General features: G+C 72.4%; 52 protein-coding genes and 1 tRNA gene (2 of these 53 running past the window's edge). 32 read left to right on the top strand and 21 right to left on the bottom strand.

Features of this window, described 5'->3' with window-relative positions; all coding sequences use genetic code 11:
- Together ABZ117_RS05605 and ABZ117_RS05600 are read right to left on the bottom strand one after the other, a co-directional pair.
- On the bottom strand, positions 1–112 hold the 5' portion of the coding sequence (locus ABZ117_RS05605; protein WP_356817681.1) for an Ig-like domain-containing protein. It extends 1106 nt beyond the left edge of the window; only the first 112 of its 1218 coding nucleotides appear in the window; its start codon is at positions 110–112; its stop codon lies off the left edge, out of view.
- A gap of 249 nt (positions 113–361) precedes the next feature.
- The gene (locus ABZ117_RS05600; protein WP_356817679.1) at positions 362–1387 is read right to left on the bottom strand and encodes a P1 family peptidase; all 1026 of its coding nucleotides are present in this window, start codon (positions 1385–1387) and stop codon (positions 362–364) included.
- 91 nt (positions 1388–1478) lie between these two features.
- On the opposite strand from ABZ117_RS05600, the gene ABZ117_RS05595 reads away from it, so the two are divergent.
- Positions 1479–1655: a hypothetical protein gene (locus ABZ117_RS05595; RefSeq protein ID WP_356817678.1), complete on the top strand. Its 177-nt coding sequence runs from the start codon at positions 1479–1481 to the stop codon at positions 1653–1655.
- 19 nt (positions 1656–1674) lie between these two features.
- Here ABZ117_RS05595 and mscL read toward each other — a convergent pair whose 3' ends face one another.
- The 6 genes from mscL to ABZ117_RS05565 form a co-directional block, all read right to left on the bottom strand.
- Positions 1675–2151 (bottom strand): large conductance mechanosensitive channel protein MscL, encoded by a 477-nt coding sequence (gene mscL / locus ABZ117_RS05590; RefSeq protein WP_356817676.1) that lies wholly within the window; start codon positions 2149–2151, stop codon positions 1675–1677.
- Positions 2152–2289: 138 nt separating this feature from the next.
- Positions 2290–2772, bottom strand: coding sequence for a hypothetical protein (locus tag ABZ117_RS05585; protein WP_356817674.1), 483 nt, complete (start codon positions 2770–2772; stop codon positions 2290–2292).
- Between the two features lie 461 nt (positions 2773–3233).
- A complete protein-coding gene (locus ABZ117_RS05580) occupies positions 3234–4067 on the bottom strand; it encodes an S-methyl-5'-thioadenosine phosphorylase (RefSeq protein ID WP_356817673.1) in 834 nt (277 codons plus the stop codon).
- Between the two features lie 100 nt (positions 4068–4167).
- Entirely contained in the window at positions 4168–4497 is a 330-nt protein-coding gene (locus tag ABZ117_RS05575; protein WP_356817671.1) for an FmdB family zinc ribbon protein, read from the bottom strand.
- Between the two features lie 67 nt (positions 4498–4564).
- Positions 4565–5860, bottom strand: coding sequence for an MFS transporter (locus tag ABZ117_RS05570; protein ID WP_356817669.1), 1296 nt, complete (start codon positions 5858–5860; stop codon positions 4565–4567).
- A 314-nt stretch (positions 5861–6174) separates the two neighbouring features.
- A complete protein-coding gene (locus tag ABZ117_RS05565; protein WP_356818142.1) occupies positions 6175–7701 on the bottom strand; it encodes a potassium/proton antiporter in 1527 nt (508 codons plus the stop codon).
- Between the two features lie 192 nt (positions 7702–7893).
- Between ABZ117_RS05565 and ABZ117_RS05560 the strand changes: the two genes are divergently transcribed.
- Complete coding sequence (locus ABZ117_RS05560; RefSeq protein WP_356817667.1) at positions 7894–10770, top strand: penicillin acylase family protein; 2877 nt, start codon at positions 7894–7896, stop codon at positions 10768–10770.
- Positions 10771–10860: 90 nt separating this feature from the next.
- Here the strand turns inward: ABZ117_RS05560 and ABZ117_RS05555 are convergent, their stop codons facing one another.
- A complete protein-coding gene (locus ABZ117_RS05555; RefSeq protein WP_356818140.1) occupies positions 10861–11481 on the bottom strand; it encodes a 5-formyltetrahydrofolate cyclo-ligase in 621 nt (206 codons plus the stop codon).
- Positions 11482–11578: 97 nt separating this feature from the next.
- Here ABZ117_RS05555 and galU point away from each other — a divergent pair, with 97 nt between their 5' ends.
- The 7 genes from galU (at position 11579) to ABZ117_RS05520 (ending at position 17199) form a co-directional block, all read left to right on the top strand.
- The gene (galU, locus tag ABZ117_RS05550) at positions 11579–12490 is read left to right on the top strand and encodes a UTP--glucose-1-phosphate uridylyltransferase GalU (RefSeq protein WP_356817665.1); all 912 of its coding nucleotides are present in this window, start codon (positions 11579–11581) and stop codon (positions 12488–12490) included.
- The gene (gene glp / locus ABZ117_RS05545; protein ID WP_356817663.1) at positions 12487–13809 is read left to right on the top strand and encodes a gephyrin-like molybdotransferase Glp; all 1323 of its coding nucleotides are present in this window, start codon (positions 12487–12489) and stop codon (positions 13807–13809) included. The genes galU and glp overlap by 4 nt, the downstream gene beginning before the upstream one ends.
- A 127-nt stretch (positions 13810–13936) precedes the next feature.
- Positions 13937–14449, top strand: coding sequence for a cyclic pyranopterin monophosphate synthase MoaC (moaC, locus tag ABZ117_RS05540; RefSeq protein WP_356817661.1), 513 nt, complete (start codon positions 13937–13939; stop codon positions 14447–14449).
- Entirely contained in the window at positions 14446–14985 is a 540-nt protein-coding gene (locus ABZ117_RS05535) for a molybdenum cofactor synthesis domain-containing protein (RefSeq protein WP_356817659.1), read from the top strand. The genes moaC and ABZ117_RS05535 overlap by 4 nt, the downstream gene beginning before the upstream one ends.
- A 20-nt stretch (positions 14986–15005) precedes the next feature.
- Entirely contained in the window at positions 15006–15659 is a 654-nt protein-coding gene (locus ABZ117_RS05530) for a GNAT family protein (RefSeq protein WP_356817657.1), read from the top strand.
- Positions 15660–15832: 173 nt separating this feature from the next.
- Complete coding sequence (glpR, locus tag ABZ117_RS05525) at positions 15833–17029, top strand: gephyrin-like molybdotransferase receptor GlpR (protein ID WP_356817655.1); 1197 nt, start codon at positions 15833–15835, stop codon at positions 17027–17029.
- 96 nt (positions 17030–17125) lie between these two features.
- Positions 17126–17199: transfer RNA gene (locus ABZ117_RS05520), tRNA-Ala, on the top strand.
- Between the two features lie 155 nt (positions 17200–17354).
- On the opposite strand, the gene ABZ117_RS05515 is transcribed toward ABZ117_RS05520, so the two are convergent.
- A complete protein-coding gene (locus tag ABZ117_RS05515; protein WP_356817653.1) occupies positions 17355–17831 on the bottom strand; it encodes a GNAT family N-acetyltransferase in 477 nt (158 codons plus the stop codon).
- A gap of 88 nt (positions 17832–17919) precedes the next feature.
- Between ABZ117_RS05515 and ABZ117_RS05510 the strand changes: the two genes are divergently transcribed.
- Positions 17920–18723, top strand: coding sequence for an exodeoxyribonuclease III (locus ABZ117_RS05510; RefSeq protein ID WP_356817651.1), 804 nt, complete (start codon positions 17920–17922; stop codon positions 18721–18723).
- 5 nt (positions 18724–18728) lie between these two features.
- Here ABZ117_RS05510 and ABZ117_RS05505 read toward each other — a convergent pair whose 3' ends face one another.
- Positions 18729–19433 (bottom strand): MerR family transcriptional regulator, encoded by a 705-nt coding sequence (locus ABZ117_RS05505; protein WP_356817649.1) that lies wholly within the window; start codon positions 19431–19433, stop codon positions 18729–18731.
- 132 nt (positions 19434–19565) lie between these two features.
- Here ABZ117_RS05505 and ABZ117_RS05500 point away from each other — a divergent pair, with 132 nt between their 5' ends.
- The 4 genes from ABZ117_RS05500 (at position 19566) to ABZ117_RS05485 (ending at position 23257) form a co-directional block, all read left to right on the top strand.
- Positions 19566–21092 (top strand): NAD(P)/FAD-dependent oxidoreductase, encoded by a 1527-nt coding sequence (locus ABZ117_RS05500; protein ID WP_356817647.1) that lies wholly within the window; start codon positions 19566–19568, stop codon positions 21090–21092.
- Positions 21089–22069 carry an alpha/beta hydrolase gene (locus ABZ117_RS05495; protein ID WP_356817645.1) on the top strand — a complete coding sequence of 327 codons (981 nt, stop codon included), beginning with the start codon at positions 21089–21091 and terminating at the stop codon, positions 22067–22069. Before ABZ117_RS05500 ends, ABZ117_RS05495 begins: the two co-directional genes overlap by 4 nt.
- A complete protein-coding gene (locus ABZ117_RS05490; RefSeq protein ID WP_356817643.1) occupies positions 22066–22950 on the top strand; it encodes an SDR family oxidoreductase in 885 nt (294 codons plus the stop codon). Before ABZ117_RS05495 ends, ABZ117_RS05490 begins: the two co-directional genes overlap by 4 nt.
- A gap of 88 nt (positions 22951–23038) precedes the next feature.
- Positions 23039–23257, top strand: coding sequence for a hypothetical protein (locus ABZ117_RS05485; protein ID WP_356817642.1), 219 nt, complete (start codon positions 23039–23041; stop codon positions 23255–23257).
- Between the two features lie 82 nt (positions 23258–23339).
- Here ABZ117_RS05485 and ABZ117_RS05480 read toward each other — a convergent pair whose 3' ends face one another.
- Complete coding sequence (locus ABZ117_RS05480) at positions 23340–26630, bottom strand: S41 family peptidase (RefSeq protein ID WP_356817640.1); 3291 nt, start codon at positions 26628–26630, stop codon at positions 23340–23342.
- A 182-nt stretch (positions 26631–26812) separates the two neighbouring features.
- On the opposite strand from ABZ117_RS05480, the gene ABZ117_RS05475 reads away from it, so the two are divergent.
- The 5 genes from ABZ117_RS05475 to ABZ117_RS05455 all read left to right on the top strand — a co-directional run bounded on the left by ABZ117_RS05475 (position 26813) and on the right by ABZ117_RS05455 (position 31233).
- Positions 26813–27415 carry a TetR/AcrR family transcriptional regulator gene (locus ABZ117_RS05475; RefSeq protein ID WP_356817639.1) on the top strand — a complete coding sequence of 201 codons (603 nt, stop codon included), beginning with the start codon at positions 26813–26815 and terminating at the stop codon, positions 27413–27415.
- 101 nt (positions 27416–27516) lie between these two features.
- Positions 27517–29721 (top strand): MMPL family transporter, encoded by a 2205-nt coding sequence (locus ABZ117_RS05470; protein WP_356817638.1) that lies wholly within the window; start codon positions 27517–27519, stop codon positions 29719–29721.
- A gap of 147 nt (positions 29722–29868) precedes the next feature.
- Positions 29869–30720: a helix-turn-helix transcriptional regulator gene (locus ABZ117_RS05465; protein WP_356817637.1), complete on the top strand. Its 852-nt coding sequence runs from the start codon at positions 29869–29871 to the stop codon at positions 30718–30720.
- On the top strand, positions 30717–30902 hold the full coding sequence (locus tag ABZ117_RS05460) for a DUF397 domain-containing protein (RefSeq protein WP_356817636.1): 186 nt from the start codon (positions 30717–30719) through the stop codon (positions 30900–30902). Before ABZ117_RS05465 ends, ABZ117_RS05460 begins: the two co-directional genes overlap by 4 nt.
- Before the next feature lie 55 nt (positions 30903–30957).
- The gene (locus tag ABZ117_RS05455; protein WP_356817635.1) at positions 30958–31233 is read left to right on the top strand and encodes a DUF1876 domain-containing protein; all 276 of its coding nucleotides are present in this window, start codon (positions 30958–30960) and stop codon (positions 31231–31233) included.
- A gap of 3 nt (positions 31234–31236) precedes the next feature.
- On the opposite strand, the gene ABZ117_RS05450 is transcribed toward ABZ117_RS05455, so the two are convergent.
- From ABZ117_RS05450 to ABZ117_RS05435, 4 genes are all read right to left on the bottom strand, one after another.
- Complete coding sequence (locus ABZ117_RS05450) at positions 31237–32418, bottom strand: serine hydrolase domain-containing protein (protein WP_356817633.1); 1182 nt, start codon at positions 32416–32418, stop codon at positions 31237–31239.
- 107 nt (positions 32419–32525) lie between these two features.
- On the bottom strand, positions 32526–33284 hold the full coding sequence (locus tag ABZ117_RS05445; RefSeq protein ID WP_356817631.1) for an ABC transporter ATP-binding protein: 759 nt from the start codon (positions 33282–33284) through the stop codon (positions 32526–32528).
- Entirely contained in the window at positions 33272–34033 is a 762-nt protein-coding gene (gene cbiQ / locus ABZ117_RS05440; protein WP_356817629.1) for a cobalt ECF transporter T component CbiQ, read from the bottom strand. Before cbiQ ends, ABZ117_RS05445 begins: the two co-directional genes overlap by 13 nt.
- 1 nt (position 34034) lies before the next feature.
- On the bottom strand, positions 34035–35078 hold the full coding sequence (locus tag ABZ117_RS05435; RefSeq protein ID WP_356817627.1) for an energy-coupling factor ABC transporter permease: 1044 nt from the start codon (positions 35076–35078) through the stop codon (positions 34035–34037).
- A 149-nt stretch (positions 35079–35227) separates the two neighbouring features.
- Here ABZ117_RS05435 and ABZ117_RS05430 point away from each other — a divergent pair, with 149 nt between their 5' ends.
- Positions 35228–35566 carry an SsgA family sporulation/cell division regulator gene (locus tag ABZ117_RS05430; protein ID WP_356817625.1) on the top strand — a complete coding sequence of 113 codons (339 nt, stop codon included), beginning with the start codon at positions 35228–35230 and terminating at the stop codon, positions 35564–35566.
- A gap of 86 nt (positions 35567–35652) precedes the next feature.
- Here the strand turns inward: ABZ117_RS05430 and ABZ117_RS05425 are convergent, their stop codons facing one another.
- From ABZ117_RS05425 to ABZ117_RS05415, 3 genes are all read right to left on the bottom strand, one after another.
- Entirely contained in the window at positions 35653–37323 is a 1671-nt protein-coding gene (locus ABZ117_RS05425; protein WP_356817623.1) for a penicillin-binding transpeptidase domain-containing protein, read from the bottom strand.
- 96 nt (positions 37324–37419) lie between these two features.
- Positions 37420–39054, bottom strand: a complete 1635-nt coding sequence (locus ABZ117_RS05420; protein WP_356817621.1) for a penicillin-binding transpeptidase domain-containing protein — start codon at positions 39052–39054, stop codon at positions 37420–37422.
- 249 nt (positions 39055–39303) lie between these two features.
- Complete coding sequence (locus tag ABZ117_RS05415) at positions 39304–40245, bottom strand: hypothetical protein (protein WP_356817619.1); 942 nt, start codon at positions 40243–40245, stop codon at positions 39304–39306.
- 35 nt (positions 40246–40280) lie between these two features.
- On the opposite strand from ABZ117_RS05415, the gene ABZ117_RS05410 reads away from it, so the two are divergent.
- The gene (locus ABZ117_RS05410) at positions 40281–41687 is read left to right on the top strand and encodes a hypothetical protein (RefSeq protein ID WP_356817617.1); all 1407 of its coding nucleotides are present in this window, start codon (positions 40281–40283) and stop codon (positions 41685–41687) included.
- Positions 41687–42241, top strand: a complete 555-nt coding sequence (locus ABZ117_RS05405; protein ID WP_356817616.1) for an NUDIX hydrolase — start codon at positions 41687–41689, stop codon at positions 42239–42241. The genes ABZ117_RS05410 and ABZ117_RS05405 overlap by 1 nt, the downstream gene beginning before the upstream one ends.
- Before the next feature lie 220 nt (positions 42242–42461).
- Here ABZ117_RS05405 and ABZ117_RS05400 read toward each other — a convergent pair whose 3' ends face one another.
- Positions 42462–44219 carry a phospholipid carrier-dependent glycosyltransferase gene (locus ABZ117_RS05400; protein WP_356817614.1) on the bottom strand — a complete coding sequence of 586 codons (1758 nt, stop codon included), beginning with the start codon at positions 44217–44219 and terminating at the stop codon, positions 42462–42464.
- 126 nt (positions 44220–44345) lie between these two features.
- Between ABZ117_RS05400 and rsmI the strand changes: the two genes are divergently transcribed.
- The 10 genes from rsmI to ABZ117_RS05350 all read left to right on the top strand — a co-directional run bounded on the left by rsmI (position 44346) and on the right by ABZ117_RS05350 (position 57382).
- On the top strand, positions 44346–45194 hold the full coding sequence (gene rsmI / locus ABZ117_RS05395; protein WP_356817613.1) for a 16S rRNA (cytidine(1402)-2'-O)-methyltransferase: 849 nt from the start codon (positions 44346–44348) through the stop codon (positions 45192–45194).
- A gap of 191 nt (positions 45195–45385) precedes the next feature.
- Positions 45386–45799, top strand: coding sequence for a hypothetical protein (locus tag ABZ117_RS05390; RefSeq protein ID WP_356817611.1), 414 nt, complete (start codon positions 45386–45388; stop codon positions 45797–45799).
- Positions 45800–45846: 47 nt separating this feature from the next.
- The gene (locus ABZ117_RS05385) at positions 45847–46743 is read left to right on the top strand and encodes a TatD family hydrolase (RefSeq protein ID WP_356817609.1); all 897 of its coding nucleotides are present in this window, start codon (positions 45847–45849) and stop codon (positions 46741–46743) included.
- Positions 46744–46857: 114 nt separating this feature from the next.
- Positions 46858–48258 (top strand): ubiquitin-like domain-containing protein, encoded by a 1401-nt coding sequence (locus ABZ117_RS05380; protein WP_356817607.1) that lies wholly within the window; start codon positions 46858–46860, stop codon positions 48256–48258.
- Between the two features lie 74 nt (positions 48259–48332).
- Positions 48333–49220: a 16S rRNA (adenine(1518)-N(6)/adenine(1519)-N(6))-dimethyltransferase RsmA gene (rsmA, locus tag ABZ117_RS05375; protein ID WP_356817605.1), complete on the top strand. Its 888-nt coding sequence runs from the start codon at positions 48333–48335 to the stop codon at positions 49218–49220.
- A 241-nt stretch (positions 49221–49461) separates the two neighbouring features.
- A complete protein-coding gene (locus tag ABZ117_RS05370) occupies positions 49462–50355 on the top strand; it encodes a 4-(cytidine 5'-diphospho)-2-C-methyl-D-erythritol kinase (protein WP_356817603.1) in 894 nt (297 codons plus the stop codon).
- A 92-nt stretch (positions 50356–50447) separates the two neighbouring features.
- Positions 50448–52256 (top strand): ABC-F family ATP-binding cassette domain-containing protein, encoded by a 1809-nt coding sequence (locus ABZ117_RS05365; protein WP_356817601.1) that lies wholly within the window; start codon positions 50448–50450, stop codon positions 52254–52256.
- A 312-nt stretch (positions 52257–52568) separates the two neighbouring features.
- Positions 52569–54689 carry a PQQ-binding-like beta-propeller repeat protein gene (locus tag ABZ117_RS05360; protein WP_356817599.1) on the top strand — a complete coding sequence of 707 codons (2121 nt, stop codon included), beginning with the start codon at positions 52569–52571 and terminating at the stop codon, positions 54687–54689.
- An 88-nt stretch (positions 54690–54777) separates the two neighbouring features.
- Positions 54778–56514: a PQQ-binding-like beta-propeller repeat protein gene (locus ABZ117_RS05355; protein WP_356817597.1), complete on the top strand. Its 1737-nt coding sequence runs from the start codon at positions 54778–54780 to the stop codon at positions 56512–56514.
- A 175-nt stretch (positions 56515–56689) separates the two neighbouring features.
- Positions 56690–57382 (top strand): response regulator transcription factor, encoded by a 693-nt coding sequence (locus tag ABZ117_RS05350; RefSeq protein ID WP_356817595.1) that lies wholly within the window; start codon positions 56690–56692, stop codon positions 57380–57382.
- Between the two features lie 74 nt (positions 57383–57456).
- Here the strand turns inward: ABZ117_RS05350 and ABZ117_RS05345 are convergent, their stop codons facing one another.
- Positions 57457–57671 carry the 3' portion of a hypothetical protein gene (locus tag ABZ117_RS05345; protein ID WP_356817593.1) on the bottom strand. The gene runs 124 nt beyond the window's last position, so the window shows 215 of its 339 coding nt (coding positions 125–339); its start codon lies beyond the right edge, outside the window; the stop codon is at positions 57457–57459.

The raw sequence follows: 57671 nt of genomic DNA, 5'->3' as shown, positions 1-57671 counted from the left end.
CGTCGTCGTTGCCGCCGTCGGCGCCACCGCAGGCGGTCAGGGTGAGGGCGCCGACCATCAGGGCGGCACAGGCCCCGAGTGCGCGCCGCGCTGCAATGTCCGGCGTTGTCACGGGCTGCTCCAGTTCGTGTGTTGTGCGTGGTCCGTTCCAGTGCGTGGAGAAAGAGGGGACCGACGCCGGTCGGGGTTCCCTCCGGCCCTCATGAACGCCATCACGTGACAGAACCGCGACAAAACACCGCCGTCAGCCGCACCCCCCGTCCCGCTCGTCCGCCCGGCCCCGCCCCGGCCGCCCCTCCTGCGAACCGCCGCGCGGAAACCACCAGCCCGGCAACCGTCCGTGCGGCAACCACCGCGTGCCCTATCCCTGCCCGTACAGCTCCCCGTATGCCGGCCACCCGCCTCCCGGCCCGTCGACCGACTCAGCGGCGCGCACCGCCCGTACGATCGCGCGCGTCACCAGATCCGCGCCGGCGGCCAGGATCTCGTTGAGCGCCAGGGGGTGCGCGCCGAGCGCTCGGGCCCCGGTCGCCAGCGCGAACACCGTGTCCCCGTCGTGCAGGAGGTGCACCGGCCGCACCGCACGCGCGATCCCGTCGTGCGCCGTGCCCGCCAGCTTCTGCGCCTGCGCCTTGGAGAGGCCGGCGTCCGTCGCGACCACCGCCAGCGTCGTGTTGAGCGGTGCCGGCGCGTCCCGGCCGGCGATCTCGTCGAGACGCCGGCGCGCGGCCTCGTGCACGCGCCGCTCCGGATACGCCACCCGCCCCTGGAACAACTCCCCGTACAGCACGCCCGTGTCGGGGTCCGCCACCGACCCGGCCGCGTTCGCGACGACCAGCGCCGCCACGGTGATGCCCGAGTCGAGCACCGTGCTCGCGGTGCCCACCCCGCCCTTGAGCCGCCCCGCCACGGCGCCCGTGCCGGCGCCCACGCACCCCTGCGGCACCCGGGCGCCGGGCGGACAGGCCGCCGCGGCCTCCACCGCCGCGCGTCCCGTCGCCGCGTCCGGACGTGCCCGGAAGTCACCGCCGCGCCCCAGGTCGAAGACGCACGCGGCGGGCACCACCGGCACGACGTGTGCCGGATCCGTCCCCACCGGCACCCCACGCCGCTGTTCCTCCAGCCAGGCCATCACCCCGGAGGCCGCGTCGAGGCCGTACGCGCTGCCTCCGGTCAGCACGACGGCGTCGACCTTGTGCACCAGGTTGCGCGGGTCGAGCGCGTCGGTCTCCCTGGTGCCGGGGCCGCCGCCGCGCACGTCCACGGCGGCTACGGCACCGCCTTCGGGGGCGAGGATGACCGTGGTGCCGGTGAGCCAGCCGTCACCGCTGCGGGTCGCGTGTCCCACCCGCACTCCGGCGACGTCGGTCAGTGCGTCAGCTGTCATGGACGCCAGTCTGGCCCAGCCCGTCTCCATCGAGGAGTGACGGCGGGAACACCGCGCCCGGCCGGTCCGGCGGGAGCCGTACCCTGGTGACATGAGCACCGCCCCCGAACCCGCGCCGCGCGACCCGAAGCCGGCGCTGGTCTTCGACGACCCGCTGGAGCAGCGGTCCTCGGACGACACCGACCGCGGGTGGGGCGAGCGCCCGGACGGTGACAGCGCCGCCGACCTGAAGCGCTTCCTCGACGAGAAGCCGCCCCACCACCTCTGAGCCGGCCGCGCGGGAACCGCTAGCGCTCGTGGTTCCCGGAGCCGCGCTGCGCCAGCAGCGCGTCGCGGATCTCCTTGAGCACCTCCAGCTCGGACACCTGCACGACCTCCTTCGTGCCCTCCCGTGCCGCCCTGCGCGCCGCCTGCCGCGCGAGGTACTTCGACATGGGCAGCACCATCAGGAAGTACACCACCGCGGCGGTGGTCACGAAGGTGAGCGTGGCGCCGAGGACCGAGCCCCACAGGATCTGCACGCCGCTGTTGGCCGTGCCGTTCGCGCTCCTCCCGCACGGGGCTTTCAGGCAGGAGCTGTAGTTGTCGAGATTCTGGGTGCCGATCGCTCCGACCAGCGGGTTGATGATTCCCTTCACCACCGCGTTGACGATGTTCGTGAAAGCCGCGCCGATCACCACCGCCACCGCCAGATCGACGACGTTGCCGCGCATCAGGAAGGCCTTGAAGCCGTTCCACACGCTCGGTTCCTTCTTCGCGCTCACCTGGGGGACTCTCCTCGCATGCACAGGGTGCGGAACAAAACGCTCCGCAACCTACGCCACGGTGCGGCCATGGTGTCCAGTCCCGTAGCGTGATCGATACCCGCGACAGGAGGTCGCCGACCACGCGGGCGAGCGGTGTCAGCACAGTGTCACCGCCAGGCGGGCCGTGGCGCTCGCGCCGACCAGCCGGGCCGCCGTGGCCCGCGGCGCCGCCAGCACGACCAGGGCCCCGCTCCCGGCCGCACCGTCCAGCGGCTCCGGCACCCTCGTCACCCGCACACCGCGCGCGAGCACCCGGGCGCCGCCCCCGGCCGACGGGTCCTCGGCGGCGATGACGTCGACCCGGTCACCGGGCCGGAGGAGCCGCACCGTGGCGGCGTCGGCGATCCGCACGGGCGCCGCCACCGTGTCCACCGCCGGGTGCCGTCGTACGGACTCCGCCGGCCGGTGACCGCGGGCGCGCTCGGTGCCGTGCGGTTCCGGAGCGGTCCGGGGCCCGGCGGCCACGAGTGCCGCCGCGGTCACCGCGAGGCCGGCCGCGACGGCCCTCCTGCGGTGCCGCACCAGCCGTTGCAGCTGATACCGCCCGCCGCGCACGCGCACCGGGGCGAACGCCGGCACCTCACGGGTCGCCGGCGCATCCGTGCCGAGCGGGAGCGGAGGCCGGAGCGGGGCCGGCAGCGCGGCGCGAGCGGGTGGGCGGGCAGGAGAGGAGCGTGAGCCCGCAAGAGGGGGCGGGGTGGACGCGTACGGGGTGGGCGAGGACGAGGGCATGGGGATCACCGCCTGCGACGAGGGATTCGGCTTGCCATGCCACGATGAGGCCTGCCGCCGGATCCCGTCGGAGTCGGTGGATCACCGGCCGACTGTGGACAACTCGCTCACTCGAACGGGCACTTCCGCACACCCCGGCCTCACACGCCGCCGCCCCGCCCGCCGCGGCCCTGCCACCCCCACGCCGCCGCCCCGCACGCCACCGCCTCACACGCAGCGCGCCCGTGACGGAGTCCAGGTCGCGCGCCCCGCCGCCCCGCCGTTACGCACGCCGCGCCCCGCGGCCCCGCCGTTACGCCCCCCGCGCGTCACGGCAGTTCGAACCCCGGGTCCATCCCGCCGAGCGCGTTCACGCACGGGCAGTCCCGCGCCTCCGTGTCCGGGAGTGCCGCCACCGCGTCGAACAGGACGCCGCGCAGCCGGTCGACGTTGGCCGCGAACACCCGCAGCACCTCCTCGTGGGAGACGCCCTCGCCGGTCTCGGCGCCCGCGTCGAGGTCGGTGACCAGGGTCAGCGACGAGTAGCAAAGCTCCAGTTCCCGGGCGAGCGCCGCCTCGGGGTGGCCCGTCATGCCCACCACCGACCAGCCCTGTGCCCGGTGCCACAACGATTCCGCACGCGTGGAGAAGCGCGGCCCCTCGACCACGACCAGCGTGCCGCCGTCCACCGGTTCCCAGTCCCGTCCGCGCGCCGCTTTCAGCGCGGCCGCGCGCCCGGCGGGGCAGTACGGGTCGGCCATGGAGACGTGCACGACATTCGGCACGGTGCCGTCGGGCAGCGGCAGCCCGTCGAAGTACGTCTGCGCCCTGGACTTCGTACGGTCCACGAACTGGTCCGGGACGAGCAGGGTGCCGGGGCCGTACTCGGGGCGCAGGCCGCCCACCGCGCAGGGGGCGAGGACCTGCCGGACGCCCACCGAGCGCAGGGCCCACAGGTTGGCGCGGTAGTTGATGCGGTGCGGCGGCAGATGGTGACCCCGGCCGTGCCGGGGCAGGAAGGCGACCGGCCGGCCGGCGATCTCGCCGAGGAAGAGGGAGTCGCTGGGCGCCCCGTAGGGGGTGTCGACCTGGACCTCGGTCACGTCGTCGAGGAACGAGTAGAAGCCCGAGCCGCCGATTACACCGATCTCTGCGTTCGCCATGACCAGCACACTAGCTGGCGGCGGATCCATGGGGGAGCGGGTGCCGGGGAGCGCCGAAGACCCCGCCGTCGTACGACGGCAGGGTCCTGGGTGAGAGGTCTCAGGCGGCCGAGCTGCTGGACGAACCGGAGCCCGACGCGGACGTGCCCGAGGAGGACGAGCCCGAAGAGGACGAGGCCGTCGACGAGGACGCCTTCGAGTCGGACGACGAGCCCGACGACGGCTTGGTCGCCGGCGCGCTGCTCGACGTGGAGCCCCGCGAGTCGTTGCGGTAGAAGCCGGAGCCCTTGAAGACGATGCCGACCGCGGAGAACACCTTCTTCAGGCGGCCCTGGCAGTCCGGGCACTCGGTCAGAGCGTCATCGGTGAACTTCTGCACCGCCTCGAGGCCCTCGCCGCACTCGGTGCACTGGTACTGGTAGGTCGGCACTGTCTTCCTCCTGGCACTCTCACTCAATGAGTGCTAACGACGGTCCATAGTGACGTATTCCCGGGGATCAGTCCACCGTGACCGGCACGCGGTGACCGACGCCACGCGCGACGGTACGGTTGCGGGGCCGCGCGATCAGCCGTGAGCGCAGTGCCAGCAGGGTGATCAGCGCGAGTACGGTGCCGGCCATGGGCACCAGGAATCCCGCGCCGCCCCACAGCCGGTCCTCCAGCTGTCCGGCGACCGTCACGGCGACGGCCTGGCCGAGCGCGACCGCGCCGGTCAGCCAGGTGAAGGCCTCCGTGCGGGCACCGGCCGGGACCAGGCCCTCGACCAGCGTGTAGCCCGTGATCAGCGCCGGCGCGATGCACATGCCGACCAGCAGGCCGAGCGCGGCGAGCAGCAGCACCGAGTGCGCCGTCCACAGGGCGGACGCGGCCAGCGCGAGCGCCGTGTAGCCGACGACCAGGCGCTTGTGCGGGGCCACCTTCCACGCGATCGCGCCGCAGACGATGCCGGACAGCATGTTTCCGGTGGCGAAGGTGCCGTAGAGGACACCGTTCAGGCCGGGCTCGCCGATCGACTCGGTGAACGCCGCGAGCGACACCTGCATGCCGCCGAAGACCGAGCCGATCCCCAGGAAGGTCACGACCAGCACGCGTACGCCGGGAATGCGCAGGGCGGAGACGTGCTGCACGCGCGCGTGCCCGTCGCCGCCGGTCACCGGCGGCTGGGTGCTCTTCCGGGCCGCGAACAGCAGGCCGCCGACGAGGGTCAGCGCGGCCTCCGTGACCAGGCCCGCCGCCGGTGCCACGGCCGTGCTCAGGGCGGTCGCCAGCAGGGGGCCGAAGACGAAGGTCAGCTCGTCGGTGACCGACTCGAACGCCGCCGCGGTGGTCATCAGGGGCGAGTCCTGGAGCTTCACGCCCCAGCGGGCCCGCACCATCGGGCCGACCTGCGGCACCGAGGCACCCGTCGGGACGGCCGCCAGGAACAGGGCCCACAGGGGTGCGTGTCCCAGGGCGAGTGCCGTCAGCGTCAGGCCGGCGAGGGTGTGCACCAGGACACCGGGGACCAGCACGGCACGCTGTCCGTGGCGGTCCGCGAGACGGCCGCTGTAGGGCGCGAACAGCGCCATGGAGACGCCGGTGGCGGCCGCGACGGCGCCCGCCGCGCCGTACGAGCCGGTGGTGTGCTGCACGAGCAGCACGATGGAGATGGTGAGCATCGCGAACGGCTGACGCGCCGCGAAGCCGGGGACCAGGAACGTCCAGGCGCCGCGGGTGCGCAGCAGCTGTCCGTATCCCGGGCGGGACGACGCCTGCGGGTTCTCCGCCGGCTCGTTGGTGACCGTGGACGCCACGGCCCGTGCCTTTCTTCCGCCTGGTAGCGCGCCCGTGCGGGGGCGCCGAGAGCTGTCCTCTTGCGCGGAACTGCGGTAGATACCGGGCCTTAGCAAGGGCGTTTCCGGCCGCCATACGGTCGCGCCAGCTCTGCATCAGGCAGAGTTGGTTCGATCAGTGCGCCTTTATCCTACAGGGATCATGTCCTTGCGCCCCTGTGAAAGAGAGCACCGTCGGGCATGTTCACCTGGGATCGGCGTGGGTGTGCTTCGTCCGGAACGCTTCGTCCGGAAAGCTGCGCAGGAACGCGGCCGTGACGCTGTGCGCCGGCGCGTCACCGCCCGCCGTCCGCCTCGCCGGTGCCCAGCCAGCTCGCCAGCTTGCCGCCGCGGGCGACCGCGCGCAGCCGGCGTTCGGCCGCGTCGCGGACCGGATCGGTGGCGACGACCAGCAGTTCGTCCCCCCGCCTGAGCACCGTCGTGGGCAGCGGCACGAACGACTTCTCCGCGCGCACCACGAGGGTGACGGCGGCACCGGCCGGCAGCCGCAGCTCGTTGACCTCCACGCCGTGCATCCGTGAGCTCTCGGGGATCGAGACGGACAGCAGGTGCCCGCGCAGCCGCTCCAGGGGCGCCGACTCGATGCCGAGGTCGGACGCCTCGCCCTGCTCGCGCAGGCGCAGGGTGCGCGCCAGCCATGGCAGGGTCGGTCCCTGGACGAGGGTGTAGACGACGACCAGCACGAAGACGATGTTGAAGATGCGGTGGCTGCCGGTGACGCCGTTCACCATGGGGATCGTCGCCAGGATGACGGGCACGGCGCCGCGCAGTCCGGCCCACGACATCAGGACCTGCTCCTGCCACGGCACCCGGAACGGGGCGAGGCTGGACACCACGCTCAGCGGCCGGGCCACCATGGTCAGGACCAGCCCGATGACCAGCGCGGGCCAGACGTCGTCGCCCAGCTCGTGCGGGGTGACCAGCAGGCCGAGCACGACGAACATGCCGATCTGGGCGATCCAGCCGAGCCCCTCGGCGAAGCCGCGCGTGGCGGGCCAGTGGGGGAGCTTGGCGTTGCCGAGCACCATGGAGGCCAGGTAGACCGCCAGGAAGCCGCTGCCGTGCGCCAGGGCGCCGGCGGCGTACGCCGTGACGGCGATCGCCAGCACGGCGATCGGGTAGAGGCCGGAGGCGGGCAGGGCCACGTGCTTGAGCCCCCAGGAGCCGAACCAGCCCACCGCGAGCCCCAGGACCGCGCCGATGGCCAGCTCCAGGAGTATCTCGCCCAGCAGCACGTACCAGTGGTCGACCGGACCCGCGGTGGAGAAGGCGACGACGAGGATGACCACCGGGGCGTCGTTGAAGCCGGACTCCGCCTCCAGTGTGCCCGTCACGCGCGCGGGGAGCGGGATGCGCCGCAGTACGGAGAAGACCGCCGCCGCGTCCGTCGACGACACCACCGCCCCGACGATGAGCGCCTGCCGCCACTCCAGGCCGACCAGGTAGTGCGCGCCCGCCGCGGTGACCCCCACACTGACCGCGACTCCCGCCGTGGCCAGGACGGAGGCGGAGGGCAGGATGGGCCGGACCTCTTTCCACTTCGTGCCCAGGCCGCCCTCGGCGAGGATCACGACGAGGGCCGCGTACCCCATGACCTGGGTCACCTCGGCGCTGTTGAAGTGGATGTCGCCGATGCCGTCCTGGCCCATGAGGACGCCGATGCCGAGGTAGACGAGCAGGCTGGGGAGCCCGCTGCGCGAGGAGATCCGGACGGCCGCGACGGCGACCAGCAGGACGATGGAGCAGACGAGCAGGAGCTGGTTGAGGTGGTGAACAGTCAGCGGGCGTTCCTCCTCCGGAATGGCCGGTTACTTCGTTACCTTACCTAACTCTTGACGCTTTCTTGACGTTCCACAAGGCAAGATCGAACGCTCGTGCACGCCGGTTCCCGACTCCGCGTCAAGCGGCACAGGGCCCTGCGCCTATGGTTGCTCCAGCGCTCATTCAAAGTCACAGCCCGACCTGCCGCTCGCGTTAGGACAGCAAGGACAGCGATGCCCCCCAACACCACCGCCACAACGGGTGACAAGCCCGCCAAGTCCGGCAGGAAGAAGGGGCGCAAAGCCCGACTCGTCGTGCTCGTGCTGGTTCTGGCCGTCATCGGAGGCATCGCCTACGGGGCGTACTGGTCGATCAGCACCGTCCGCGCCTCCTTCCCGCAGACCACGGGTTCGATCACGCTCGACGGCCTGTCCGGGCCGGTCGACGTCAAGCGGGACGGCAACGGCATCCCGCAGGTCTATGCCTCCTCCGACCAGGACCTGTTCATGGCGCAGGGCTATGTCCAGGCGCAGGACCGGTTCTACGAGATGGACGTGCGCCGGCACATGACCTCCGGCCGCCTGTCGGAGATGTTCGGCAAGGGCCAGGTCAAGAACGACGAGTTCCTGCGCACCCTCGGCTGGCACCGGATCGCCCAGCGGGAGTACGACACCAAGCTGTCGCCCGCCGCGAAGAAGTACCTCCGGGCGTACGCCGACGGCGTCAACGCCTACCTCAAGGGCAAGGACGGCGCGGATCTCTCCCTGGAGTACGCGGCCCTGGGTCTGACCAACGACTACAAGCCGGAGAAGTGGACGCCGGTCGACTCCGTGGCCTGGCTGAAGGCGATGGCCTGGGACCTGCGCGGCAACATGCAGGACGAGATCGACCGCGCCCTGATGACCAGCCGTCTCGGCCCGCAGCAGATCCAGGAGCTGTACCCGCGGTACCCCTACGGCCGCCACAAGCCGATCGTGCAGGAAGGCCAGTACGACGAGCTGAGCCAGAGCTTCAGGCAGAGCGGCGGCACGGGCACCTCGCAGACCCCGGGCACGACCGGTACGGCCGGGACCACCGGCACCACGGGTACGTCCGGCACCACCGGTACGACCGGCTCCACCGGCGCGACGGGTGGGACCGGATCCACCGGCACGACGGGTACGACCGGCTCCACCACCGCGGGCACCACCACCGGCGCGAGCGGTTCGGGTCTCACGAGCCAGCTGGGCGGCCTCTACAACGTCCTGGACGACGTCCCCGCGGCCGTCGGCGTGAACGGTCAGGGCATCGGCTCGAACTCCTGGGTCGTCGCCGGGAAGTACACCGTGAGCAAGAAGCCCCTCCTCGCCAACGACCCGCACCTGTCGGCGTCCCTGCCGTCCGTCTGGTACCAGATGGGCCTGCACTGCCGGACCGTGTCGAGCAAGTGCCAGTACGACGTCGCCGGCTACACGTTTGCCGGGATGCCCGGTGTGATCATCGGCCACAACGCGAAGATCGCCTGGGGTCTGACCAACTCCGGCGTCGACGTCACCGACCTGTACCTGGAGAAGGTGACCGCCAACGGTTACCTGTACGACGGCAAGGTCCGGCCCTTCAAGACCCGCGAGGAGACCATCGAGGTCGCCGGCGGCCAGTCGAAGACGATCGTCGTCCGGCAGACCCAGGACGGCATGCCACTGCTGTCCGACCGCGACGACGAACTCGTCCAGGTCGGCAGGAAGGCCGCCGTCGACACCGCCGCGCCCGACCGCGGCGACGGCTACGGCATCGCCCTGAGGTGGACCGCCCTCGACCCGGGCACCACCATGGACGCGGTGTTCGCCCTCGACAAGGCGTCGGACTGGAGCGAGTTCCGCTCGGCGGCGGCCCAGTTCGACGTGCCCTCGCAGAACCTGGTCTACGCCGACACGGACAACCACATCGGCTACACGCTGCCCGGCAAGATCCCCACGCGCTCCGCCGCGGACGACGGTTCCGTCCCGGCGCCCGGCTGGGAGTCGAAGTACCGCTGGACCGGCTTCGTCAAGCAGGACGAGCTGCCCTACGAGTACGACCCCGCGCGCGGCTACATCGTCACCGCCAACCAGGCCGTCGTCGGCAAGGACGCGTACCCGTACACGCTCACCGCCGACTGGGGTTACGGCACCCGCAGCCAGCGCATCTCCGACCTGATCGAGTCCAAGATCAAGGACGGCGGCAAGGTCTCCACCGACGACATGCGGCAGATGCAGCTGGACAACAGCAGCGAGATCGCCAAGCTCCTGGTGCCCAAGCTGCTGAAGCTCGACCTGGACGACCCGGACGTCCGCGAGGCACAGAAGCTGCTGGAGGGCTGGGACTACACCCAGGACGCCGACTCCGCCGCGGCCGCCTACTTCAACTCCGTGTGGCGCAACATCCTCAAGCTCGCCTTCGGCAACAAGCTCCCCAAGGAGCTGCGCGTCAAGGGGCAGTGCCTGTGGGTCGACAAGATCGACAGCACCGGTCCGGTGGACGACGACACCAAGGTCCGCGAGTGCGGCCAGCGCGACGCCGACCAGGCACAGCCGGACGGCGGCGACCGCTGGTACGAGGTCGTGCGCACCCTGATGGACAAGCCGGACAGCGACTGGTGGAAGACGCCCAGGTCGGGCACCCGCCCCGCCGCGGCCAACCGCGACCAGCTCTTCGCCCGCGCGATGATCGACGCCCGCTGGGAGCTGACCGCCAAGCTCGGCAAGGACATCGACACCTGGAGCTGGGGCCGGCTGCACCGCCTGTTCCTGAAGAACCAGACGCTCGGCACCGAGGGCCCCAAGGCCGTGCAGTACCTCCTCAACCGCGGCCCCTGGAAGCTCAGCGGCGGCGAGGCGGCGGTGAACGCCTCCGGCTGGAACGCCGCCGGCGGCTACAACGTCGTGTGGGTGCCGTCCATGCGGATGGTGGTCAACCTCGCCGACCTCGACAAGTCCAAGTGGATCAACCTGACGGGCGCCTCCGGGCACGCCTTCAGCGCGCACTACACGGACCAGACGGGCATGTGGGCCAAGGGCGAGCTGCTGCCCTGGTCGTTCTCGGACAAGGCGGTCGGCAAGAGCACGAGCGACACCCTCGTCCTCAAGCCGTGAGCCGCTGACGGCACCGCACGGGAAAGGCCCTCCACGCGCGCGTGGAGGGCCTTTCCCGTCCGCGAGGCCCCGGGACCTGCGGGGCGCCGGTCAGGAGGGCGCGAAACGGTGCACGCCGCGGGGCGTCACTGCCGCGTGCACCGGCTTGTCGTGCGCCTCGGCCGGGACGCGCGCGACGACCTCCGTGTCGTACAGCAGCACCACCAGCCGGGGGCGGGCGCCCGCCCCCTCGAGACGGGCCAGCACCCGGTCGTAGGAGCCTCCGCCGCGCCCCAGGCGCATCCCGCGCCCGTCCACCGCGAGCCCCGGCAGCAGGACGACGTCCGCGCCCGTCACGGCGTCCGGGCCGAGGCGCGCGCCGGACGGCTCGCACAGCGTCATCCGCCCTCCGTGCCGGACCCGGGCGAGGGAGTCGGGGCCGGTGTACTCGCCCCAGTCCAGGTCGTTGTCGGGCAGCAGCACGGGGAGCAGCACGCGCACCCCGCGGGCGCGCAGCGCGTCCAGCAGCGCGAGGGTGCCCGGTTCGCCGCCCACGGAGACGTACGCCGCCACCGTGCGCCCGCCCGCCAGCTCGGGCAGCTCCAGCGCGCGTTCCGCCAGCGCCCGGCCCGCCGCGCGGACGTCATCCGCCGTCAACCCGTTCCTCACCGCGAGGATCTCCCGCCGCAACGTCGCCTTGTCACGCTCACCCGTACGTCCGCCGTGTTCCACTGGTCGTTCTCGCACCCTTCTCTTAATGCAGGCGATATAAGGGTCAACCAACCGGACCCACAGATCTCCCACAAAGGCACCGGATATGGTTGCGGGCATGACTCAGTCCCACCCCAGGATCAGCAAGGCTGTCATCCCCGCGGCAGGCCTCGGCACCCGGTTCCTGCCGGCGACCAAGGCCACTCCCAAGGAGATGCTGCCGGTCGTAGACAAGCCGGCGATCCAGTATGTGGTCGAGGAGGCCGTGGCGGCGGGACTCGACGACGTCCTCATGGTCACCGGGCGCAACAAGCGTCCCCTGGAGGACCACTTCGACCGCAACTACGAGCTGGAGTCGGCGCTCGGCAAGAAGGGCGACGCCGAACGCCTCGCGAAGGTGCAGGAGTCCAGCGACCTGGCCACCATGCACTACGTGCGACAGGGCGACCCCCGAGGGCTCGGGCACGCCGTGCTGTGCGCCGCCCCGCACGTCGGCCACGAGCCGTTCGCCGTCCTCCTCGGTGACGACCTCATCGACCCGCGGGACCCGCTGCTCCAGCGCATGATCGAGGTCCAGGAGCGGCACGGCGGCAGCGTGATCGCCCTCATGGAGGTCGCGCCCGAGCAGATGCACCTGTACGGCTGCGCGGCCGTGGAGGCCACCGCGGACGGCGACGTGGTCAAGGTGACCGGACTGGTCGAGAAGCCGGACCCGGCGGACGCCCCGTCGAACTACGCGGTCATCGGCCGCTACGTCCTCGACCCGCACATCTTCGCCATACTCCGCACCACCGAGCCGGGCCGCGGCGGCGAGATCCAGCTGACCGACGCCCTCCAGCAGCTCGCCCAGGACGAGAAGGCCGGCGGCCCCGTGCACGGCGTCGTCTTCAAGGGCCGCCGCTATGACACCGGCGACCGTGGCGACTACCTCCGTGCCATTGTCAGACTCGCATGCGAACGTGAGGACCTGGGCCCGGACTTCCGGACCTGGCTCCGCAGTTACGTAGCCGAGGAGATGCAGCAGCCTTGACCAGCGCCGCGACCCGCCCCGCCGGCCCGGACGACCTGTGGTCGGTGGACGAGCACCTGGAGGACATCCTCTCCGCCGTCCGCCCCCTGGAACCCATCGAGCTGCAACTGCTCGACGCCCAGGGCTGTGTCCTGGTCGAGGACGTCACGGTGCCGGTGTCCCTGCCGCCGTTCGACAACAGCTCCATGGACGGGTACGCGGTGCGGGTCGCGGACATCGCGGGCGCCGGCGAGGAGTTCCCGGCCGTCCTGGAGGTCGTCGGGGACGTCGCGGCGGGCGCGGCCGACCCGGTCCGGGTCGGTCCCGGGCAGGCCGCGCGCATCATGACCGGCGCGCCGCTGCCGCCCGGCGCCGAGACCGTCGTCCCCGTCGAGTGGACCGACGGAGGACTCGGCGAGGGCCCGGTGAGCGGCATGCGCTCGCGCAGCCTGGCCCCCCAGGGCGCCGAGGGGCAGGTGCGCGTGTACCGGCCCGCCGCGGCACGCGCGCACGTGCGTGCCAGGGGCAGCGACGTGAAGGCCGGTGACCTGGCCCTGGAGGCCGGCACGGTCCTCGGCCCGCCGCAGCTCGCGCTGCTCGCCGCGATCGGCCGCGGCACGGTCCGGGTGCGCCCGCGCCCGCGCGTGGTCGTCCTGTCCACCGGCAGCGAACTCGTCCAGCCCGGTGAGGAACTGGGCCCGGGCCAGATCCACGATTCCAACAGCTTCGCGCTCACCGCCGCCGCGCGGGACGCGGGCGCCATCGCCTACCGGGTCGGTGCCGTCGCCGACGACGCCGAGACCCTCCGCTCCACCATCGAGGACCAGCTGATCCGCGCGGATCTGCTGGTGACCACGGGCGGGGTGAGCGTCGGGGCGTACGACGTCGTCAAGGAGGCGCTGTCGTACGCCGCCGACGCGGACGAGGCGGGCAGCGGTGTGGAGTTCCGCAGGATCGCCATGCAGCCCGGCAAGCCGCAGGGCTTCGGTTCCATCGGCCCCGACCACATCCCGGTGCTGGCCCTGCCCGGCAACCCGGTGTCGTCGTACGTCTCCTTCGAGCTGTTCGTCCGTCCCGCGATCCGCACGCTGTCGGGCCTCACGGACATCCACCGGCCCCGGGCGCGGGCCGTGCTCACGGCGGACGAGGCGCTGCGCTCGCCCCGGGGGCGCCGGCAGTTCCTGCGCGGCGTCCACGCGGACGGGAAGGTCAGCCCCGTGGGCGGCGCTGGCTCCCACCTGGTCGCGGCGCTCGCGCGGGCGAACGCGCTGATCGTCGTCCCCGAGGACGTGGAGTCGGTGGAGCCCGGGACCGAGGTGGAGGTCGTCCTCCTCGGCTGACGCACGCGCGCGTGCCCGTCCACAGGCCGGTCCTCGTCCGCTGCGCGCCCCGGCTTGGCGGTAGCGTGTCGGGCACAGCAGGCCCGCGCACCGCACCGCGCCGGGCCCGGACCGGGAGCGCCACACCATGACTGTGCCTTCCCGGGGGGAGACCCCCGGACGCCCTGTGCAGGACCGACTGACGCACATCGACGAGGCGGGCGCGGCCCGCATGGTCGACGTGTCCGGGAAGGACGTGACCGCCCGCACCGCCCGTGCCGGCGGCCGGGTCCTCGTCTCACCGCGCGTGGTCGAGCTGCTGCGCGGTGAGGGGATGCCCAAGGGGGACGCCCTCGCCACCGCCCGCATCGCGGGGATCATGGGCGCCAAGCGCACCCCGGATCTGATCCCGCTGTGCCACCCGTTGTCGGTGTCCGGTGTGAGACTGGACCTGTCGGTCGCGGACGACGCCGTGGAGATCCGGGCCACCGTGAAGACGACGGACCGCACGGGCGTCGAGATGGAGGCCCTCACCGCGGTGACCATCGCCGCGCTCACCGTGATCGACATGGTCAAGGCGGTCGACAAGGGAGCGGTCATCACGGACGTACGGGTGGAGGAGAAGACGGGCGGCGCGTCGGGCGACTGGAGCCGGGCATGACCGGCGACGGCACGACCGGCGGGGCGCCGCGGGCACCGTACGCGGCGCTGGTCGTCACCGCGTCCAACCGGGCCGCCGCCGGGGTCTACGAGGACAGGGGCGGTCCGCTGGTCGCGCGGGGTCTCGAGGGCTTCGGCTTCGCCGTGGACGGGCCGCGGGTGGTGCCCGACGGCGAACCGGTCGAGGCGGAACTGCGGGCGGCCGTGGCGGCCGGGTACGACGTGGTCGTCACCACCGGCGGTACGGGCGTCTCGCCCACCGACCGCACCCCCGAGGCGACCCGCGCGGTCATCGACCGCGAGGTGCCGGGCATCGCGGAGGCCGTCCGCGCCTACGGGCGGGACAAGGTGCCGACCGCGGCGCTGTCCCGGGGACTCGCGGGCGTGGCCGGCGGAACGCTGATCGTCAACCTGCCCGGGTCCACCGGAGGGGTGCGGGACGGCCTCGCCGTCCTGGAGCCCCTCCTCGTGCACGCCGTCGACCAGATCCGCGGCGGTGACCACCCCAGACCCGGCAGCGGTGGGGGTGCGAGCTGAACAGCCCTTCCTGGCCCGCCGTGCTGGCGGACGGCGAGGTCGTCCTCCGGCCGATAAAGCTGCGCGACCAGCGGGTCTGGCGCGAGGTGAACCGGCGCAACCGTGACTGGCTGCGGCCCTGGGAGGCGACCATCCCGCCGCCCACGCCGAGCGGGCCGGTCGCGCACCGGCCGACCTACCGCCAGATGGTCCGGCATCTGCGGGCCGAGGCCGGCGCGGGCCGGATGCTGCCGTTCGTCATCGAGTACCAGGGGCGGCTCGTCGGACAGCTGACGGTCGCCGGGATCACCTGGGGATCGATGTGTTCCGGACACGTCGGTTACTGGGTGGACCAGGGGGTGGCCGGACGCGGGGTGATGCCGACGGCCGTCGCGCTGGCGGTGGACCACTGTTTCCGCACCGTCGGACTGCACCGCGTCGAGGTGTGCATTCGCCCCGAGAACCGGCCGAGCCGCCGGGTCGTGGAGAAACTCGGATTCCGCGAGGAGGGGATCCGGCCGCGTTATCTGCACATCGACGGGGCCTGGCGCGACCACCTGGTCTTCGCGCTCACCGCGGAAGAGGTGCCCGACGGGCTGCTCGCCCGCTGGCACCGGGGGCGTTCCCGCGAGGCCCGGCGTGCCGGGGGGCCGGCCGGCGCCCCGGGGAATCCCGTCGAGCGCCCGAGAAATTGAATATGTGTTCGAAATTGATCCGCTGTTGACCGTTCGTGCGGCACATAATTCGCGCCTGCGGCGGTCCGCTGATCGCATCGGTCCCAAAAAATGCTGGAAATATCAGCCGGATCGTGCGACACACCGGCCCAATTGGCGGATGGCCTCACGCAAACCCCTCTACCGTGTGAGGCGTGAGCAGCAGCGGCCTCATCTACGCAGTCATTGTCGGGGCCTGGGCCGCCTACTTGGTGCCGATGTGGCTCCGTAGGCAGGACGAGCTGAACGAGGCCCGTCCGACGGAACGCTTCAGCACCGCCATCCGGCTGCTGTCCGGACGGGCGGGGATGGAGCGCCGGTACGCCAGGGACCTGCGGGCGCGCTCCACCCAGGAGGGGGAGCCGGACGCCGGCGATCCGGACGCGGTCACCGACTCGGTGGACGTCCGGGCCTTCGCCATGCCTCCGACCCGCCGTCAGGCCGCCCCGGACGCCGAGCCCGAGACACCCGGCACCGCCGAACCGGCACGCGGCCAGGCCGCCGAACCGGCGGCCGGCCCGGGATCCGGCCACCCGCCCGGGGTCCCGTCCCAGCGGGTGCCGGCCGCCCGGCGGGAGCCCTCGGCACAGGCGGCCGAGGCGCGCGCCCGGCGCTCGAAGGTGCTCGCGCGCCGGCGGCGCACCACCGTGATGCTCTTCCTCGCCTTCACGCTCGGCGCGATCGTCGCCGCCGTCGGCGGGCTCGCCTTCCTGTGGGTGCCCGCCGTGCCGGCCGTGACGCTCAGCGGCTACATCGCCTATCTGCGCGCGCAGGAGCTCCGCCGGTTCGCCTACCAGATGGACCGCCGGCACGCCGAGGTCGCCGCCCAGCGCCTGCGCGAGCGCCAGCCGCGCCGCCGGGCCCCGCTCGACGCGGACCCCGGCGCGGACCAGGTGGAACAGGGCCTGGACAGCGGCACGGACACGGGCCTCTCCTCGCTCGCCGCGGACCGGCGGGCCCTCGTCGAGCAGACCGACCACGCCGAGTGGGTCGACCAGCAGCGGGAGCGGCAGCGCAGGCCCGGGCACGGGGACAGCTGGGACCCGGTGCCGGTGCCCCTGCCGACGTACGTCACCGCGCCGGTCGCTCCGCGCGCCACCTCCGACGTGGATCTGGGGGCGCCCGACACCTGGAGTTCGGCGCGCTCCAGCGCGGTCGCGCCGGAGCGCGAGGCGGGCCACGCGCCGCAGGGCGAGGCGGACGAGGCGGCCCCCGCGCCCGGGGAGAAGCCGGTGGCCGGCCGCAGCGACGCACGCCGTGCGGCCTCCGCGCGCCGGGCGCGGGAACGCGGCCGTACGCCTCTCTTCGACCAGTACGACGAGGGCGGACGCCCGCGTGCGGCCAACGAGTGACCACGCCCGCCCGCACCCCTCCCGGCCCGCCCTGACCAGTCAGGGAGCGGATTTCCGGGCACCGCGATCGGGATGCTAGAGTTTCACTCGTTGCAAGGGCCTGTGGCGCAGTCCGGTAGCGCACCTCGTTCGCATCGAGGGGGCCAGGGGTTCGAATCCCCTCAGGTCCACGCACAACTGTCCCCGAGTCAGCTCGGGACGGTGACGAAGATCCCGCCGATCATCACGATCGGCCGGGATCTTCGTCGTTTCACGGGCATGGCGCGTGGCCGGGTCCGCGCCCGCCGGGGAAGCGGTGCGGGGCGGGACCCGGCGCGTGCGTGGTTCACAGGCGCTTGGCGTAGCAGCGGCTGTCCTCGTAGTGGCGGTAGTAGCCGAACTTCACGCACGGCTCGTAGCCGCTGGAGGTGTACAGCGCGATCGCCTCGGGCTGCTTGGTGCCCGTCTCCAGGACCATGCGGAGCCGGCCGGCCGCGCGGGCGTCCTCCTCCAGGGCCGCGAGTATGCGGCGGGCCAGGCCGCGGCCCCGCATGTCCTCGACGACGTACATCCGCTTGAGTTCGGCGTCGCCGTCCTCGTTGCCCTCCTCGTTGCGGTCCTGGCCGCGCCACCCGCCGGTGGCCACGGGGCGGTCGTGCTCGTCGTACGCGATCAGGTACAGGCCCCGGGGCGGGTCGAAGTCGGCGGGGTCGAGGGCGGTGGCGTCGCCGCCGTCGCCGTAGCGCAGGTGGTACTCGGCCTGGACCTCGTCGTTGAGCTTGGTGGCGTCGGGGTGATCGAACCGAACGCGACGTATATTCATTCTGAGTATCGTACTTCTATGCAGTGGGCGGCAGGGGTCCGGGTCGTGCGGACCCCGACCAGTGTGCCTGTGCCGGTAGGGTGCCCGGGTGCTGACTGTGACCTCCGTGAACGTGAATGGACTGCGGGCCGCCGCGAAGAAGGGCTTCGTGGAGTGGCTCGCCGGGACCGAGGCGGACGTCGTCTGCCTCCAGGAGGTCCGCGCCGAGCCGCACCAGCTGCCCGAGGAGGTCCGCGGCCCCGACGGCTGGCACGTCACCCACGCCCCGGCCGCCGCGAAGGGCCGCGCGGGCGTCTCCCTCTACACGCGCCGCGAACCCGACCGGGTCCGGGTCGGATTCGGCTCGGCCGAGTTCGACGGCAGCGGGCGCTACGTCGAGGCCGACCTGCCCGGCGTCACCGTCGCCTCCCTCTACCTGCCCTCCGGCGAGGCCGGCACCGAACGGCAGGACGAGAAGGTCCGCTTCATGGACGAGTTCCTCACCCACCTGAAGGACCTGCGCGAGCGGGCCGCCGCCGACGGGCGCGAGGTGCTGGTCTGCGGCGACTGGAACATCGCCCACCGGCAGGCCGACCTGAGGAACTGGCGCGGCAACACCAAGAACTCCGGCTTCCTGCCCGAGGAGCGCGCCTGGCTCGGCCGGGTCCTCGAACCGGCGGACGGCGGCTACGTCGACGTCGTCCGCGCCCTCCACCCGGACACCGAGGGCCCGTACACGTGGTGGTCGTACCGCGGGCGGGCCTTCGACAACGACTCGGGGTGGAGGATCGACTACCAGATCGCCACGCCGGGGCTCGCCGGCCGGGCGGTCAAGGGTTTCGTCGAGCGCGCGGCCACGCACGCCGAGCGGTGGTCGGACCACGCGCCGGTCACCGTCGTGTACGACCTGTAGCGGGCCTACGGGTTTCCCCGGCCGCGCTCGCCCATACGCCGGTCCAGGGCCAGGGAGAGTTCCGCCTCCACGACGCTGCGGGCCAGCGGGCGCAGGCGGTGGAGGTCCTCCTCGGGGGCGTGGCGCAGGATCAGGTCGGTGAAGAGGGCGGCCAGGGTGTCGGCGTGTTCGCGGACGCGGGCGCCGGCCGCCAGTACCTCGGCGAGCGGTATGCCCTCGCGGACCAGGGCGGAGGAGACGTCGAGCAGGCGCCGGCTGATGTGGACGATCTCGTCGCCGTCGGTGCCGAGGTAGCCCAGCTCCATGGCGGCGGCGAGGTTGTCGGGGGTGACCTCGCCCTCGAAGCGGGCGGCGAGTTCCTCGGGTGTGAGGCGGACCGGTTCCTCCTCGCTGGGGGTGCCCACGCCGAGCAGGTCGGCGACGTCGCGTCCGTGGTCGAAGGCCTCGGCCAGCTCCGCGATGCCGGTCAGGGTGTGGCCGCGCTCCAGCAGGGCCGCGATGGTGCGCAGCCGGGCCAGGTGGTGGTCGTCGTACCAGGCGATGCGGCCCTCGCGGCGCGGTGGCGGCAGCAGTCTGCGCTCGCGGTAGAAGCGCAGGGTGCGCACGGTGATGCCGGCCAGCCGGGCCAGTTCCTCCGTGCGGTACTCGCGGGGCGCCGGGGGGTGCGCCGCCCGGGGGCCGGCCTCGAAGTGCTGTGCGTCCTCTGCCACGACCGCAGCCTATGGCGTACCGCCGGTAACTTCCTTCTCCCGCCCCCTACCGCTCGGTACGGAGCTGCTCTACAGTCCCATTGCGCCAGTGTTCACTGGCAGGGTTTCTAGGTGATGCGTGGAGGTCTCGGGATGGCCGAGCACGAGCATGTACGGGTGGCGGTGATCGGGTCCGGCTTCGGCGGTCTCGGGGCCGCCGTGCGGCTGCGCCGGGAAGGGATCACCGACTTCGTCGTCCTGGAACGGGCCGACAGCGTCGGTGGCACCTGGCGGGACAACAGTTACCCCGGGTGCGCCTGCGACGTGCCCTCCCACCTCTACTCCTTCTCCTTCGCGCCGCACCCCGACTGGCCGCGCACCTTCTCCGGGCAGCGGCACATCCGGGCCTACCTGGAGCACGTCACCGACCTGTTCGGACTGCGCCCGCACCTGCGCCTGGGCTCCGAGGTCAAGCTGATGACCTGGGACACCGAGAAGCTGCGGTGGACCGTCGAGACCACGCGCGGCACGCTGACCGCCGACGTCGTCGTCTCCGCCACCGGACCGCTGTCCGACCCGAAGATCCCTCGGATCCCGGGCCTCGAGTCCTTCCCGGGTCAGGTGTTCCACTCCGCCCGCTGGGACCACGACTACGACCTGCGCGGCAAGCGGGTCGCCATGGTCGGCACCGGCGCCTCCGCCATCCAGATCGTGCCCGCCATCCAGCCGGAGGTCGGCCGGCTCACCCTCTTCCAGCGCACCCCGCCGTGGGTGCTGCCCCGCGTCGACCGGGCCATCAGCGGCGCCGAGCGGTGGCTGCACCGGCGGCTGCCGGTCACCGCCCAGGTCCGGCGCGGGCTGCTGTGGGGCATCCGCGAGCTCCAGGTCCAGGCGTTCACCAAGCGCCCCGACGAACTCGGCGTCGTCGAACAGCTCGCCAAGCGCAACATGGCCCGCGCCGTCAAGGACCCGGCCCTGCGCGCCAGGCTCACCCCCGACTACCGCATCGGCTGCAAGCGGATCCTGCTCTCCAGCACCTACTACCCGGCGCTCGCCCGGCCCAATGTGGACGTCGTCGCCAGTGGGCTCAGCGAGGTCCGCGGGTCGACGGTCGTCGCGGCCGACGGCACCGAGGCCGAGGTCGACGCGATCATCTTCGGTACGGGCTTCCACGTCACGGACATGCCCATCGCCGAGCGCGTGGTCGGCGCCGACGGCATGACGCTCGCCGAGTCCTGGAAGGGCGGCATGCGGGCGCTGCGCGGCGCCGCGGCGGCCGGGTTCCCGAACTTCATGACGGTCATCGGGCCCAACACCGGCCTGGGGAACTCCTCCATGATCCTGATGATCGAGTCCCAGCTGAACTACCTGGCCGACTACCTGCGCCAGCTCCACGTCCTGGGCGACGGCACGGCCCTGGACGCCCGGCCCGACGCCGTCGAGGCCTGGAACCGGCGGGTGCAGGAGCGCATGAAGCGGACCGTGTGGAACACCGGCGGCTGCACCAGCTGGTACCAGGACGCGAGCGGCCGCAACACCACCATCTGGCCCGGTACGACGACCGAGTTCCGGCGCGCGACCCGGCGGGTGGACCTCGCGGAGTACGAGGTCGTGCGCGCGGCCGGGCGGTCCGCGCCGGCGCAGGACGACGGGACCCGGCAGAGCGAGGCCGCCGCATGAGCCGGCGCACCCCGGTCACCTCCGTGACCTCCGGCCCGTACGCCCCGCCCACCCCCTCCCGCACCCTCACCGTCACGTCCGCCGACGGCGCGCGCCTGCACGTCGAGGTGCACGGCCCGCAGGACGCGCCCCCGGTCGTCCTCTCCCACGGCTGGACCTGCTCGACGGCGTTCTGGGCGGCCCAGATACGCGACCTGGCGGCCGACCACCGGGTGATCGCCTACGACCAGCGGGGCCACGGGCGCAGTCCGTCGAGCCCCGCCTGCACCACCGACACGCTGGCGGACGACCTCGAAGCGGTACTCGCGCAGACACTCGCCCCCGGGCAGAAGGCGCTGGTCGTCGGCCACTCCATGGGCGGCATGACGGTCATGGCCGCCGCCGGGCGCCCCCGCTTCCGCGAACACGCCGCCGCCGTCCTGCTGTGCAGCACGGGGAGTTCGCGGCTGATCGCCGAGTCGCGCGTGGTGCCGATGCGCGCCGGACGCGTGCGCACCTGGATCACCGGGCGCGTCCTCGGCTCGCGCGCGCCCCTCGGACCGGTCACGCCCCTCGCCCTGCGCGTCCTCAAGTACGGCACCATGGGCGCCGGTTCGGCCCGGCACATGGTGGAGGCGTGCGCGCGCATCGTGCACGGCTGCCCGCGCGCCGTACGCCACGCCTGGGCCGGGGTGCTGAGCACGCTCGACCTCGACCACGGCGTACGGGAGCTGCACGTGCCCACCGCCGTCCTGTTCGGCACGTCGGACCGGCTCACGCCCCCGGTGCACGCCCGTGCGCTGGTCGCCGCGCTGCCGCGCTGCGTCGGCCTCACCGAGCTGCCCGGCATCGGCCACATGACCCCGATCGAGGCGCCGGAGCCGGTGACCGGCCGCATCAGGGAACTGGCCGGCACGTACGTCACGGCAGCCGACTCCCCGAAGTCCCCGGCAGGTTCCCCTGTCACACCCGTACAGCAGGTCAAGGAGGGCGCATGAGCAGGGTCAGCCTCGAAGGACAGGTCGCGGTCGTCACGGGAGCGGCGCGCGGCGTCGGTGAGCTGCTGGCGCGCAAGCTGTCCGCGCGCGGGGCGAAGGTCGCGCTGGTCGGGCTGGAGGAGGACGTGCTCAAGGAGGTCTCCGGGCGGCTGCACAGCGAGAGCGCGCACTGGTACGCCGACGTCACCGACCACGAGGCGATGAGCCGGGTCGCGCGGGAGGTCAAGGAACGCTTCGGGAAGGTCGACATCGTGGTCGCCAACGCCGGTGTGGCGACCGGCGGTCCGTTCGCCGACTCCGATCCGCAGGCGTGGCGGCGGGTGATCGAGGTCAACCTGATCGGTTCGGCGGTGACCGCGCGGGCGTTCCTGCCGGTGCTGGCCGAGAGCCGCGGCTATCTGCTCCAGGTCGCCTCGCTCGCCGCGATCACGCCGGCACCGATGATGACGGCGTACTGCGCGTCCAAGTCGGGCGTGGAGGCGTACGCGCACAGCCTGCGCGCCGAGGTCGGCTACCAGGGCGTGCGCGTCGGGGTCGCCTATCTGTCCTGGACCGACACCGACATGGTGCGCGGCGCCGACCAGGACGACGTCATGCGGGAGCTGCGGCAGCGGCTGCCGTGGCCGTCGAACAAGACCTACCCGCTGGGCCCCGCGGTGGACCGGCTCGTCGCCGGGATCGAGCGGCGCTCGGCGCATGTGTACGGACAGTGGTGGCTGCGCGGCATGCAGGGCGTGCGCGGCTACCTCCCCGCGCTCATCGCCACGGTCGGGCAGCGCGAGATGAAGCGGTTCGCACCGCGCCTCCAGGGGATGCGCTCCGGGCTCGTCGGCGCAGGTGGGGCGGCCGACGAGACCGCGCGCGCCACGCACGGTAACTGATCGACATGCACTCCGTGTTCGCCCGTGTGAATCTGGTCGAGGCCCCACCGAGGGGCCGATTCCCCACCCACTACGGGAGTGAACCCACATGGGTATGAAGGACCAGTTCCAGGAGAAGTCGGGCCGGCGGCCGGAGCAGGCCGAGGAGAAGCTCGGCCAGGCCCGCGAGAAGGCCGGCCAGCGCGGTCCGCAGGACCGCCAGGGCCGCCAGGGCCGCCAGCCTGAGCGGACCCGCCCCGGCCACCGTGACATCGAGGACACGGAGCCGCAGGCGGAGGACCGCTTCGACCAGGACTACGACGCCTAGTCGAGGCTCCGGCCGGACCGGCGTGGGGTGCCCTTCTTCGCGAGGGGTGCCCCGCGCCGCTGTGCGGGGGACGGACGGCCCGTCAGGAGGCCGTTCTCGGGGGCAGTTTCGGGCGGGATCGGTCCGGGACGTCGCGGTAGCCCGGTGGCGTCGCCGCGGGGGTGGCCGCCAGGAGGTCCAGGGCCAGCCCGACGGCGTCGGCCAGCTGGGCGTGGCGGCCCTCGGCCCAGTCCAGCGGGGTGCGCGTGATGTCCAGGTCCGGGGCGACGCCGTGGTTCTCGACGGACCAGCCGTAGGCGTCGAACCAGGCGGCGTTCATGGGGACGGTGATGACCGTGCCGTCGCCCAGCCGGTGCCGGCCGGTCATGCCGACGACACCGCCCCAGGTGCGCTGGCCGACCACCGGGCCGAGCCCCAGCAGCTTGAAGGCCGCCGTGATCATGTCGCCGTCGGACGAGGTCGCCTCGTCGGCCAGGGCCACCACCGGGCCGCGGGGGGCGTTGGACATGTACGACACCGGTTGCGCGTCCCGGGTCAGGTCCCAGCCCAGGATCGTACGGGTCAGTTTCTCGATGACGAGTTCGCTGATGTGCCCGCCCGCGTTGCCGCGCACGTCCACGATCAGCGCGGGCCGGGAGACCTCCATGCGCACGTCGCGGTTGAACTGGGCCCAGCCGGAACCGCCCATGTCGGGGATGTGCAGATAGCCGCACTTGCCGTCGCTCAGCTCCCGGACGACCTGGCGGCGTTTGGCCACCCAGTCCTGGTAGCGCAGCGGGCGTTCGTCGACGAGCGGGACGACGGCGACCCGCCGGGCCCGCCCGGGTTCGCCCTCGGCGGGGGTGAACGTCAGCTCCACGGTGGTACCGCCGGAGCCGGCGAGCAGGGGGTAGGGGCCGGTGACCGGGTCGACCGGGCGGCCGTCGACGTGGGTGAGGGCGGCGCCCTCGCGGATGCCCGTGCCGGCCAGCGGTGAGCGGGCCTTGGAGTCGGAGGAGTCGCCGGGCAGGACGCGTCTGACCAGCCACCGGCCGTCGCGGCGGACGAGGTCGGCGCCGAGGAGGCCCTGCCGGCGCTGGTAGTGGGGCGGGCCCTCGTTGCGGCGGGCGGCGGTGACGTAGGCGTGGGAGGTGCCGAGTTCGCCGAGGACCTCGCGGAGCAGGTCCGCGAACTCGTCGGGGGAGGCGACCCGTTCGACCAGGGGACGGTACTGGGCGAGCACCGCGTCCCAGTCGATGCCGCACATGCCCGGGTCCCAGAAGTAGGCGCGGATCAGGCGTCCCGCCTCGTCGTAGGCCTGGCGCCATTCGGCGGGCGGGTCGGCCTCGTGCAGGATGCGGCGCGAGTCGATCCAGACGGTCGTGTCACTGTCGCCGGGCTCGGCCGACGGCACGGCCCGCAGCTCGCCCTCGTCGACGACGACCAGCCGGGTGCCGTCGCCGCTGACGGCGAACCAGTCGAGGTGGCCGACGAGTTCGGACTTCTTCGCCTTGCCGATGCCGAAGTGTTCGAGGGTCGGGCGGCCGGTGGTGTCGTCCGGGCTGGCGAAGGTCTCGCCGAGCGCGCCGGAGATCGGCCAGCGCAGCCAGACCAGGCCGCCGCCGGCGACCGGGTACAGCGCGGAGTACTTGGAGGCGATGACCGGGAACGGCGTGACCCGGTTCTCCAGCCCCTCCACCTCGACGGTCACCGTGCCGGCCTCGCCGGTGTCCTCGTCGTCCACCAGCGGGTCGAGTCCGCCGGCGGCGGGGCGGCCCTCGGGGTTCAGGGCGAAGGGGGAGGGGGTCGCCGAGGAGAGTGGGACGAGGTACGGGCGGCAGCCGAGCGGGAAGGACAGGTCGCCGGTGTGGACGTCGTACACCGGGTCGAAGCCGCGCCAGGAGAGGAAGGCGAGGTAGCGGCCGTCGCGGGTGAACACCGGGTTCTCGTCCTCGAAGCGGCCGTTGGTCACGTCCACGATGAGCCGGTCCTTGATCCGGGCCAGCTTGATCTGGCGCAGGGTGCGGCCGATGCCGGGGTGGGACCAGGTGAGCCAGGTGCCGTCGGGGGAGAAGGCGAGGTCCCGCACGGGCCCGTTCCCGGACCGCACCAGCTCGGTCACCCGCCCACCCGGACCACCGGCCTCTCCCTCCGTCTCTCCCCCTTCCTCCTCCGGCACGTCGATCAGCAGCAGCCGTCCGTCGTGCGAGGCGACGGCCAGCCGCTCGCCCCGCGGGTCGCAGACCAGCTCCCGGACGCGGCCCAGCGCGCCGGAGGCGAGCCGGCGCGGCGGGCGGTCGCCGGTGGCGCGGGGCAGGCGGGCGATCTCGACGGCGTCCTCGCCCTCGGCGTCGGTGACGTAGGCGACCTGCCCGGTGGAGCCCAGCATCTCCGGCAGCCGTACCCGGACACCGGGCGTGTCGGTGAGGGTGCGGGCCGGGCCGTCGCGGTGGGTGAGCCAGTACAGGCTGCCGCGGACGACGACGGCGCTGGCCCGGCCGGTCTCGTCCACGGCGATGCCGTCGATGTCCTGCGCGGCCGGCACCTGGTGGCGGCGGCGGCCGGTGCGCGGTCCGGCGAGCCGGACGTCGAGCCTGCGCGGTACGCCGTCGGGGGAGAAGTCGTCCACCAGCCACAGGTCGCCCGCGCACTGGTAGACCACGCGGCTGCCGTCGCCGGCGGCGTGCCGGGCGTAGAAGGTGTCGTGGTCGGTGTGGCGGCGCAGGTCGGTGCCGTCGTAGGCGCAGGAGTACAGGTTGCCGACGCCCTCGTGGTCGGAGAGGAAGGCGATCCGGCCGGCGACGAACACGGGTGAGGACAGATGGCCGCCGAGGTCCGGCAGGAGACGCTGCCCGTGCAGCCACAGCCGGCCCGTGGCACCGCCGCGGTACCGCTTCCAGGCGGCCGGTTCGTGCGGCGGGGTACCGGTGAGCAGCAGCGTCCTGCGCTCACCGGCGAGGTCGGCGGCCTGGATGTCGGCGACCGGCCCCCAGGGCAGCCGTCCGCCCGGGTCGCCGTCGGCGGGGACCTTGTAGGCCCAGGTGAAGTGCGAGAAGGGCTGGCCGTGGGAGGCGACGGCCAGGATGTCCGTGGTGCCGTCCGGGTCGGGGGGCGTCCAGCCGCACACCTGGGTGTCGGCGCTGCCCCAGTACGTCAGCTGTTTCGCGGGCCCGCCGTCGACGGCGACGAGGTGGACCTCGGGGGCGAGGCTGCGCCAGGTCGTGTACGCGATGTGCCGGCCGTCGGGCGAGAAGCGCGGGGGCCCGGTCTTGGTGCGGTCCGCGGTGAGCCGCCAGGCGCGGCCCGGGGTGTGGAGGGGGGCCAGCCAGAGGTCGTCCTCGGCCACGAAACACAGCAGGTCGCCGCTGAGGTGGGGACAGCGCAGATAGCTCACCTCCCCATGCTTTTCCGGTCCCACGGCACCAGCAACTCGTGAGCCCGCGCCGCGCGGACCTTACGGGCTCTTCACCTTCGTGACCCAGCACACGTACGAAACAGTTTCGTTTCGCAGACGGCCCGGGGTATCTTCAGTCAGGTACGACGACGAAAGTTCCGGAAGCGGGGAAGGTGACAGGCATGACCGAAGCCGTCTCGACGGCCCGTCGCAGCCGGATCACCCCCGAGCGCGAGGCCGAGCTGTACGAGGCCGTCCTCGACCTGCTCCGGGAGGTCGGCTACGACGCCCTCACCATGGACGCCGTGGCCGCCCGCACCCGGTCCAGCAAGGCCACGCTCTACCGCCAGTGGGGCGGCAAGGCCCAGCTGGTCGTCAAGGCGCTGCGGCACGGCAAGCGGGTCCACACGGGGGACATCGACACCGGTTCCCTCCGCGGCGACCTGCACGCCGTCGTGGCGCTGGAGGACGACTGCACCATGGAGCGCAACTCCGCGCTGATGCGGGGCGTCGCCATGGCGATGCACCACAACGACGATCTGCGCGAGGCCTTCCGGGACCAGATGGTCGACCCCGAGATGGGCGGGTTCCGGCAGGTCGTACAGCGCGCGATCGACCGGGGCGAGGTCCGCCCGGACTGCCCGGCGATCGAGTTCCTGCTGCACATGATGGTCGGCGGCTTCGCCACCCGGGCCCTGCTGGACGACCAGCCGCCCACCCAGACCTTCCTCACCTCGTACATCGACGCCGTGGTCCTCCCCGCCCTCGGCGTGCGGACCGACTGACACTCCCCTCGAACCAGCCTCCACCTGACGTCACCGCTCACGTCGTCGGGCTGATCACCCCTGCCCAGCTGAATCCACGACCTGACCGGGAGTACGCCTCCGTGGCCACGTTCCTCTACAAACTCGGCCGGCTCGCCTTCCGGCGACGCCACTTCATCGCCCTCATATGGGTCGCCCTGCTCACCCTCGCGGGGGTGGGCGCCGCGTCCGCGCCGGCGGCCGGCAACACCTCGTTCTCCATCCCCGGCACCGAGGCCCAGAAGGCCTTCGACCTGCTGGAACAGCGCTTCCCCGGCATGAGCGCCGACGGCGCCACCGCCCGGGTCGTCTTCAAGGCCGACCACGGCGGGAAGATGACGGACGCCGGCAACAAGGCGGCCGTCGAGAAGACCGTCAAGGAGCTGGGAAGCGGCTCCGAGGTCGCCTCCGTCGCCGACCCCTACCGCGGCCACGCCGTCAGCAAGAACGGCACCGTCGCCTACGCCTCCGTGAAGTACAAGGTCTCCGGCATGGAACTGGAGGACTCCTCCCGGGACGCCCTCAAGGCCGCCGCCCAGCACGCGCGGGACGCCGGACTGACCGTCGAGGTCGGCGGCGACGCGCTGAACGCGACGCCCGGGACCGGCTCAAGCGAGGTCATCGGCATCGCGATCGCCGCCGTCGTCCTCGTCATCACCTTCGGCTCCCTGCTCGCCGCCGGGCTGCCCCTGCTGACCGCGCTCATCGGCGTCGGCATCGGCGTCTCCACCATCGCCGCGCTCGCCTCCACCCTGGACCTGGGCTCCACGACCTCCACCCTGGCCTCGATGATCGGCCTCGCCGTCGGCATCGACTACGCCCTGTTCATCGTCTCCCGCTACCGCGCCGAACTCACCGAGGGACGCGAACGCGAGGAGGCCGCCGGCCGCGCCGTCGGCACCGCCGGCTCCGCGGTGGTCTTCGCCGGCCTGACCGTCGTCATCGCCCTGGTCGGCCTGTCCGTCGTCAACATCCCGATGCTGACGAAGATGGGCGTCGCCGCGGCGGGCACCGTCGCCATCGCCGTCCTGATCGCCCTCACGCTGATCCCCGCGCTGCTCGGCTACGCCGGCCGCAAGGTGAAGCCGACCGGTGAGAAGAGCAGGCTGCTCGGCGGCGGCCGGGCCCCGAAGAACCCCGGCCGCCCCAACATGGGCACCCGCTGGGCCCGCTTCGTCGTCCGCCGGCCGGTCGCCGTGCTCCTGCTCGGTGTCGTCGGCCTCGGCGCGGCGGCCGTCCCGGCCGCCTCCCTGGAGCTGGGCCTGCCCGACGACGGCTCCCAGCCCGTCTCCACCACCCAGCGCCGCGCCTACGACCTGCTCTCCGAGGGCTTCGGCCCCGGCTTCAACGGCCCCCTGATGGTCGTCGTCGACGCCAAGGGCAGCAAGCACCCCAAGGCCGCCTTCACCGAGGTCCAGGACCAGATCAAGGGCCTGAAGGACGTCGTCACGGTCACGCCGGCGGCGCCCAACAAGGCGGGCGACACCGCGACCATCACCGTCGTACCCAAGTCCAAGCCGTCCTCCGCGACTACCGAGGACCTGGTGCACGCCATCCGGGACAAGGGCACGGACATCGCGCGGGACACCGGCTCCACGGTCCTCGTCACCGGCTCGACGGCGATGAACATCGACGTCTCCCAGAAGCTGAACGACGCCCTGCTGCCCTACCTCGCCCTGGTCGTCGGCCTGGCCTTCCTCCTGCTGATCGTGGTGTTCCGCTCGGTCCTGGTCCCGCTGAAGGCGGCCCTCGGCTTCCTGCTGTCGGTGCTCGCCGCCCTCGGTGCCGTCGTCGCCGTCTTCCAGTGGGGCTGGCTGTCCGGCCTGATGAACGTCGAGCAGACCGGCCCGGTCATGTCGATGATGCCGATCTTCATGGTGGGCGTCGTCTTCGGCCTCGCGATGGACTACGAGGTGTTCCTCGTGACCCGCATGCGGGAGGCGTACGTCCACGGCGAGAGCCCCGGCCAGGCCGTGGTGACGGGCTTCCGGCACGGCGCGCGCGTCGTGACCGCCGCCGCCGTCATCATGATCGCCGTCTTCTCCGGCTTCATCGGTTCCAGCGAGTCGATGGTCAAGATGATCGGCTTCGGCCTCGCGATCGCCGTCTTCTTCGACGCGTTCATCGTCCGCATGGCCATCGTCCCGGCCGTCCTCGCCCTCCTCGGCCGGCGCGCCTGGTGGCTGCCGAAGTGGCTGGACCGCGCACTGCCCAACGTCGACGTCGAGGGCGAGGGGCTGCGCACCGCCGCCGACCCCGACGCGGAGAAGGAGTTGGTACGCGCCTGACGCGGCGCGTCCGACAGCGGCCGGTGAGGGTCGCCCCGTGGGAACGGGGCCGCACCCTCACCGGCCTTCCCTTGTCCCGCCTCTGTCCCGTGCTGTCCCGGCTGTCCCTCGCGTTGTACGGGTACGGCAGCGACTGGAGGTGGGACGTTGAACGAGGATGTGGACGAGGCGGGTTGGGACGTCGAACCGGGGGACGAGATCGAACCCGTGGTGCAGGCGGTGGGACGCCTGCTCAAGGTGTGCCGGGAGTCGGCGGGGATGCGGGTACTGGACCTGGGCGAGGTGACCGGGTACGGCGAGGACATGATCCGCAAGATGGAGCGGGGCCAGCGGATCCCCCGGCCGGAGTTCCTGGACCGGGCGGACCAGGTGCTGCGGGCGCAAGGTCATCTGCGGGCCTTCACGGAGGACATGCGCAAGGCGCGGTACCCCAAGAAGGTGCGGGAACTGGCCCACATGGAGGGCCGTGCGGTGGAGATGCTGCTGTACAGCACCCACAACATCCACGGTCTCTTGCAGACACCGGAGTACATGAGAGCGCTGTACGAGGTACGGCATCCGCCGCTGTCCGAGGACGTCATCGAGCGGGAGATCGCCGGACGCGTGGGACGCCAGTCCGTCTTCGACCGGGAACCGGCCCCCTCGCTCAGTTTCATCCAGGAGCAGGTGACGCTGGAGCGGCCTATCGGGGGGAGGATGGTGCTGCGCCGACAGCTCGAACATCTGCTGGTGGTCGCGCAATTGCGGAATGTCTCTCTCCAGATCATGCCGACCGAGCGGCAGGAGCACGCCGGGATGTCAGGAGACGGCCGGATCCACGTGCTGAAGTTCGCGGACGGCTCGGGGATCGGACGCGCCACCGGCGCCTTCAACGGACGGCCGGTCGAAAACCCCAGAGATCTCCGCATCCTCGAATCGCGTCATGGGATGATCCGGGCGCAGGCTCTCACACCGAGGGAGTCGCTGGCCTTCATCGAGCAAGTGCTGGGGAGACTATGAGCACGCCGGAATTGCACTGGTTCAAGAGCACCTACAGCGACGGCAACGACCCCGGCGACTGCGTCGAAGTAGCCACCACCCCCACCGCCGTCCACATCCGCGACTCCAAGACCCCGGACACCGCCCGGCTGAAGGTGGCGCCCTCCGCCTGGGCGCGCTTCCTGGCGACGCTGCCGACATGACGGGCCGGGGTGCTGTGGCGCACCCTGGGAGGAGTGGTTCTCGGAGGTGGTCCTCATGATGCACACCACTGTGGGATGGCACGTGGAGCTGGAGTTCCTGGAGGACGATCAGCACACACGCGCGGTGGCCATGGTGCGCCTGCCCGACGGCAGCGAGGTACGGGCGCACGGCCGCGCCAGCCGGCACCGCGTGGACGCGAACCAGCCCCGGGTCGGCGAGGAGGTCGCCGGTGCCCGGGCGCTCAACGAACTGGCCATGCGGTTGCTGGCCAAGGCGCACGAGGAGATCGACGAGGATTCCGGGCGGACCTCGCACCCGATCAACGTGTGACGGTCAGCGGGCGAGCGCCGTGCGCAGGGCGCGGACCAGCGCCTGCGCCCTCGGGTCCGCCGTCACGCTCTTGCGGAAGCCGTTGGTGACGTAGCCGAAGGCGATGCCGGTGTCCGGGTCGGCGAACGCGAGGGCGCCGCCCCGGCCCGGGTGGCCGAAGGAGCCGGGGGAGAGCAGCGGGGACGCGGCGCCGTGCAGCATGTAGCCGAGGCCGAAGCGGGTGTTCACCACCAGGACCCGGTCCGCTCCGGCCGACTGTTCGGCGCGGGCCAGTTCCGTCGTGGCGGGGGTGAACAGGCGGGTGCCGCCGTCCACCTCGCCGATCAGCGAGGCGTAGAAGCGGGCCAGCCCGTCGGCGGTGGCGATGCCGTTGGAGGCGGGCAGGGCGGCGGCGCGGTAGGCGGGATCGTTCTCGTCGGGCAGCGGGGTGATCGCGGCGAACGCGCGGCGGGTCAGGGAGCCCGGGTCGGCGTAGGCCTCGGCCACCGCCCGCTTGGGACGTGTCCTGAGGCCGCCGGCGGTCGCGGGCGCGTCCAGCGGGCCGACACGGCCCACACGCGCGTGCTCCGATTCCGGCAGGCCGAGCCACAGGTCGGCGCCGACGGGGCCGGCGATCTCGTCGGCGATCCACTCGCCCACGGGACGGCCGGTGACCCGGCGGAGCAGTTCGCCGGTGAGCCAGCTGTAGGTCTGGGCGTGGTAGCCGTGGTCCGTGCCCGGCTCCCACACCGGGGCCTGGGCGGCGACGGCCGCGGCACCTGTGCCGGGGTCGGCGGCCTCGGCGGGGGTCAGCGGGCGGTCCAGTACGGGCACGCCCGCGCGGTGCGCGAGCAGGTGCCGCACCCGCGTGTGCTCCTTGCCGGCCGCCTTGTACTCCGGCCAGTACGTGCCGACCGGGGCGTCCAGGTCCAGGTTTCCGCGCTGGTGCAGGAGCAGCAGCGCGGCGGCGGCGACGCCCTTGGTGGCGGAGCGCACGATCTGCGCGGTCCCGGCCCCCCACGGCGCCGCACCGGCCGGGGCGTCCGGCACGTCGACGTCTCTGGTGCCGGCCCACAGGTGGACCACCCGGTGTCCGTCGCGGTAGACGGTGACGGCCGCGCCGCGCTCGCCCAACTGCGCGAAGTTCCCTGCGAACGCCTCCTTGACCGGCTCGAAGCCCTCGGCCACAGTGCCGTGCACGTCCACGCCCGCCGTCCTTCCCTCGCCTGCGACAGAGGGTGCAACATCGGCCGCGGAGCTGCGATTCCTCGGCGGCGGCGGGCTGGAACGTGAGGTGTCTCTCAGCCCGGCGGTCACGCGCCCGTCGTCACGGACTTCGGGTCGAAGCCGAAGGGCAGTTCCAGCCGGTGTGCCCGCATCAGCGTGTCGTCGGAGAGCAGCCCGCCGGTCGGGCCGTCCGCCACGATCACGCCGTCGCTGAGGATCAGGGAGCGCGGGCACAGCTCCAGCGCGTACGGCAGGTCGTGGGTGACCATCAGCACCGTGACGTCCAGGGCGCGCAGGATGTCGGCGAGTTCGCGGCGGGAGGCCGGGTCGAGGTTGGAGGACGGCTCGTCCAGGACCAGGATCTCCGGTTCCATGGCGAGCACGGTGGCCACCGCGACCCGGCGGCGCTGGCCGAAGGACAGGTGGTGCGGGGGCCGGTCGGCGAACTCCCGCATGCCGACCTGTTCCAGCGCGGTGCGCACCCGCTCCTCCAGCGCGGCTCCCTTCACCCCGGCGGCGGCCGGCCCGAACGCCACGTCCTCCCGCACGGTCGGCATGAACAGCTGGTCGTCCGGGTCCTGGAAGACGATGCCGACCTTCTGCCGGATCGCGGCCATGTGCCGCTTGCCGACGGGCAGCCCGGCCACGGTCACCGTGCCGGTGCCGCCGCCGAGGATGCCGTTGAGATGCAGCACCAGCGTGGTCTTGCCGGCGCCGTTGGGGCCGAGGAGTGCGACCCGTTCGCCGCGGGTGAGGGAGAAGTCCACGCCGAACAGGGCCTGGTGCCCGTCCGGGTAGGCGAAGGCGAGGCCGGAGACCTCCAGAGAAGCAGTCACAGTACCCATCCCAGCAGACAGACGACGAGGGCGGCGCAGGGCAGGGTGAGGGCGTGCCGCCACTGTGCGCGGTCCGCGGTCACCTCGTCGATGACCGGCATCGCGCCGGCGTATCCCCGGCTCACCATGGCCAGGTGGACGCGCTCCCCGCGCTCGTAGGATCGGATGAACAGCGCGCCGGCGGACTTGGCGAGCACGCCCCAGTGCCGCACGCCCCTCGCCTCGAAGCCGCGCGACTCACGGGCGATCCGCATCCGGCGCATCTCGTCGGTGATGACGTCGCCGTAGCGGATCATGAAGGACGCGATCTGCACGAGCAGCGGCGGCAGTCTCAGCCGCTGGAGCCCGAGCAGCAGTTCCCGCAGTTCGGTGGTGGCGGCCAGCAGCACGGAGGCGGCGACGCCGAGGGTGCCCTTGGCGAGCACGTTCCAGGCGCCCCACAGCCCGTTGACGCTGAGCGAGAGCCCCAGCACGTGCACCCGTTCGCCCTCCGCGACGAACGGCATGAGCACCGCGAACGCGACGAACGGCACCTCGATCAGCAGCCGTCCGAGCAGGAATCGGGCGGGCACGCGCGCGTGGTGCGCGACGGCGGCGAGCAGCACGGCGTACCCGGCGAACGCCCACATCGCCTCGCGCGGGGTCGACACGACGACCACCACGAACAGGAACGTGGCGGCGAGCTTGGTGTGCGGCGGCAGGGCGTGCACGGGCGATTGCCCGTGCCGGTAGAGCCTGTGCGCGTGTCCGGCGCCCACGTCAGACGACCGTGTTCGCGGGGGAGACGTCGTCGCCGCGCCGCCTGCGCACCGCCCAGAACACCGTGCTGCCCGCGACGATCGTGACGCCGACGCCGATGACGCCCGCGAGGCCGCCGGACAGCCGGGAGTCGTTGACGTCCCTGACGCCGTAGCCGGCGAGCGGCGAGCCGGACGCGGTGTGCTTCCGCGCCTTCCGGTCGATCCCCTTGTCGTGCGCGACCTTCTCCAGGCCGTCGGGGCTGGCGGAGGCGTAGAAGCTGACGAAGCCGGCGAGGACGAGGGAGGTGACGAGGCCGGTCACCCACAGCGTGCGCCGCGAGGTGCGCGCCGCCACGGGCGCCGCGGGAGCCGGCGCGTCCACCAGCACGCCGTCCACGCGCAGCCGGAGCCGCTGGTGCAGGCCGCGCGCGCCGTGCACCAGGTCGGGCCGTACGGCGATGACGGCGCCGACGGTCAGCGCGGTGATGACCGCCTCACCGATGCCGATCAGCACGTGGACGCCGATCATGGCCGTCGCGACCTTGGCGAGGGACACGTCGGTGGTGCCGCCGACCGCGTAGATCAGGGTGAAGGCGACCGCGGCGGCCGGCACGGACACCAGCGCGGCGACGAAGGAGGCGACGGTCACCGAGCGCCGCTTGCGGGGCAGCACGGCGAGCAGGCCGCGGAAGACGGCATAGGACACGACGGTGGTGACGATCGCCATGTCGGTGATGTTCACGCCGAGCGCGGTCAGCCCGCCGTCGGCGAACAGCACGCCCTGCATGAGCAGCACCACCGACACGCACAGCACGGCGGTGTACGGGCCGACGAGTATCGCGGCGAGGGCGCCGCCCAGCAGATGACCGCTGGTGCCGCCGGCGACGGGGAAGTTGAGCATCTGTACGGCGAAGATGAACGCCGCCACGAGACCCGCGAGCGGTGCCGTCCGCTCGTCGAGTTCGCGGCGGGCGCCGCGCAGGCTCACCGCGAGGGCGCCGGCGGCGACCACTGCGGTGACCGCGGAGGTGGGGGCGTCGATGAATCCGTCAGGTACGTGCACCGTACGATTTTAGGCCCTTGTTGCGAACGCTTTGCAAGAGAGACCCGGTCTCGCCTTTCACCGGGGCGGAATCCGGAAAGTGTGCGACGCTGGATAGAAAGCGGATGCACAGCTTTCGCATACGTCACGCTGCGTGAGAGGGCGGTCCGATGTCGGTAGTCGAACAGTACGCGCGCGCCCATATCGTCACGGACGAGGAGGACCCGGGGTCCGTACCCGTCATGCTGCGCTACGACCCCGACAGCGACCCCCGCTCCGTCCGCGTCGGCCTTCCCGGACCGCACGAGTGGACCTTCTCCCGCGCCCTCCTCGAACAGGGGCTGCGGACGCCGGCCGAGAGCGGCGACGTCCGCGTCTGGCCCTGCGGACGCGTCCAGGCCGTCGTCGAGTTCCACACCGACCACGGCGTCGAAGTGGTCCAGTTCGAGTCGAAGACCCTGATCAGATTCCTGCGCCGGACGTACACCGCCGAGCCCGTACGGGTCTGACCGGACCAGCCCGCACCGGTCTGACCGGCCGAGCCCGTACGGATGTGACCGGCCGAGCCCGTGCGGATCCAGGGCCGGCCGCCGGATCAGCCGCCCGTCCGCAGCAGCGTCGCCACGATCGGGCCGGCCGTGTCGCCGCCGTGGCCGCCCGCCTGGACCACGCCCGCGGCGGCGAGGTCGCCCCGGTATGCGGTGAACCAGCCGTTGGGCTTCTTCTGTCCGTCGACCTCCGCCGAGCCGGTCTTCGCGCCGAAGTCCGGGCCGAGCCCTGACATCGCCTCGGAGGCGGTGCCGGAGGCGGCCGTGTACCGCATCAGCTCGCGCAACTGCGACAGCGTCCGGGCCGACAGCCGGCGGGACGCGGTGGCCGGGGTGCGGTGGTCCACGGCCGGGGAGACCAGGTAGGGCTGGTGGAAGGTGCCCGACCTGACCGTGGCGGCGACCGAGGCCATGTTCAGCGGGTTCATGCGCACCCCGCCCTGCCCGATCAGCGAGGCCGCCATCTGGGCCGCCGACTGCACCGGCACCGAGCCGTCGAAGGTGGGCACGCCGATCTGCCAGTTGTTCCTGGACAGGCCGAAGACCTGCTGGGCCTGCCGGGTCAGGTCGTCGTTCTTCAGCTTCTTCGCCTGGCTGACGAAGGCGGTGTTGCAGGAGCGGGCGAAGCTCGCCTTGAACGTGCCGCCCTTGATCTGGAAGTCGTCGTCGTTGTGGAACTTCCAGCCGCCGTACGTGACCGTCTTCGGACAGGGATGCGTCCGGTCCGCGGCGGCCAGACCCTTGTCGATCAGCAGCGAGGACGTGATGATCTTCATCGTGGAGCCGGGCGCGAGAGCGCCCTGGAAAGCGGTGTTGAAGCCGTGGCCGCTGTTGGCGACCGCGAGGATCTCACCGGTCGAGGGCCGCAGGACGACCACCGAGGCACGCGCGCGCCGGGCCACCTGCCGCTCGGCCACCGCCTGGAGCGCCGGGCTGAGCGTCGTACGCACCGTGCCCGGAGTGCCCTGGCTCAGCTCCACCAGCGTCCTGTCGGACAGCTTGGCCGCCCGGGACGCCTTGCCGCGCACCACGCGCAGCTCGACGCCCGCGGTGCCGCCCGCCCTCTTGCCGTACTTCTCCCGCAGGCCGTCCAGCACCGTGCCCAGCGACGGGTACCGGGCGGCCGTCACCTCGCCGCCGTCGCGGTCGAGCGCCTTGACGGGCGGGGTGCCGGACGCGCCGGTGACGAGCGTGTCGCCGTCCTTCAGGCCGGGGTGGACCACGGACGCGTGCCAGTCGACCAGCGGCCTGCCGTCGCTCGCCCGGCGCACGACGGTGAGCGAACTGCCGTAGGACAGCGGCTTGCTGAGGTGGCGGTAGGCCACCGTCGCCCTGACGGAGAAGGGCACCGCGGCGCCCTTCGCCGGGCCGGGGGTGAGCGTGACGTCCCTCACGTGGGCGTCCTTGCCGTAGCCGGTGAGCAGCCCGCGCGCGGCGGACGGGTCGTCGGTGGCGGCGGCGGCCTCGAAGACCCTGCCCCGCTGCCAGGCGGTGAGGAAGCGGGTGGCGGCCGTGCGGACCTCGGTGGCGGTGAGCGGGCCGGCCGGTACGGGCTTGTGGCCGGCGGTGGCGGCGGGCCGCTCGTCGGCCGCGGCCCCGCCGCCGTAGAGCGCCCAGGCGCCGAGTGCGGCGCCGCCGACCACCACGGCGATCATCCCGCCGAGTACGGCCGGACGGGTCTTCCGTCCTCCCTCGGCGACACGCCTTCTCTTGCCCACAGCCTCTGTTCCTCCACGCCTTTCGCAGGCTGCCCGCAGCCTTCACCCACCCCAACGACCGCATTCACCTTAGAGTCCCCGTTTTCGCGGGTGACATCAGCCGGCGTTCCGTAGCACGCTTGCGACAATCGGACCGGCCGCGTCGATGCCGTGGCCGCCGTCCTCCACCATCGCCGCCGCGGCCACGTCGTCGCGGTAGCCGGCGAACCAGCTGTCCGACCTGGTCTCCCCGTCGACCTCCGCCGAACCCGTCTTCGCGCCCACGTTCCCGCTCAGCCCGGCCATCACTCCCGCCGCGGTGCCGCTGCGCGCGGTGCGGTTCATCATGGCGCGCAGCTGCGCGACCGTGCCCGGCGGCAGCCCGCGCGCGCGTGCCGGTGTGCGGCCGTCCAGGGAGAGCGGCGCGAGCACCGGCTGCCGGAAGGTGCCGGTCATCGCGGTCGCCGTCACGGAGGCCATGTTCAGCGGGCTCATCTGGACCTGGCCCTGGCCGATCAGCCCGGCCGCCTTGTCGGAGCCGCCGGCGGCGGGCACCCGGCCGTCGAAGGAGGGCACGCCGATCTGCCAGTTGTTCCGGCCGAGCCCGAAGCGCTCCTCGGCCTCCCGGGTGAGGGTGTCCGGCTTCACCTCGTCCGCGAACTTCACGAACGCCGTGTTGCAGGAGCGGGCGAAGCTCTCGGAGAGGGTGGCGTGGTCGTCCGGCGCCAGGCCCTTGAGGTTGCGGAAGGTCTGGCTCATCGAGACGGCGGACGGCGGGCAGGGCGCCGGGCCGTTCGCGGTGGCCGTGCCGGCGTCGATCAGGGCCGCCGCGCTGATGATCTTCATGGTGGAGCCCGGTGCGCGTTCGCCGAGCAGGGCCGCGCTGAAGCCGTCGTTGCGGTGGTCGGCGACGGCAAGGATCTCGCCGGTGCTCGCCTCGACGGCCACGACGGAGGCGTCCGGGTACTTCCCCACGGCCGTCTCGGCCGCCGTCTGCGCCCGCGCGCTGAAGGTAGTGCGGAGCCGGCCCGGCCTGCCCTTGACCAGGGTGAGCAGCGGCGTGTCGGCCCGGTCCGCGCCGTCCGCGCCCGCGTGACGGATGGCCAGCTCCACACCGGCCCGGCCGCCCGCCTTGTCGCCGTACCGCTTGCGCAGCTCGTCGAGCACGGGGCTGAGGGAAGGGTACTTCTGCTTCGTCAGGACCCCGTTGTCGCGGTCCACGGCCTCGATCGGCGGGGCCGCCGACTCGCCGGTCACGAGCGTGTCGCCCTTGCGCAGCCGGGGATGCACCACGGACGGCTGCCAGTCGACCAGCGGGCGGTGCGAGGTCTCCCCGCGGACGACGCTCAGCCTGCTCCGATAGGTGAGCGGTCGCGACCTGCCCTCGTACGACACCTCGGCCGTGACGGTGAACGGCACGGTCCGGCCGGCGGCCTCGCCGGGGGTGACGCGCACCTCGCTGATGTGCGCGTCACCGCTGTAGGCCGTCAGCAGCTGCCGGGCCGCCTGCGGGAAGTTCGTGTACGAGGCGGCGGTCGCCGCGTCGCCCTTCTCCCAGGCGGCGAAGAAGCGCGCGGTCGTCTCCTTGACCTCGGCGGCGTCGGGCGGCCCGGTCCGCACCGCCACGGCATCCCCGCCACCGCCCCCGTCGCCGTCCAGAGCGGTCAGCAGGCTGTAGGCCCCGTAACCACCACCGCCCAGCACCACCGCGCACACGCCGCCTATGACCCCGGCCCTGACTCCCCTGCGCACCGCGCGCTCCTCCCCGTGTCCCCGTCGGGCCCCTGCCGCACCCGGTTTCCTGAACGCGTTCAAAAATAGGTTGCCGCAGGCACTCTATGCGGCGGGGAAGCCTCCGCAACGGATCTTGTCAAAACCGTGACTCAGACCCAGGTGTCCAGCGCGTCAGGAGTAAGGGCAGGCGCGGGGGCAACCGTCGGCTCATGCTGGCGTCGCGCCCCTCAATGGAGGCGGCGCCGACGGTTGACCGTCGGAACCGGATCAGTTTTCATCGCCCTCAATTTTTCGGAGGCTCAAGACGGAATAGAGCCTGCGCTCGCGCCCGCCGGCGAACACGACTTTGGTCACCTCGACCTCGGCTGCAACTCGCTTGTTGAGATACAGGTCGAGTCGGCCGGTCAGCTCTTCATCGGTACTGGCACGGATGATGTCACCGCTGTCAGTGCGAATTTGGACGTTGCCGCGGAAATAGCTGGCCGCGCCCAGCCAGCCGGTCACCGTCATCCGTTCGGCCTCGGTGAATTCGTTCTCCTCGCAGAGGTAACGAACCCGTTGCACCCCTGCGGGCGTCCAGTCGCTCCGCCTGACAATCCCTCCACGCGCATGCCAGGTCACCCGTACGCCCATGTCGGCATCCGTGAGGCCGGCTGTGAGTGCTCCGAGGTGCTTCAAGGCTCTCTGGCCGAGCGGGGCAAGCTGCCCGGTCAGCAGATCGTTGGAGGAGTTGACTCCTTCCGAGAGGTCAGCGATGTCGAGAACCTTTTTCACCGCTTCATCGAGGACCGTGTGCAAGTGTCCAGGAAGCTCACCGAAGAGATCGTATTGATCTGCATTGACCGGTGGGCCATACATTGCCACCCCAAAAGGGGATGGGTAGGTGGCGGTGGCGCTCAGAGTGGTGGCATCGAGAATGTCGCGCGGAATCGAAGCGACGCTCGTCGGGCGCCCATAGACGGCTTGCGCAACCGCGGAAACCGACTGCTGTAGATTGGCCAGGAAATCCCCGAGCATGGAAACAGGAACCGTGTGTCGGCTTGTCGGCGCACCGGTCAAAGCCACATCGAGTCGCCGCCGTTCTGAATCCTCGGTCGGGTCCCCGACGGCTTGCAGAAGTCGCTTGCGCTGGACCGCGGCGAATTCCGCAGGTGTCGCTGGAGCTTCTGCCTGCCCATGGGCGTCCCAGTTCTCCCACGAGCTTGCCAAGGTCGAACAGGCTCCGTTGTTCCGTCCATCGGCACATGCTGAACTGGCTCACGTATGGACGCCACAGAAAGGGCTGGTACATGACCGCGGTCCTCAGCACAGAGTGGGACAGTGTACGGCAACGAGCCAGGCTGAGTGCCCAAGCGCCCGGGGCCATCGCCCCGATGGAGCGGCTGCCCGCGCTCATGCGGGCAGAGCTGCTTGGACGGCTGCGCTGGGAAGTCATCCAGGGCGGCTCTCTGTTCCTGACCTATCCCCAACTGCTCGATGGTGCCGTCTTCGCTGTACTCCGGCCCGCCGCACTCCTCGACGAGTTGGCGATCCGGGCGATCGGTGGTGGCGCGGTCCTGCCGATCCGGGTGAACTCCCGAGACGGAGATCTGGCCAGACAGCTGATCGCGATGCTTTCGACCGGTTTCCTCTTCTCTTCTCTCCCGGTTTCCGACGAACAGTGCTTACGGCTCCAACGTGAGTTGGCCGTTCATGCGGACGCCGAGGCTGCGGTCGCAGCTCTCGCCGCGGAGGGCCCGGTCGGCATGGCGGATCAGTTGTTGGCGGCGACCGATGTCCTCGACGCTCCGCTACGGCGGCGCACAGTCGCCCGGTGGAGTGAATGGCTGGAGGCCGCCGAGCAGGGTCTGCTGGAGGTCAGCCCTCTGACGCCGGCCGACTACGCAACCGCGTATGCGCTGCGTCCCCCGCCAAGCCCGGGAGATGTGACCAGTGGCGAGGGCCGGGCGGTGCTCGCTGCCTGGACCAGCGGGGAGCTCGACGTGAATGGCCTGCCTAGCCGTAGTCGCCTGTACGAAAGCCTTGCGCCCCTGCTGCGCTCCGGTGATCCGGTTGCGCAAGCGGATGCACAGACACTGCGCGAGTCCTTCGACGAGACGTACTACCGAGCGATCGCAGCGAGCGAAGGCTGCTTGCTTGGGCTGGCCTCACCGCGACGCAGTGTGCGGCGCCGCGAGGCAGCGACGCTAGTGGAGCAGACACCGGTCGTGATTTACCCGACCCGGTTCGAACTGAGGCTCGGCCTGATGAGTGGTGCGCAGTGGCAGAGTTATACGGATGATGCAGCCGAGGCCCTCGCCCGTTGGTGGCACCGGCGTGACCTCGATGCACTGCAGGAGGTGGGCGACCTGCTTGGGAAGCGTACGAAAGAACCACCGCCCGGTGGCATGGATGGGGTATCGGTAACTCGACTCCAGCGTTTCGCACAAAGCACGCGCGAGGTTACCGCTCAGATGGTTGCCGGAGGCGGAATGAGCTTGGCGACTAGCCTGCTCGGTGAAGGGACGTCTGGCGTGTTCGCCGCTGGCGCAGGGGGAGCGCTCGCACCGGTGGTCGTTGCGGCTGTAACAGCCGGGGTGACCCGCCTGACCGGCTTTCGCGGGCGGTACGACGTGGTAGAGCTCCCTGGAGTGCTGGGGAGGAGGGTTTAATGGACACTGAGGCGCCGCGTATGCATACCCACACGGCCTACACCGATGCCGACGGCGGGCGATGGTGCGAGGTCTACCTCGATACCTACCGCTTGCCCTCTGGCGCCGAGACCATCCGGCACCGCATCCGCGTTGGCGGTGGCCGTACAGGGGTCGTGGTACTGGCTCGACGAGGTGACGACATCCTGCTGGTCCGCCAGTGGCGAGCGACGATTGGTCGGTGGGCCTGGGAACTTCCACGCGGTTTCGGCGAGACCGACCCTGTCTCGGATGCGTTGCGTGAACTGGTTGAGGAGGCGGGCCTGGTCGGCTCTGCAGCGGTTGCAGTGGCGTACCTGGACATCGACTCCGGCATGCTGGAGAACGAAGTTGCCATCGTCGAAGTCTCGGTTCAGGGTGACGCCCCACTGCGCCCTGGTTGGGCCGGCGACGGCGAGATCGCCGCGGCGCGTTGGTGGAGTTCAGACGAAATCGCAAAAGCGATCCGTGCGGGAGAGCTGCGAGATGGCTTCACGCTTGCCGCGCTCGGGGCATCCAACGCGGCTCGTAGCTAGGCGAGGTGCTACTTAACAGGCATGACTTCCCGGCGTCTCCTGACAGCGCCGAAGTCCTTGGGATATCTGGGCGGCCGGGAGGCGGCGCGGCGAGCGGTCCAGGCGCGCCGGGCAACCGGCGTCCGGGCCCGCGCCGGCTGGGCGGCGCTGCACGCCCGCCGGCCGCTCGACCCGCACCTCGTGGTCTACTCGGCGTCCTCGCACCAGGGCCTGCTCGGCGCTAGACCCATGTGTCCAGCCACATCCGCGCCCGCCAGCCGTCCAGCGGGATCGCCGTGCCCGTGTACAGCGGCCAGAAATAGATGAAGTTCCAGGTGATCAGCAGGACCAGGACGCCCGCCGCCGACGCGCCGATCACGCGGCGGGTGTCGGTCGAGCCCGGCGGGCCGATCACCGCGCCGGTCATCATGGCCACCGCCAGGCACAGGAAGGGCAGGAAGACGACCGCGTAGAAGAGGAAGATTGTGCGCTCCTGGTACATGAACCAGGGGAGGTAGCCCGCCGCGATGCCGCAGGCGATGGCGCCGGCCCGCCAGTCCCGGCGGAACGCCCACCGCCACAGGACGTAGGCGAGCGCGAGGCAGCCCGCCCACCACAGCAGGGGCGTGCCGAGTGCGAGGACCTCGCGGGCGCACTTCTGGCCCGCGTCCACGGGGCAGCCGTCGGCACCGGGGGAGGGGGACTCGTAGAAGTACGACACCGGGCGGCCCAGCACGATCCAGCTCCACGGGTTGGACTGGTACGTGTGCGGCTGCGACAGGTGCAGGTGGAACTCGTACACCTCGTGCTCGTAGTGCCACAGGCTGCGCAGCCAGTCCGGCAGGAAGGACCAGGTGCCGCCCCTGCCCTCGGTGGCCGCCCAGTTGCGGTAGTAGCCGCCGGTGCCGTCGGTGGCGGAGAGGATCCAGCCCGTCCAGGAGGCCACGTAGACGACGAGGGCCACCGGGACGGTCGCCACGAAGGCGAGGCCGGTGTCGTACTTGAGGACGGCGGCGTACGGGCGGCGGGCCCCCGCGACCTTGCGGGTGCCGACGTCCCACAGGACGGTCATCACACAGAACGCGGCCAGCACGTACAGGCCGTTCCACTTGGTGCCGACGGCCAGGCCCAGCATCAGTCCGGCCGCCCAGCGCCAGGGCCGCAGACCGAAGCGGAAGGTGTCGGCGACGTGCCCGTCGGGGCGGACCCGGCCGTCCGGGGCCACGGGCAGCGCGGCGGCCAGCCGTTCCCGGGCCCGGTCCCGGTCGACGACGAGGCAGCCGAACGCGGCCACCACGAAGAACATGAGCACCCCGTCGAGCAGCGAGGTCCGGCTCATCACGAAGTGCAGCCCGTCCACCGCCATCAGCGCGCCCGCGAGGCAGCCCAGGAACGTCGAGCGGAACATCCGGCGCCCGATCCGGCACAGCAGCAGCACGCTCAGCGTCCCCAGCAGCGCCGTCATGAACCGCCAGCCGAACGGGTCGAACCCGAACACCAGCTCGCCGAGCCCGATGACGTACTTGCCGACCGGCGGATGCACGACGTACGACGGGTCCGTCGGGAGCCCGATCCGGTCGTGCTGTTGCAGCACCAGGTCGTTGGCGGTCTTGCCGTACTTGTCCCAGCTGACCTCGAAACCGCGGTGGACGATCGCCCACGCGTCCTTCGCGTAGTACGTCTCGTCGAATATCACCTGATCCGGCCGGCCCAGGTTCCAGAACCGCATCAGGCCCGCCATCAGCGTCACCAGCAGCGGCCCGCCCCAGCCCGACCAGCGGGTGATCCGGTCGGCCAGGACCGGCGGCACGCCGAACACCCGCCACAGCCGGGGGCTCGGCCCGGCGTACGGCGGCACCAGCCGGTCGCGTACGTCGCCCGCGGGCGCGTCCGCGGGCGGCGCGTACCCGAAGCGGCGCAGCCGCTGCTGCCACGACGGCCGCCGGTCGTGCGGCGCCTGCCCCTGCCGGAGGTCCATGGAGGACGCGGTACTGGTCACCGCGCCATCGTAGGGAACCGTGCTGTGGGAGTCCCGCGCAAGCGCGGTACCGGTCGGGACACGGTCGCGCTCCCCGGCCGCTCGGGCGCCCGGAGCCGGACCCGTGACTCCTGGGAGGATGGGGGCGTGACTGGAACCCTTGTCCTCGCAGGTACCCCCATCGGCGACGTCGCGGACGCGCCGCCCCGGCTCGTCGCGGAACTGGCCGGCGCCGACGTCGTCGCCGCCGAGGACACCCGGCGGCTGCGCCGGCTCACCCAGGCGCTGGGCGTCACGCCCAAGGGCCGCGTGGTCTCCTACTTCGAGGGCAACGAGTCCGCCCGCACCCCGGAGCTGGTCGAGGAGCTGCTCGGCGGGGCCCGCGTCCTGCTGGTGACCGACGCCGGCATGCCGTCGGTGTCCGACCCCGGGTACCGGCTGGTCGCCGCCGCCGTCGAGCGGGACATCCGGGTCACCGCCGTACCCGGCCCGTCCGCCGTGCTCACCGCGCTCGCCCTGTCCGGGCTGCCCGTCGACCGGTTCTGCTTCGAGGGCTTCCTGCCGCGCAAGGCCGGGGAACGGCTGTCCCGGCTGCGCGAGGTCGCGGACGAACGGCGGACCCTCGTCTACTTCGAGGCCCCGCACCGGCTCGACGACACCCTCGCCGCGATGGCCGAGGTGTTCGGCGCCGGCCGGCGGGCCGCCGTCTGCCGCGAGCTGACCAAGACGTACGAGGAGGTGCGGCGCGGCCCGCTGGACGAGCTGGCGCGGTGGGCCGCGGAGGGCGTGCGCGGCGAGATCACCGTCGTCGTCGAGGGCGCCCCCGACACCGGGCCCGAGGAGGTCGGCCCCGCGGAGCTGGTCCGCCGGGTCCGGGACCGCGAGGAGGCGGGCGAGCGCCGCAAGGAGGCCATCGCGGCCGTCGCGGCGGAGGCGGGCCTGCCCAAGCGCGTGGTCTTCGACGCCGTGGTCGCCGCCAAGCGCGCCGGGGAATGAGCCGGTCCGCGCACTTCACGCCCCATAGGACGGCAAAGGGCTGACGAGCCAGGCAAAGCCCACGCGCCTCATCCGCGGTGCTTGGGCAAGCCCCGCCCAAATCGGCTCCAACACTCGGCAGACCCGATGCGTTCAGGCCGGTGGCGCAGTCCACTGGTCGCAAGGACGCACCCGTCCACAAGGGAGCTGGCATGAGTGAGAACGCAGGGCAGACCGGCCTCCACGGCACGGCCACGGCGGTCGTTCACGAGTCGTATTCGTTCGCCTGCATGCGCTGCGGGCACGGCTGGGAACAGTCGTACGAGATAGAGCACCACACGGACGCGCAGGGGGAGAAGTTCGTGCGGTACGTGGCCGACGGGCGGGTCGTGCCGTCACCGCTGAGCCGGCCGGGCTGCCAGAACTGCGACGGCCGCGTCGTACGGATCATGCGCGCGGGCCAGGTCTCCTCGGTGCGCAGCGCGGCCGAACGGCAGCGGCACCAGGTGCCGCAGGCCGGTCCGGCCGAGGCGCCGCAGGTGCCCGGACCGGGGGCGCCGGCCGGGCAGCCGCACCACTGGCACCTGTCCGACCTCCTGCACCCGTTCCAGCGCGGGGCGAGCTGACCGCAGCACCGGTCCGCACGGGCCCGCCCCTTTCGTAGGATCGGGGCATGCCTTCGAACACCGGCCGCGGCCCCACGGACGACCGCAACGCGGCACCACCGCTTCCGGCACCCCTCCAGGTGCCCGTCGCCGACTCGCACACCCACCTCGACATGCAGTCCGGCACCGTCGAGGAGGCTCTGGCGAAGGCCGCGTCGGTGGGCGTCACGACGGTCGTCCAGGTCGGCTGCGACATCAAGGGCTCGCGGTGGGCCGCCGAGACCGCGGCGGCGTTCGAGTCCGTCCACGCCACCGTCGCCCTCCACCCCAACGAGGCGCCGAGGATCGTCCACGGCGACCCCGACGGCTGGTCCCGGCAGGGCGCCCGCACCCCGGGCGGCGACGCGGCGCTGGACGAGGCCCTCGCCGAGATCGACCGGCTGGCCGGGCTGCCCCAGGTCAAGGGCGTCGGCGAGACCGGCCTGGATCACTTCCGCACCGGGCCCGAGGGCAAGGCCGCGCAGGAGCGGTCCTTCCGCGCCCACATCGAGATCGCCAAGCGGCACGGCAAGACCCTCGTCATCCACGACCGCGACGCCCACGCCGACGTCCTGCGCATCCTGAAGGAGGAGGGCGCCCCCGAGCGCACCGTCTTCCACTGCTACTCCGGCGACGCCGAGATGGCCGGGATCTGCGCCCGCGCGGGCTACTACATGTCCTTCGCCGGGAACGTCACCTTCAAGAACGCCCAGAACCTGCGGGACGCTCTCGCCGCCGCCCCGCCGGAGCTGGTCCTCGTGGAGACCGACGCGCCCTTCCTGACCCCGGCGCCGTACCGCGGACGGCCCAACGCGCCGTACCTCGTCCCGGTCACGGTCCGCGCCATGGCCGCCGTGCGCGGCACCGACGAGGACACGCTGGCGACGGCCCTGAGCGCGAACACCGCCCGCGCCTTCGGTTACTGAACCACCCGCCGGGCCGCGACGGCGTGTAGTCGCGCCGCTTTGGAGAGTGACCGGCGCTCCGCTAGGTTCTGGGGGCCCGATCCGGACCCCTGTGGCCCTCTGGAGCGTGTCGGCGTGACCACATCGCAGTACGAGACCCAAGAGGCGTACGGCCCCAGCGGCGCGCCGCCGGGCGCGCCGGGCGGCGCGTGGCCCGGCCTGCACGACGCGGAGACGGTGACGTACGGGGTCCCGGTCCCGGTGTACGGGGTCGTGTACGACGACACCTGCCGGCCCGCGTACGAGACCCGGACGGCCCCGCCCCCGGTGGCGCCCACGCCCACCCTCACGCTCACGCCGGCACCGGTGGACGAGCCGGGCGCGCGCGCCCGAACGGACGGGCGGGCCGCGCGCCGGCGCAGGGCCCGCTACACCGAGCGCCCCGACTCCGCCATGCGCCGCCTGCTGCCGCAGGCACTGGTCGTGGCCTTCCTGGCCGGCGGCACCACCGCCTTCGTCGCCGAGGACAAGGCCGTCGAACTGAGCGTCGACGGCCGCCAGCGCGTCCTGCACACCTTCGCCGACGACGTGGGTGAACTCCTCGCCGAGGAGGGCGTACGGGTGGGGGCGCACGACATGATCGCCCCCACCCCCGGCACGGCCCTGCACAGCGGTGACGCGGTCGCGGTGCGGTACGGCCGCCCCGTCCGGCTCACCCTGGACGGCCGGCCGCGCGAGGTGTGGACGACGGCGCACACGGTGGAGGGCGCGCTGGACGAGCTGGGGGTACGCGCCGAGGGCGCCTACCTGTCGGCCTCCCGCTCCCGGCCCATCGGACGCACCGGGCTCGCCCTCGACGTGCGCACCGAGCGCGCCGTCACCGTCCTCGCGGACGGCCGGACCCGGACCGTCCGCACCAACGCGGCCACCGTCCGCGAGGCGGTCGAGGAGGCCGGGATCACCCTGCGCGGCCAGGACGCCCTCTCCGTCCCGCCGGACAGCTTCCCGCGCGACGGGCAGACGGTGACCGTGCTGCGGATCAGCGGCGTCCGGGAGGTCCGCGAGGAAGAGATCCCGTTCGGCGTCCGGCGCGTTCAGGACCCCACCCTGTTCCGGGGCACCGAGGTCATCGCCCGGCCCGGGCAGCCCGGACTGCGCCGGACCACCTACCTGCTGCGCACCGTCAACGGGGTGCGGGAGAAACCCCGCCGCGAGCGGACCGAGCTGGTGCGCGGGCCGCGCCCGCAGGTGGTGCGGGTGGGCACCAGGGCGCGGCCCGCCTCCGTGGACGGCGCCGACCGCCTGAACTGGCGCGGCCTCGCCGCCTGCGAGTCCGGCGGCCGGCCGCACGCGGTCGACCCCTCGGGGACGTACGGCGGCCTGTACCAGTTCGACGCGCACACCTGGCACAGCCTGGGCGGCAGCGGACGCCCGCAGGACGCATCGGCGCAGGAGCAGACGTACCGCGCGAAGAAGCTGTACCTGAGCCGCGGCGCGACCCCCTGGCCGCACTGCGGAGCACGCCTGCACACGTAGGCGGCGGGGGGCGGGCACGAGCGGGCGCCGGGCGTCTGGTGAGAGGGCCGGTGCCGCCCCCGTACCCTTGTCCCGTGAGCAGCCCCCTCCCCGACGCCCTCCTCGGCCCGGCCGACATCCGTGAACTCGCCGCAGCACTCGGTGTCCGTCCCACCAAGCAGCGCGGCCAGAACTTCGTGATCGACGCCAACACGGTCCGCCGGATCGTCCGGACCGCCGGCGTCCGCCCCGACGACGTGGTCGTCGAGGTCGGCCCCGGGCTCGGTTCCCTCACCCTCGCCCTGCTGGAGGTCGCGGACCGGGTCACCGCCGTCGAGATCGACGACGTCCTGGCCGCCGCGCTGCCCGCCACCATCGCCACGCGCATGCCGGAGCGCGCCGACCGGTTCGCGCTGGTCCACTCCGACGCGATGCACGTCACCGGGCTGCCCGGCCCCGCGCCGACGGCCCTGGTGGCGAACCTGCCGTACAACGTCGCCGTCCCCGTGCTGCTGCACATGCTCGACACCTTCCCGAGCATCGAGCGGACGCTGGTGATGGTGCAGTCCGAGGTCGCCGACCGGCTCGCCGCCGCACCGGGCAACAAGGTGTACGGCGTGCCGTCCGTGAAGGCCAACTGGTACGCCGAGGTGAAGCGGGCCGGAGCCATCGGGCGCAACGTGTTCTGGCCCGCGCCGAACGTGGACAGCGGGCTGGTCTCCCTCGTCCGGCGGACCGAGCCGGTCCGGACGACCGCCGCCAAGGACCAGGTCTTCCGGGTGATCGACGCGGCCTTCGCCCAGCGCCGCAAGACGCTGCGGGCGGCGCTCGCCGGCTGGGCCGGGTCCGCGGCGGCGGCCGAGGCGGCCCTGGTCGCGGCCGGGGTGTCGCCGCAGGCCCGCGGGGAGGCCCTGACGGTGGAGGAGTTCGCCCGCATCGCCGAGCATCGTGACGCCGGGGACGCCGCCCGGCAGGCCGGTTAGCGCCCACGGCACCCGACGCCGGCGGCGCACGGTGACCCCGGAGCCGCCGGTGACCCTGGTGATGCCGGTGACCCCGGTGATGCCGGTGCAGCCGGCACCCTCGGCGGCACCGAGCGGCCCCGGCACCGCCGCACCGGCCCGTACGGCCCGCACCGCTCGTGAAACCCGCACCGCCCCGTACGGCCGGTACAGCCCGCACCGCCCCCGTAAAGCCTTCGTCCCTCAAGGAGCCCGGTCAGCAGTGAGCGTCACGGTCCGTGTCCCCGCCAAGGTCAACGTCCAGCTCGCGGTGGGCGCCGCCCGCCCCGACGGGTTCCACGACCTCGCCAACGTCTTCCTCGCCGTCGGCCTGTACGACGAGGTCACCGTCACCCCGGCCGACGAGCTGCGCGTCACCTGCGCGGGCCCCGACGCCGACCAGGTACCGCTGGACCGCACCAACCTCGCCGCGCGCGCGGCCCTCGCCCTCGCCGGGCGCCGGGGCGTCGAACCGGCCGTGCACGTCCACATCGCCAAGGACATCCCGGTGGCCGGCGGCATGGCGGGCGGCAGCGCGGACGGCGCGGGCGCGCTGCTCGCCTGCGACGCCCTGTGGGGTACGGGCGCCTCCCGCACCGAACTCCTCGACATCTGCGCCGAACTCGGCAGCGACGTACCGTTCAGCCTGGTCGGGGGCGCCGCCCTCGGCGTCGGCCGCGGCGAGCGGCTGACCGCCCTGGAGGTCGGCGGCACCTTCCACTGGGTGTTCGCGATGGCCGGACGGGGCCTGTCCACGCCGGCGGTCTTCCGGGAGTTCGACCGGCTGGCACACGGCCGGGACATCCCCGCACCGGTCGCCTCCCCGGACCTCCTGGAGGCGCTCGCCAAGGGCGACCCGGCGGCGCTTGCGGCGGCCGTCTCCAACGACCTCCAGCCCGCGGCCCTGTCCCTGTTCCCCGAACTGGCCGACACCCTGGCCGCGGGCCGCGCGGCGGGCGCGCTCACCGCGCTGGTCTCGGGCTCCGGGCCGACGACCGCGTTCCTGGCGCGCGACACCGAGTCGGCGGAGCGGATCGCGCGGGCGCTGCGCGCCTCGGGAACGTGCCGGTCGGTACGGACGGCGGCGGGCCCGGTGCCGGGGGCGACCGTCCTGTGAAACAGGCTCGAAGGAGCATCCCCGCGCACCCCGCATCCACCCCCCGAAGGCCTACGCTAGAAGGCTGACCGACCCCCGCGCACAGGAGTGAAATGGCCGTCAACCTGGTCAATGTCGAGAACGTCAGCAAGGTGTACGGCACCCGTGCCCTGCTGGACGGCGTCTCGCTCGGTGTGTCGGAAGGGGACCGGATCGGCGTCGTGGGACGCAACGGCGACGGCAAGACCACCCTCATCCGGATGCTCGCCAAGCTGGAGGACGCCGACACCGGGCGGGTCACGCACTCCGGCGGGCTGCGCCTGGGCGTACTCACCCAGCACGACTCCCTCGACCCCGCCGCCACCGTCCGCCACGAGGTCATCGGCGACCTGGCCGACCACGAGTGGGCCGGCAATGCCAAGGTCAGGGACGTGCTGACCGGTCTGTTCGGCGGGCTCGACCTGCCCGGGTTCCCCAAGGGCCTCGACACCGTGATCGGCCCGCTGTCCGGTGGCGAGCGGCGCCGGATCGCGCTCGCCAAGCTGCTCATCGAGGAACCGGACCTGGTCGTCCTCGACGAGCCCACCAACCACCTCGACGTGGAGGGCATCGCCTGGCTCGCCGAGCACCTGCGCAACCGGCGCTCGGCGCTGGTCTGCGTGACGCACGACCGGTGGTTCCTGGACCAGGTCTGCACCCGCATGTGGGACGTGCAGCGCGGCGACGTGTACGAGTACGAGGGCGGCTACTCCGACTACGTCTTCGCGCGCGCGGAACGCGAGCGGATCGCCGCCACGGAGGAGACCAAGCGGCAGAACCTGGTCCGCAAGGAGCTGGCCTGGCTGCGGCGCGGCGCGCCCGCGCGGACGTCCAAGCCCCGCTTCCGCGTCGAGGCCGCCAACGAGCTGATCGCGGACGTGCCGCCGCCCCGGGACAGCAGCGAGCTGATGAAGTTCGCCTCCTCCCGGCTCGGCAGGACCGTCTTCGACCTCGAGGACGTCACCGTGCAGGCCGGGCCCAAGGTGCTGCTCAAGCACATCACCTGGCAGCTCGGCCCGGGCGACCGGATCGGTCTCGTCGGCGTCAACGGCGCCGGCAAGACCTCCCTGCTGCGCGCGATGGAGGCGGCGGCCCGCACGGAGGGCGAGGCCCAGCCGGCGGGCGGCCGTATCGCCGTCGGCCGGACCGTCAAGCTCGCCTACCTCTCCCAGGAGGTCACCGAACTCGATCCGGCCCTGCGGGTGCTGGAAGCCGTGCAGCAGGTCCGCGAGCGCGTCGACCTCGGCAAGGGGCGCGAGATGACCGCCGGGCAGCTGTGCGAGACGTTCGGCTTCAACAAGGAGAAGCAGTGGACCCCCGTCGGGGACCTCTCCGGCGGTGAGCGCCGGCGGCTCCAGCTGCTGCGGCTCCTCATGGACGAGCCCAACGTCCTCTTCCTGGACGAGCCCACCAACGACCTCGACATCGAGACCCTCACCCAGCTGGAGGACGTCCTCGACGGCTGGCCCGGCTCGATGATCGTCATCTCCCACGACCGGTTCTTCGTGGAGCGCACCACGGACCGCGTGTTCGCCCTCCTCGGCGACGGCGCCCTGCGGATGCTGCCGCGCGGCATCGACGAGTACCTGGAGCGGCGCCGGCGCATGGAGGAGACGGTCGCCGCGCAGACCGCCACCGCGGCGCCCAAGCCGGCCACCACGGAGCGCAGCGCCGCCGACCAGCGCGTCGCCAAGAAGGAACTCCAGAAGATCGAGCGCCAGTTGGACAAGATCTCCGAGAAGGAGTCCACGCTGCACGCCCAGATCGCCGACAACGCCACCGACTTCACGAAGGTGGCCGAACTCGACACCCGGCTGCGGGACCTCGCCGGGGAGCGCGAGGAACTGGAGCTGCGCTGGCTGGAACTGGCGGAGGACGCGTAGCGCGCCCGCACGGCGCGTGGCGCGTACGCGCGGTGCGCGGTGCGTACGCGCGGTGCGTAGGCACGGCGCGATCCAGCCGCGTACCAACCGCGTACGACGCCGTCGCGCGCCCTGCGTGAAGGGCGCGTGAAGGCGCATAACGGGGGCGTCACGGGCCCGTCCTCCCTTGGGAACAGCGGAGGGCGCGGGCCCGTGCGCTGTCGGTGCCGGGTGATAGAAAGAGCCGTCCGAGAACCGACTCAGTACGACCTTGGGTCCGTCACGAACCTCAGGGCGTGGCTAAAAATCAGTGAACGAGGGGGAAGAGCGCTGATGACTCAGCCGCCCGACCAGCCGCCGCAGGGCGGGTTCGGAGCACCGCAGGACCAGCCGCCGCAGCCCGGCGGTTCCGGCCCTCCGCGGACTCCGCCGTCCCAGGGCGGCCCGGACGCCCCCGAAGCCCCCCCGGCCCAGGCCGGTTTCGGACCTCCTGAACCTCCGCCGTCCCAGGGTGGCGCCGGTGCTCCGCAGATTCCGCCCGCGCAGGGTGGTTTCGGTGCGCCGCAGGCCCCGCCTGCGCAGGGTGGGTTCGGTGCTCATGAGGCTTCGCCGGTCCAGGGTGGCGCCGGTGCTCCGCAGATTCCGCCCGCGCAGGGTGGTTTCGGTGCGCCGCAGGCCCCGCCTGCGCAGGGTGGGTTCGGTGCTCATGAGGCTTCGCCGGTCCAGGGTGGCGCCGGTGCTCCGCAGATTCCGCCCGCGCAGGGTGGTTTCGGTGCGCCGCAGGCCCCGCCTGCGCAGGGCGGGTTCGGCGCTCCGCCGCCGCCCGTCGGTCCTCCGCCGCAGCCCCAGCCGGGGTACGGCTACCCCCAGCAGCCGGGTCCGTACGCCGGTGCCCCGGGCCCCTACGGCTACCCGCAACCCCCGCAGCAGCCGGGCCCGTACGGCGGCCCGCAGCCCGGGTACGGGCACCCGCAGCAGCCGCCGTACCCCGGCGCGCCCGGCGGCCCCTTCCCGGGCGGCCCGGGCAAGCCGGCCTCCCGGAAGAGGACGGCGCTGATCATCGGCGCGGCGGTCGCGGCGCTGCTCGTCATCGGCGGCACGGTGTACGCGGTCACCTCCGGCGACGGCGACGGCGGTGGCGGCCGGAAGAAGCCCGTGGCCCAGGGCAGCGACGACCCGAAGCAGTCCGCCTCCGGTACGCCCACCGCGGCCGCCGCCGGTGACGACCCGGAGAACCTCAACGAGGGCCGGCAGGCCGGTGAGGCGAAGGTGCTCTGGTACAAGCCGGCACCGGACGCCCCGGCGTCGGGTGCCGACGCGCCCGGCCTGTGGGTCAGCGGCGACACGGTGGTGAAGGCGGCGTACAAGCAGGTCTTCGCGTTCGGCACGCAGGACGGGAAGAACGCCTGGGGGCCGGTCGCCTTCCCGCAGAAGATATGCGCGGTCACCCCGCAGAAGTCGGCCGACGACAAGGTCGTCGTGGCGTACATGAGCGGCGGCAGCGACCGCGCCAAGTGCAACCAGCTCCAGCAGCTCGACCTCGCCACCGGCGAGAAGGGCTGGAGCGGCGAGGTCGCCGACGGCGGGCTGTTCGACAGCGCGCTGACCGTCGAACTGAGCGTGAGCGGCAGGACGCTGATGGTGGGCCGCTCCCAGTCGGGCACGGCGTACGACATCGACAGCGGCAAGAAGCTGTACGACAAGAAGCGGTACGGCGAGGCCTGCTTCCCGGCCGCGTTCGCGGGCGGCACCGGACGGCTGATCCAGGTGGCCTCCTGCGGTGTGGGCACCGGGAACGAGCACGAGGAGATCCAGGAACTCGACCCGGCCACCGGCAAGGTCCGCTGGACCCGGCCGGTCAAGAAGGGCTGGGAGGTCTCCCGGGCCTACTCCGTGGACCCGCTCGTGGTCTACCTGACCAACCGGGAGAAGAAGGCCTGGAACATCTCCACCTTCACCAAGGACGGGGCGTTCCGTTCGGAGGTCAAGGTGGACGAGAAGTTCGCCCCCCGCTGCGGCTGGGCGATCCTCGAACGCGAACTCCAGGGCTGCCAGGGGGTCGTGGCCGACGCCGACACGCTCTACCTGCCCACCGACTCCACCACGAGCGCCAACGAGATCGTCGCGATCAGCCTCTCCGACGGCAAGGCGAAGTGGCGGGTCAAGTCCCCGGCGAACGAGCCGATGACCCCCGTGAAGATCGAGGACGGCAAGCTCGTCGCGTACGTGCGGCCGTCGTACGACGCGGGCGGCCAGGTGGTCTCGGTCCCGCTCACCGGCTCCTCCCACAGCACGACCAGGCTGCTGCGGAACCCGCAGGGCGGCGCCGACGCCGAGAACTCCTTCTACGACGGTGTCGTCGACTTCTCCGGCGGGCGGCTCTTCGTCTCCTCCGGCCGGCTGTCCGGCAACGACGCCTCGAAGGAGAAGCTGATCATGGCCTTCGGCGACTGAGCCCGGTGCCTGTTCCCGGCGTCCCGCCCGTCCTGCCCAGTTCCCCTCCGCCGTCCGGCCGCCCGACCGTCCCCGAGGTACCCGCGCCATGACCCAGCCGCCCCCGCCGCCCCCCAATCAGCCCCCGCAGCCGCCGAACCGGCCCCCGCAGGCCCCGCCGCCCGGCTACGGCTACCCCCAGCCGGCGCCCCCGCAGCCGCCGACCCCGCCCGGCTACGGCTATCCCCAGCCGCCGGCCCAGTCCGGTTACGGCTACCCCGGCGCACAGCAGAACCCGTACGCCCAGCCCACGCCGCCGGGCTACGGCTATCCGGGCCATCCCGGCCATCCCGGCCAGCCGGTGACCGTGCCGATGCAGCCCCAGCCCGGGAAGGGCGGCGGCGGGCGGAACAACACCGCTCTGCTCATCGTCGTCGCGGCGGTCGTCGCCATCGCGCTGATCATCGGCGGGGGCGTCTGGTACGCCCGGTCCTCCGGTGGCGACGGCAAGAAGCACGACACCGCCTCCTCCGGCGGCACCGGCGGCAAGAACGGCGCGGACACCTCCGGGGGCTCCTCGGGCGGCGGCAAGGAGAAGGCGCCGGCGGACACCGCCTCCAAGGTGCTCTTCCAGGTGCCGATGCCCCGGACCGACGACACGATCGGCACCACCGGCTCGTGGCTGACCGACACGGTGTACGCCAAGAGCGGCGTCGCCGAGATCGTCGGCTACGACCCGGCCAAGGGCACGAAGCTGTGGACGGTCAAGCTCCCGGGGCCGGTCTGCGCGGCCAGCAGCCATGTCACCTCCGCCGGCCTGACCGCGATCACGTTCCAGCCGAAGATGCCCACCAAGGACAAGACGGCGGGATGCAGCGAGGTCGCCGCGATCGACCTCACCGCGGGCACAAAGCTGTGGACGAAGTCGATCAGGACCGGTGACTTCCCGATCACCTTCCAGAACGTGACGGTCGCCCAGCACACCGTCGCGGTCGGCAGTTCCGACGGCGGTGCCGCGTTCGACATCGGCTCCGGCAAGGTCCTGTGGCAGCCCAAGCCGGACGACACCTGCTACGACGCGGGCTACGGCGGCGGCACCCGGCTGGTCGCGGTCCGCAAGTGCGGCGCGTACGACAACCGCCAGCTGCACATCCAGACCATCGACCCGAAGACCGGGAAGGTGATCTCCGAGTACAAGATGCCCGACGGCGTCGAGTACGCCTCCGTCGTCTCCACCGACCCGCTCGTGATCGCGGCCGACGTCGGCGACAGCGCGGGCGACGGCAGCGGCGTCTCGGACTACTTCTCCGTCGACGGCAGGACCGGCCGGCTCCTCGCCCGCATCTCCGCGCCCGGTGACACGTACGGCGGCCACTGCGACGGCATCACCCGCATCGAGGGGTGCCGGCAGATCGCCGCCGGCCACGGCCGGCTGTACCTGCCGACCGAGGTCCACGACGGCTCCGGCCAGTACAACAAGACCAACGAGATCGTCGCCTTCGACCTGAACACCGGCAAGCCGGCCCGTGGACGCGCCGAGGCCGGCGACGGCTACACGCTCTCCCCGCTGCGCATGGACGGCGGCAACCTCCTCGCCTACATGGCGCCGCCGTGGAACAAGGGCGGCCAGGTCGTCAGCATCGACGGTGATTCGCTGAGGACGACCAAGCTGCTGGAGAACCCCGGCACGCGCAGCGTGCACCAGGGCGAGAGCGGCCTGCTGCCCGAGTACGCGGAACTCCTCTTCGGCAAGGGCCGCCTGTACATGTCGGCCGTCTTCGCCCACAAGACGAACCCGGAGTACGGCAAGGAGTACCTGCTGATGGCGTTCGGCACGGACGGCTGACCCGGCCCGGACCCCGTCACCCGTGTCACCCGAATGAGTGACTTGCCGAGAAGTGCCCCGGATTTCATCGATCCGGGGCACTTCTCGGTGAGACGGGCAGCGCGACGTCGAACAAGCGTGTAGCTTCCGGGGGCATGAAGGGCGGGGGTGCCTGGGGGTCTGGGGGGTTTGCTCTATGGGAGTGCGGCTCGTGGTCGTCGACGACCACCGCCTGCTCGCCGAGGCGTTGGCGTCGGCACTGAAGCTGCGCGGTCACCGGGTGCTGGCCGCGGCGGCACCGGCCGCGGGCGCGGCTGATCTGGTGATCGCACGGGCGCCCGAGGTGTGCCTGCTGGGGACGGCGGCCCCGGCCGAACCGGGGATCTTCGACCCGGTGGTGAAGATCAAGCGGGAACGGCCGCAGGTGGCGGTGCTGGTGCTGGGCCCGGTGCCCTCACCGCGCGGCATCGCGGCGGCCTTCGCCGCGGGCGCGTCGGGATACGTACGGCACGACGAGCGGATCGAGGGCGTCGAGCGGGCCATCGGCAAGGCCCGGGCCGGCGAGGCCGCGGTGGCTCCCCAGCTGCTCCAGCAGGCCTTCGCCGAGCTGCTGAACCCCGCCGCACAGCCCGACGACGAGGCGCAGCGGCTGCTGGAGATGCTGACGCCGCGGGAGGTGGAGGTGCTCGTCAGGGTGGCCGACGGGGAGGGCACCCGGCTTATAGCGGCGGGCATGGGCATCGCCCCGAGCACCGCGCGGACGCATGTGCAGCGGGTGCTGATGAAGCTGGGGGTGGGATCGCGCCTGGAGGCAGCGGCCCTGGCCGCCCGCACGGGCCTGCTGGACCGGGCGGCCGGTTTCCGCCCCACCCCGGACCCCCACTCATGACACCGCCGCCCCGGAAGGGGCGCGGGGAACTGCGCGCCCAGCTCCCACGCACCCGCGCCGGGGACGGCCGGTGATTACTCCTTCTCCTCCGGCAGCCCCTCCGGGGGAACCGCCGGAGGGGTCGGCCGCAGCTTCAGCCAGCCCAGGAAGAAGATGCCCAGCAGCAGCATGCCGATGCCGGTCCACAGGTTGATGTTGACGCCCTCGGCCTTGTCGATCGCGGCCCGGGAGTCGGTGATCCCGGTGATCGTGACGATGACGCCGTAGAGCACGAACAGGCCGCCGATGA

The organism is Streptomyces sp. NPDC006309, from assembly GCF_040613095.1.
Taxonomy (GTDB): domain Bacteria; phylum Actinomycetota; class Actinomycetes; order Streptomycetales; family Streptomycetaceae; genus Streptomyces.
The sequence above is the reverse complement of the archived record's forward strand: the minus strand, read 5'-3'. Positions and strand labels throughout refer to the sequence as shown.

Bases quoted from the DNA above. Each gene is read 5' to 3' on its own strand.
- ABZ117_RS05595 (WP_356817678.1), top strand. From the start codon at position 1,479: ATGAGCACCGCCCCCGAACCCGCGCCGCGCGACCCGAAGCCGGCGCTG.
- ABZ117_RS05405 (WP_356817616.1), top strand. From the start codon at position 41,687: ATGGACACTGAGGCGCCGCGTATGCATACCCACACGGCCTACACCGAT.
- ABZ117_RS05515 (WP_356817653.1), bottom strand. From the start codon at position 17,831: ATGAATATACGTCGCGTTCGGTTCGATCACCCCGACGCCACCAAGCTC.
- ABZ117_RS05560 (WP_356817667.1), top strand. From the start codon at position 7,894: ATGCCCCCCAACACCACCGCCACAACGGGTGACAAGCCCGCCAAGTCC.
- ABZ117_RS05410 (WP_356817617.1), top strand. From the start codon at position 40,281: ATGCTGAACTGGCTCACGTATGGACGCCACAGAAAGGGCTGGTACATG.
- ABZ117_RS05495 (WP_356817645.1), top strand. From the start codon at position 21,089: ATGAGCCGGCGCACCCCGGTCACCTCCGTGACCTCCGGCCCGTACGCC.
- ABZ117_RS05500 (WP_356817647.1), top strand. From the start codon at position 19,566: ATGGCCGAGCACGAGCATGTACGGGTGGCGGTGATCGGGTCCGGCTTC.
- ABZ117_RS05490 (WP_356817643.1), top strand. From the start codon at position 22,066: ATGAGCAGGGTCAGCCTCGAAGGACAGGTCGCGGTCGTCACGGGAGCG.
- ABZ117_RS05600 (WP_356817679.1), bottom strand. From the start codon at position 1,387: ATGACAGCTGACGCACTGACCGACGTCGCCGGAGTGCGGGTGGGACAC.
- ABZ117_RS05385 (WP_356817609.1), top strand. From the start codon at position 45,847: ATGCCTTCGAACACCGGCCGCGGCCCCACGGACGACCGCAACGCGGCA.
- ABZ117_RS05355 (WP_356817597.1), top strand. From the start codon at position 54,778: ATGACCCAGCCGCCCCCGCCGCCCCCCAATCAGCCCCCGCAGCCGCCG.
- ABZ117_RS05460 (WP_356817636.1), top strand. From the start codon at position 30,717: ATGAGCACGCCGGAATTGCACTGGTTCAAGAGCACCTACAGCGACGGC.
- ABZ117_RS05445 (WP_356817631.1), bottom strand. From the start codon at position 33,284: ATGGGTACTGTGACTGCTTCTCTGGAGGTCTCCGGCCTCGCCTTCGCC.
- ABZ117_RS05580 (WP_356817673.1), bottom strand. From the start codon at position 4,067: ATGGCGAACGCAGAGATCGGTGTAATCGGCGGCTCGGGCTTCTACTCG.
- ABZ117_RS05390 (WP_356817611.1), top strand. From the start codon at position 45,386: ATGAGTGAGAACGCAGGGCAGACCGGCCTCCACGGCACGGCCACGGCG.
- ABZ117_RS05455 (WP_356817635.1), top strand. From the start codon at position 30,958: ATGATGCACACCACTGTGGGATGGCACGTGGAGCTGGAGTTCCTGGAG.
- ABZ117_RS05535 (WP_356817659.1), top strand. From the start codon at position 14,446: ATGACCGGCGACGGCACGACCGGCGGGGCGCCGCGGGCACCGTACGCG.
- galU (WP_356817665.1), top strand. From the start codon at position 11,579: ATGACTCAGTCCCACCCCAGGATCAGCAAGGCTGTCATCCCCGCGGCA.
- moaC (WP_356817661.1), top strand. From the start codon at position 13,937: ATGACTGTGCCTTCCCGGGGGGAGACCCCCGGACGCCCTGTGCAGGAC.
- ABZ117_RS05360 (WP_356817599.1), top strand. From the start codon at position 52,569: ATGACTCAGCCGCCCGACCAGCCGCCGCAGGGCGGGTTCGGAGCACCG.
- ABZ117_RS05365 (WP_356817601.1), top strand. From the start codon at position 50,448: ATGGCCGTCAACCTGGTCAATGTCGAGAACGTCAGCAAGGTGTACGGC.
- ABZ117_RS05350 (WP_356817595.1), top strand. From the start codon at position 56,690: ATGGGAGTGCGGCTCGTGGTCGTCGACGACCACCGCCTGCTCGCCGAG.
- ABZ117_RS05485 (WP_356817642.1), top strand. From the start codon at position 23,039: ATGGGTATGAAGGACCAGTTCCAGGAGAAGTCGGGCCGGCGGCCGGAG.
- ABZ117_RS05475 (WP_356817639.1), top strand. From the start codon at position 26,813: ATGACCGAAGCCGTCTCGACGGCCCGTCGCAGCCGGATCACCCCCGAG.
- ABZ117_RS05430 (WP_356817625.1), top strand. From the start codon at position 35,228: ATGTCGGTAGTCGAACAGTACGCGCGCGCCCATATCGTCACGGACGAG.